Below are 57,671 nucleotides of genomic sequence, written 5' to 3'. Positions count from 1 at the left end.
CGACGCGCGCCCCGAGGTCAAGGCGCAGGCCCGGCTCGTGCTCTCCCGCGAGGGCGGGAACGGCGCGATCCGTGAGATCTGTGACCGTATACTCGCTGCGCGTCCGGGTGAAGTCACCGCCAGTTCGGCAGCCACCCAGACCCCCGTCGTCACCGGTTAGTCCCGACGACACGTAACAGCACTACCCTGTGCTCGACCCTTTCGGAAGGACCTTCTTATGAGCGCGACGAACGCGCAGCCCGCGCCGGTCACTATCGGCGACCTGCAGGTCGGCGCCGACCAGCCCGTGTACGTGATCGGTGAGATCGGCATCAACCACAACGGTGACGTCGAGATCGCCAAGAAGCTGATCGATGTCGCGGTCGAGGCCGGATGCCAGGCCGTGAAGTTCCAGAAGCGCACTCCGGAGATCAGCACGCCGAAGGACCAGCGTGACAAGATCCGTCAGACGCCCTGGGGCGAGATGACGTACCTCGAGTACAAGTACAAGGTTGAGTTCGAGGAGCCCGAGTACACGGAGATCGACGCGTACGCCAAGGAGAAGGGCGTCCAGTGGTTCGCCTCTCCGTGGGACGCCCCCTCGGTGGACTTCCTGGAGAAGATGGGCGTGCCGACCCACAAGGTCGCCTCCGCCTCGGTCACCGACCACGAGATGCTTCGTGCGCTCGCCGCCACCGGCAAGCCGATCATCCTGTCGACCGGCATGTCGACGCTGGAGCAGATCGACGCCGCCGTGGAGATCCTGGACACGAGCAAGCTCGTGATCCTGCACGCCACGTCGACCTACCCGCTTCCCCCCGAGGAGGCGAACCTGCGCACCATCACGACGCTGCAGGAGCGCTACGGCGTGCCCGTCGGCTACTCGGGCCACGAGACCGGCCTGCAGATCTCCCTCGCCGCCGTGGCGCTGGGCGCCGTGGCCGTCGAGCGGCACATCACGCTCGACCGCGCCATGTGGGGCTCGGACCACGCCTCCTCGCTCGAGCCCAAGGGCCTCGAGAACCTGGTGCGCGACATCCGCATCCTCGAGAAGGCGCTCGGCGACGGCCAGAAGCGCGTCATGCCCGGCGAGTTCTCGCCGATGTCGCGCCTCCGTCGCGTCGACGCGTGACGTCTGACGACCGACACCGCACCACTGCTTGAGTCGTCGGAGGCGGGCACCGCACGCGCGGCGCCCGCCTCCGATGTTTCCGAATACTTTGAGAACACGAGATCGTGGACCCACGGGTCCCGCCAGCGCGTCAACGAGAGGGGGCCTCGTGCCCGAGCGGGTAGAGGCGGCGAGCATGCCGTTGGTGACGGTGGTCGCCGTCGTACGTGACGAGGAGCCCTACCTCGAGGCGATGGTGCGCTCGATCCTGGGCCAGGACTACCCGCACCCGCTGCACATGGTGCTCGCGGTGGGACCGTCCAAGGACCGCACCCGCGAGATCGCGGACAAGCTCGCCGTCGAGACCGGTCGCGTCACCGTGGTGGACAACCCGACGGGCTCCAAGCCGCTCGGCCTGAACGCGGGCCTGGAGCGCATGCCCGAGGGACACTCGATCTTCGTCCGGGTGGACGGCCACACGGTGGCCGAGCCCACGTACGTGCGCCGCGCCGTGGAGGCCCTCCAGGCCGCCGGCGCGGACGGCGTCGGCGGGCGGATGCTCCCCGTCGGCGACACCCCGGTGCAGAAGGCCGTCGCGCGCGCGATGAGCCACCCGGCGGGACTGGGCGCCGCGTCCTTCCACACGGGCGGCGTCGCCGGCCCGGCCGAGACGGTCTACCTGGGCACGTTCCGGCGCGAGGCGCTGGAGCGCGTGGGCGGGTACTCGCCCGTGTACGTGCGGGCCCAGGACTGGGAGCTGTGCCTGCGCCTGCGCACCAGCGGCAGCCTGCTGTGGTTCGACCCGTCGCTCGTGGTCGAGTACAAGCCGCGCCGCACGCTGGGTGCCGTCGCCACGCAGTTCTGGCGCACCGGCATGTGGCGCCGCGAGGTGGTGCGCCGCAACCCCGGCACCGCCAACCTGCGCTACCTCGCCCCGCCGACCGCCCTGGTCGTGATGGGCGTGTCCGTGCTGGTGGCGATCGGCGGCGCCGTGGCCGGCTCGCTGCCCGTGACGCTGGTCGGCCTCGTGCCGCCGGCCGCCTACCTCCTGGGTGTGGTCGCGGCGTCGGCCCACGCGGCGACGCGCCGCCCGCGGCTCGACCTGCGCTCGGCGCTGGCCCTGCCGGCCACGCTCGTGACCATGCACATGGCGTGGGGCGCCGGGTTCCTCCGCGGGCTCACGGAGCGCGTGCGGGTCGACGACGGCGTCTAGTCCTCGTTGAGTGCTGGGTATTTGTGGGTTCTCCGGTTCCGGACCCACAAATACCCAGCACTCAACAGGTTGTCAGGCCTTCTTGTCCAGGAACAGCAGGCGTACCGGACGGGTCGTCAGCCGGATCGTGTCGTAGACGAACTTGGGCAGGTACATCTGCAGGGCCATCCGCAGGTAGCGGGCGCGCAGCCACGGCTTGACCTCGGCCAGCTCGGTGAGCGTCCCGGCCTCCCGGCGCGCGGCCAGCTCCCGGACCGTCGCGGGCAGCTCCGAGTCGGTCGCGTGCAGGTAGTTGTCCTCGAGCCACGCGGTGTCGGGCTGCGGCCCGCCGGCACGGAACGCGTCGCCGGCGTCGGCCACCGGCATCACGCAGCCGCTGCCGGCGAAGGGCGCGTTGAGCAGCTCGGGGGTCACGCCGAAGTCGTCGATGATGACGGTCGACAGGCCGAGGGCCAGCCCCTCCATCGCGGCCGTCGAGCTGACGGTCATGAGCGCGGAGCCGGCCTGCAGCCACTCCGCCATCGGGCCGTCGACGAACCGCAGCGCGTCGCTGCGGTGCCCGAGGCGCTCGTGCTCGGCGTCCCACAGCTCGTCGTAGGGGAACGCCTCGTTGTGCGTCTGCCGCTCGCCCTTGCGGGCACGCAGCTTCACGATGACCTCGAAGTCGTCCTCGGCGAGCTTCGCCAGGCGGTCCAGGAGGGTCACGCGGTCGGGCCGGTTGTCCGGCACCTTGGCCTGCGCGGCGAACACGACGCGCTTGACCGGCTCTGCGCCCAGGCTCGTGGCCATGTGCTCGAGGAAGGGCAGGTGGGCCAGCGGCACCTCGGGCGTGACCCCGTGCGCGGCGAAGGCCTCGTGGTAGGCGTCGACCTCGAGGCGGCTGTGCACCACGAACGCGTCGCACCAGCGGCGCCAGCCCGTGCCCTCGGGCGTGGCGGGCAGCGCCATGCCGGGCAGGCCGGTGATCAGGGCGGGGCGGCGCTTGCCGGCCGCGGCGACGACGGCACGCGCCACGACCTCCGCGACGGGCCCGGTGGCCGCGATGAGCACGACGTCGGGGGTGTTGTCCCGGATCTGCGCGGCGAGGTCCCGGACGGGCAGGACGGCGGGCCGGACCACCGAGGACCCGGCGACGGCGGCGGCGATCTGACTGGTCGTCGGTGCGATCGGCGTCTTGACGATCACGGCCGAGCGGTCGAGCCCGCTCTCGTCGGCCGGGCCGAGCCTGTCGAGCGTCGCGCATGCCCACTTCAGATACGAGTCGCTGTCTGCGACCGCGAGCACGCGGATGGTCATTCGTTCGCCTCCGGGGAGTCGGTTTCCGAAGCGTCGTCGGCTGCGGCCCGGGCTTGCCGGGCGAGCTCGACGACGCTGGTCAGGTGTGCTCGTTGTTCGGCCGTGGCGCGCGGGGTCCACCAGTCGGCGGGCACGTCGAGCGCGGTGACGGGGACACCGAGCGGTGAAATGATAGTGGTCAACAGGATGGTCGATGTCGACGGCAGGCTGAGCACCCGCTGGCCCGCCCGCAGGCCCCGCAGCCGGATCTCGACGGGGGCCCCGGGAGCGTCGACGGTCACGCCGTCGATCTCGGCCAGGGTGGCGAGCAGCTCCGGCGTCTGCCGGCGGTGCGGCACGTAGCGCAGCGCGCTCTCCTTGGCCAGCGACCGGATCCAGTCGACGTACCGGTCCGGGTCGATCAGCTTGTCCGCGGCCATCGCCGACCCGACGACGATCGTGGGTTCCGGCATGGCCTCGTCGGCGGGCTGCGCGGTGAGCCAGCCGAACTGGTTGTGTCGCACGTCGAAGCCCTGGGCCCGCAGGCCCGCGGACAGCTCGGGGGTGAGCGGCATGGCGGTGAAGATCGTGACGCGGCCGTCGGCGGCGAGCGACCGCAGGCGGCCGGCGGCGACGGCGCCGAGCCGACGTCGGGGTGCGCGTGCCGGCCGGCCGATCCGGACCAGCGGGTCGCGGCGCACCAGGAGGCGGCACAGCTCGAGGGTGGCCAGGCCGTCGTCGACCAGGACCATGCGCTCCGGGCGCCGCAGGGGCGCGGTGGCCTGGAACAGGCCGGAGAAGGCGTCGCCCACGAGCCAGACGGGCTCGCGCGCGGTCAGGGCGCTGCGGCGGCCCGCCAGGTCGAAGGTCAGTCCGTCGGGGAGGCTGAGCTCGCGCATCGCGGACAGGGCGTCGCCCAGGGCGGGGACGTCGTCGCGCACGTGCACGTTCGTCTCGGTACCGCCGTACCCGGCGGCGTGCGCTTCGACCGTGCAGAGCAGCTGCAGCGGCGACTCGACCAGGGCGCCGGCGACACGCGGGAACGCGGTGCCCGGGTCGGTCGTTCGAGGAGCGGGACGGGGGTGCTGCACGCGTGGCAGTCTCTCACGTGACACGTCCGCCGAGGTCCGGCGAGCGTGGTTCCGTGCGGTCCTCCGTCAATCCCGACCACACTGCTAGGGTTCGTGACCCGCTAGGATCGAACGGCCGGATCGTCACCGGCAGTGCCCCCGACCAGACAGGTATTTCCCAGACCGTGAGCACACCTACTACCGACGCGGCTGCGCCAGCAAAGCCTGCCGCCAGCGGTGATGCTAAGAAGCCACCGCCGCCGCTCGTCCCCGGCACGACGTCTGCCGAGCGGCTCGCTCTCGCGAAGAAGTACGGGCTGCGCCCCCTGAACGTCCGCCCGCCGCTGGGCGAGTACATCCGTGACCTGACCGGACGCTGGGCCTTCATCCGCGTCCTGGCCACGTCGACGGCGTACGCCAAGAACCAGAACAACTACCTGGGCCAGCTCTGGGCAGTGCTGAACCCCATCCTCAACGCGACCGTGTACGTGCTGATCTTCGGCATCCTGCTCGGGCTCAACCGCGGGGTGGACAACTCGATCGCCTTCATCGTGATCGGCGTCTTCATGTACCGCTTCATCGAGTCGTCGGTGACCGGTGGCGCCAAGTCGATCAGCGGCAAGACCCAGCTGCTGCGCTCCCTGCACTTCCCGCGTGCCGTGCTGCCGATGTCGACGGTGCTGTCGCTGCTGACCACGCTGCTGCCCGCGATCGTGGTCATGTGCATCGTGTCGCTGCTCAGCGGCCTGCTGCCCGGCTACGCGATGATCCACATCACCTGGTGGTGGCTCCTGCTGCCCGCCGCCGTCGCGCTGATGTGGATCTTCAACACCGGGCTGGCCTTCTTCATGGCCCGGTACGTGGCCACCACGCCGGACATCGAGAACGTGCTGCCGTTCATCATGCGCGTCGTCATGTACGCGTCCGGCGTGATCTTCCCGCTCGCCGCCTACGTCGAGAAGATGGACATCCCCGAGACGTCCAAGGCGGTCGTGGGCGGCATCCTGGAGTACCAGCCGGTCGCGGTGTACCTGTACCTGGTGCGCTCCGTGCTGATGCAGGAGGAGCAGTTCCCGCCGAGCGGCCTGATGTGGGCCCTCGGCGCCGCATGGGCCGTCGTGTTCTTCGTGATCGGTTTCATCGTCTTCTGGCGCGGCGAGGAGAGGTACGGACGTGACTGAGGCCGACGAGCACATGGACTTCGACCTCGAGGTCGAGCCCGAGGATGCCGGGCAGGAGGCGCTCGAGACCGATCTCGGCGACCCGTGCCTCGTGGTGGACGACCTGCACGTCGTCTACCGCGTCATCGGTGGCCGTGCGCGCAAGGAGGCCGAGAAGGGCGGGGCCGAGATCCGCGAGATCAAGGTCAAGGTGCCCTTCCACAAGCGGCTCCTCCAGGCCGGACGCCGGCACGTCGGCGCGGTGAGCGAGGTGCACGCCGTGCGCGGTGTCTCCTTCACGGTGCGGCACGGCGAGTCCGTCGGGATCGTCGGCGTCAACGGCTCGGGCAAGAGCACCATGCTCCGGGCGATCGCCGGCCTCATGCCGCCCAAGAAGGGCAGCGTGCACGTCTCCGGCGAGCCGTCGCTGCTCGGCGTGAACGCGGCGCTCATGCCGCAGCTCACCGGCGAGCGGAACATCATGATCGGCGGCCTCGCGCTCGGGCTCACGCCCAAGCAGGTCGACGAGAAGTTCGACGAGGTGGTGGAGTTCGCCGGCATCGGCGACTTCGTCTACCTGCCGATGCGGACGTACTCGTCCGGCATGGGCGCGCGCCTGCGGTTCGCGATCTCGTCGGCCGCGTCGCCGGACATCCTGATGATCGACGAGGCCCTCGCCACCGGCGACGCCGCCTTCAAGGAGCGCAGCAAGTCGCGCATCGAGGAGGTCCGCGCCAACGCGGGCACCGTCTTCCTGGTGAGCCACTCGATCTCCACGATCGAGGCCATGTGCACGCGCGTGCTGTGGATGCACCAGGGGCAGCTCGTCATGGACGGTCCCGTGCACGAGGTCGCCGAGGCGTACAAGAACTTCGTGCGCGCGCAGCGTCCCGGCATGGGCCCGGCCCGCCGTCGGGCCCTGCAGCGCAAGCGTGCGGCGGAAGAGGCCGCGCGCAAGAAGGCGGAAGAGGCCGAGCTGAAGAAGGCCGAGGCCAAGAAGGCCGCGGAGGCCACGGCCTGAGACCCAGCGCCTGGTTCGTGTTCGGTAGAAGGTCAGGTGGTCGGCAGCCCGGGCTGCCGACCACCTGACCTTTTTGCCGATCAGTCCAGCAGGGTCAGGAGGTGGCGGCGGACCTGCTCCACCGCCTCCGGGACGGGGACGTCGGTGGTGTCGATGACCAGGTCGGCGTCGTCGGGCTCCTCGTAGGGGGAGGAGATGCCCGTGAACTCGGCGATCTCGCCGGCGCGGGCCCGGGCGTAGAAGCCCTTGCGGTCGCGGGCCTCGCACACCTCCAGCGGCGTGCTGACGTGGACCAGGACGAAGTGCGCCCCGGCCTCCTCGGCCATGGCCCGCACCCGCGCCCGGCCGGCGGCGAAGGGCGCGATCGGCGCGGCGACGGCGATGCCGCCGTGCCGGGCGACGAGCGCCGCGACGTAGCCGATGCGCTCCACGTTGGTCTCGCGGGAAGCCCGGTCGAACCCGAGCCCCTTCGACAGGTGCTGGCGCACCTCGTCGCCGTCGAGCAGCGTGGTGCCCAGGCCGTCGTCCTCCAGCTCGGCGGCCAGGGCGCGGGCCACCGTCGACTTGCCCGAACCCGACAGACCAGTGAAGAACACGACGGCGCCGCGGCGGTGGCCCCCGCCCGCGGCGCGGGTCAGCTCGGCCGCCGAGGCGGGCGGGTACAGCGCGCGGACCGCCTCGTCCCGCACGCCGGGCAGGGCCGCCACGCGCTCGGCCGTGGCCGCCGAGCGGTGCGCGGCCAGCCGCTCGACGCGGGCCGCGCCGTAGGCGGCGGCGACGTCGTCCAGGGGAGCGCCGCCCCGCCCGGACCACGGCACGACGACGGTGGTCACCCGCGCGCCGGTGCGCTCGGCCAGCGTGCCGGCCAGGCCCTGGGCCGCCCGCACGAGCCCGGGGGCGCCGACGACGCCGGGCCCGGGGGCGCGCCGCGCGACCGGCACGAGCAGCAGCACGGCGCCGCCGCCGGAGGCCGCGCTGCCGCCGGAGGCGAGCGCCACCGCCGCGTCCGACTCCTCGCGGGTCGGCACCTCGGTGACGAGCAGGCCGAGGCCGGCGCCCGGGCCGTCGCCGAGGCCCGCCCGCACCTCGCGGGCCGGACGGCGCACGGCGGCGTCCCACTGCGGCCCGATGGCCGCGGCCAGGGGCTTGAGCGGCTCGACCGCCGGTGCCTCGCCGGGCCGGGCCGTGAGACGGGCCAGCGGCGTGTTCTCGGCGTCGGTCAGCAGGGTGTCGGCGGGCAGGGTGTCGGCCGGCCCGTCGCCGCCCGGCGCCTCGTCCGCCGGGCCGGGCCGCAGGGCCGCCACGAGGGCCGACGGCGGGAGCGCGCCGCCGAGGGCGAGCTCGAGGACGTCCAGCTCGTCGTCGGACAGGACGCGGGCGGGGGAGTCGGTCATCGGTGCGGGCTCGTCTCTGCCGGGTCACCGGCGGTCTCGGTCTCGGGTGCGGGTCGGGGGCCGGGAGCAGGGTCCTCGTCCGACGAGTCTGCTACGGATGCGGGCCGGGCGGCACCGAACCGGCGCCGGACCCAGAACCACAGCAGGTTGCCGAACACCAGGGCCGCCCCGGCCGCGCCCAGCACCACCGGCAGGCTCGCGCCGAGCAGCTTCAGCGCGGACGCGAGCAGCAGGATCGCCAGGGCCCGGCGGATGATGCCGCCCGGCGCGCGGGACGACACGTGGGCGCCGAACCAGGCCCCGGGGATCGCCCCGATGAGCAGCGAGGTGGTCAGCCCGAGCGAGAAGTCGCCGTACAGGATGTGGCCCAGCGACGCCGCCGCCACGAGCGGCACGGCCTGGACCAGGTCGGTGCCCACGAGCTGGGACGCCTTGAGCGCCGGGTAGAGCAGCAGGAGCACCACGATCACCACGGAGCCGGCGCCGACCGACGTCATGCCCACCAGGAGCCCGGCCACGGCGCCGAGGATCGCGGTGGGCACGGGGCGGACCACGAGCTCGCGCGGCGCGGACGCCGGCGTCGGACCCTCGCCGAGCGCCGAGCGGCTGCGCACCATCTGCAGCACGGCGCGCACCACGAGGCCGCCGGACGCGATGAGCAGGGCCACCCCGAGGATCGTCTGGAGCGCGGAGTCGAGCGAGTCGCCGAACGGCAGGGCCTTGATGAGCAGGGCGCCGCAGAACGCGGCGGGCACCGAGCCGACGCACAGCCACAGCACGAGGCGCAGGTGCACCGTCCCGCGCCGCAGGTGCACGATCGCGCCGGCGGGCTTCATGAAGAGGCTGGCGACCACGTCGCTGGACACCGCCACGAGCGGGTCGACGCGGAAGACGAAGATCAGCATCGGCGTCATGAGGGCGCCGCCGCCCATCCCGGTCAGGCCGACCACGAAGCCGACGGCGAGGCCGCCCAGGACCAGGGGGAGATCGATGCTCATCCGGCGCGGACCTCGGGCCGGGCGTCGATCGTCAGTTTCCCGATCAAACTCATCGGAATAGTAGTCATTAGCGCTCCCTGCTGCCGGTAGTGATGCTTACTGGTCCACTGGCGCTGGACCGCATGCCGGAATGGTAGCCTCGGCGCGTCCGCCGGACTGCACCTGTGGCACCTTGGCCCCCTGTCGAGCGTCGCGTCAGGACGGCCGGATCTGCCGGAAGCCGTCCACCCTGGAGACCGATGAACGCGCCGTCCCCCACGCTCCCTCCGGCGTCGCTCGACGACGACGCCCTCGCCCGCGCACTCGCCCAGGGAGCGGCAGAGGTGCTGCTCGCGCTCCGCGCCGAGGTCGACGCCGCCGGCGGCTCCTTCGTCGCCAAGGAGCTGAAGGACGCGGGCGACGCCGCGGCTCAGGCCTGGCTCGCGGCCGCGCTGACCAACGCCCGGCCCGCCGACGCCGTCCTCTCGGAGGAGGCCAAGGACGACGCCGTCCGCACCGGCGCCGACCGGGTGTGGATCATCGACCCGCTCGACGGCACCCGCGAGTTCGCCGAGCGGCACGCCGACGGGCCCCTGGCCGGGCAGTGGCGGGACGACTTCGCCGTCCACGTCGCGCTCTGGGAGCGGGGCCCGGGCCTCACCTCCGGCGCCGTCGCCCTGCCCGCCCGCGAGCAGGTCCTGACCACCGCGGACGGCGTCGTGCGCGCCGACGACTCCGACGCGGTGCTGGCCGGGAACCGGCCGCTGCGGATCGCCGCGAGCCGGAGCCGCCCGCCCGCCTTCGTGGCGGCGCTGGCCGAGCGTGCCGACGTCGAGCTGGTGCCCATGGGCTCCGCCGGGGTCAAGGTGCTGGCGGTCGCCGACGCTACAGTTGACGCTTATGTCCACGGCGGTGGGCAGTACGAGTGGGACTCCGCGGCGCCCGTAGCCGTGGCCGGGTCTCGCGGTCTCGTCTGCACCCGCCTCGACGGATCCGAGCTCCGGTACAACCGGGAGAACCCCTGGCTCCCCGACCTGTTCGTATGCCCCCCGGCCCTGGCTCCGCGCCTGCGTGAGCTGCTCGACTCCGTAGGTGTCGAGTCCGTGGTCGGGGCAGATAGCAAAGAAGGTGCTTGAGGAGTGAAGAGTCACGTCCTGAGCCAGCTGCGCAGCCTGGAGGCCGAGAGCATCCACATCATGCGCGAGGTGGTCGCCGAGATGCAGCGGCCCTGTCTGCTGTTCTCCGGCGGCAAGGACTCCATCGTCATGCTGCACCTCGCGGTCAAGGCGTTCGCCCCGGCGCGCGTCCCGTTCCCGATCATGCACGTCGACACGGGCCTGAACTTCCAGACCGTGCTCGACTGCCGGGACCGCTGGGTGGAGCGCACGGGCGTGCAGCTCGTCGTCGCCTCCGTCCAGGAGGGGATCGACCGCGGCCTCGTGCAGGAGGAGCCCAACGGCTCGCGCAACCGGATCCAGACGCCGGTGCTGCTGGAGGCGGCCGAGAAGCACGGCTTCGACGCCCTGTTCGGCGGCGGCCGCCGCGACGAGGAGAAGGCCCGCGCCAAGGAGCGCGTGTTCTCCTTCCGCGACGACTTCGGCCAGTGGGACCCGAAGAACCAGCGTCCCGAGATCTGGAACCTCTACAACGGCCGCGTGCACCAGGGCGAGTCGATCCGGGTGTTCCCGCTGTCCAACTGGACCGAGCTGGACATCTGGTCCTACATCGAGGCCGAGGACATCGACCTGCCCGACCTCTACCTCGCCAAGGAGCGCGAGGTCGTGGAGCGCAGCGGCATGCTCTACGAGGTCAACGACTTCACGCCGCTCAAGGACGGCGAGAGCGCCCAGGTCCTGTCCACGCGCTACCGCACCGTCGGCGACGCGAACCTCACCGCCTGCGTCGCGTCCGCCGCGACCACGCTGCGCGACGTCGTCGAGGAGGTGGCCGCCGTCCGGCTCACGGAGCGCGGCGCCACCCGCGGCGACGACAAGGTGAGCGAGGCCGCCATGGAAGATCGCAAGAAGGAAGGCTACTTCTGATGACGACGACTCTTCCCGACGCGGGCGAGTCCGCCGGCGCGCCCCACGAGGTCGCCAGCGGCGACCTCCTGCGGTTCGCCACGGCCGGCTCGGTCGACGACGGCAAGTCCACCCTGATCGGCCGCCTGCTGTTCGACAGCAAGTCGATCTTCGCCGACCAGCTCGAGTCGGTGGAGCAGGTCAGCCGGGACCGCGGCAACGACTACGCGGACCTGTCGCTCCTGACGGACGGGCTGCGCGCCGAGCGCGAGCAGGGCATCACCATCGACGTGGCGTACCGCTACTTCGCGACGCCCAAGCGCAAGTTCATCATCGCGGACACCCCCGGCCACATCCAGTACACGCGGAACATGGTCACGGGCGCCTCGACGGCGGACGTGGCGCTCATCCTCGTGGACGCGCGCAAGGGCGTGGTGGAGCAGTCGCGCCGCCACACGTTCCTGGCCACTCTGCTGGGCGTGCCGCACGTGGTGGTCTGCGTGAACAAGATGGACCTCGTGGACTACGACGAGCAGGTCTTCGAGCGGATCCGCGCGGAGTTCACCGAGTTCGCCTCGCGCCTGCGCGTGCCCGACCTGACGTTCATCCCGGTGTCCGCCCTGGCGGGCGACAACGTGGTGACGCGGTCCGAGAACATGCCGTGGTTCGACGGCTCGCCGCTGCTCAGCCACCTCGAGCGGCTGCACGTGGCCTCCGACCGCAACCTGGTCGACGTCCGGTTCCCGGTGCAGTACGTGATCCGGCCCCAGCAGAACGACACGCGCGACTACCGCGGGTACGCGGGCACGGTCGCGTCCGGCGTCATGAAGCCGGGCGACCGGGTGCTGGCCCTGCCCGCTGGGCTGGAGACCACCATCGCGTCCATCGACACGGCCGACGGCCCCGTCGAGGAGGCGTACCCGCCCATGTCGGTGACGGTGCGCCTCGCCGACGAGATCGACATCTCGCGCGGCGACATGATCTGCCGCCCGAACAACGCACCGACGGTGACGCAGGACGTCGACGCGCAGATCTGCTGGATGGACGAGTCGGCCGCCCTGGTGCAGGGCAAGAAGTACGCGATCAAGCACACCACCCGGTGGGCGCGCGCGATGGTCAAGAACATCAACTACCGCGTCGACGTGAACACCCTGCACCGCGACGAGGAGGCCACGGAGATCAAGCTGAACGAGATCGCGCGCATCCGCCTGCGCGTGACCCAGCCGCTGTTCGTGGACTCCTACCAGGCCAACCGCCAGACGGGTGCGTTCATCCTCGTCGACGAGGCGACCAACAAGACCGTCGCCGCGGGCATGATCGGCGGGGCCGCGCACCAGTACTGAGTCACCTCCGGGTCACCGCCCGGGCGGGGTCCGACCAGCGCTGGGTGCGTCCACCCGGTCCTGATACGCTCCGCAGCGCCAGAGGGCCGCCGACCTCGGTCGGCGGCCCTCCGACGCTGCCGAAGTGGTCCCTGGCCAGGGCGCTCGTCCCCCGCCGGACCACACGCTCCGTGCACCGACCCGGAGGATCAGTGACCGTTGTCTCCGACCCGCTGCCGCCCTCGGGCGTGACGGCGGGCCCGGCCGGTGCGCCCGACGACCGACCGCTGCCGTTCGCCGTCGTCCGCCCCCGCGCGAGCGCGCACATCCCCGAGCTGCACGGCCTGCGCGGCCTGGCCCTGGCGCTCGTGGTGGCGTTCCACCTGTTCGGCAACGGCCGGGTCTCCGGCGGCGTCGACGTGTTCCTGGTGCTCTCGGGGTTCCTGGCGACCGGCTCGCTGCTGCGCCGCGCCGACACCCGCAGCCTGCGCCTCGGCGAGCACTACGGGCGCACGTTCGCCCGGCTGGTGCCCCCGGCCCTGCTCGTCCTCGCCGCGACGGCGGCCCTCACCTGGTGGGTGCTGCCGCGCGGCACCTGGGTGCAGACCGGCCGCGAGCTCCTCGCCTCCGCGCTGTACTACGTGAACTGGGAGATGATCGCGGGCCAGCTCTCCTACGGCGCAGCCGGCCCGCAGACGAGCCCGCTGCAGCACTTCTGGTCGATGTCCGTCCAGGGGCAGTTCTTCCTGGCCTGGCCCGTCGTGGTGCTGCTCGTGGTGGCGGTCGCGCGCCGGTTCTGGATCAGCTCGCGCGACCTCCTGCTCGTGGTGGTCGGCGCGCTGACGGTGGCCTCCTTCGTCTTCGCGCTGACCCTGCACGGCGCCGACCAGCCGGTCGCGTACTTCCACTCCTGGGCGCGGTTCTGGGAGCTGGGCGTGGGCGGCTTCCTCGCCCTGCTGCTGCCCTGGCTGCGGGTTCCGCACGGCCTGCGGCCGCTGCTCGGCTGGGCGGGGCTCGGCCTGGTCGTCTCCAGCGGTTTCGTGCTCGACGGCGGCGCGCTGTTCCCGGGGCCCTGGGCCCTGTGGCCGGTCACGGGCGCGCTGCTCGTGCTGCTGGGCTCCGGCGGCGGCGCGGCCTGGGGGCCGCGCCGGCTGCTGCAGGTCGCGCCCCTGCGCTTCGTCGCCGACATCTCCTACGCGCTGTACCTGTGGCACTGGCCGCTGCTCATCGCCTACCTGCACCACGCGGACCTGGACCGGGTGGACCCGCTCGGCGCCGCGGCGATCATGGCGGTCTCGGTGGCCCTGTCCTGGCTCACCACCAAGCTGGTGGCCGACCCCGCGCAGCGGTTCCGGGAGGCGGTGGGCGGCGCGCGGGCGCTCGTGGCGACCGCGGTGGCCGTGTCGCTGGTGGCGGGCGGCGCCGCCGTCGGCATCCGGCTGCTGGAGCGGCAGGACGCCGCGCTGCTCGCCGCCGCCGAGGCGGCCGCGCAGGCGGACGCGCGGTCCTACCCCGGGGCGCTCGCCCTGAGCCAGGCGCACGGCACGGACGTGCCGGACGACGTCGACGTGCTGCCGGCGCCCGCCGTCGCCGCGCTGGACCTGCCCGCCGTCGACGACGACGGCTGCATCCAGGAGAACGTGGTGAACCCGGGTACCGACGTGCCGATGACGTGCACGGTCACCGGCTCGCCGGACGCGGACCACCTGGTGGTCATGGTGGGGGACTCCCACATGATCCAGTGGGCGCCGGCCATGGCGGAGGTGGGCAGCAGGGAGAACTGGGAGGTGCTGCTGCTGGCCCGGCGCGGCTGCCGCCTCGCGGCCCCCGTGGGCGCGGTGGACCCGGCGGACATGTGCTGGTCGTGGCGGATCAACGCGCTGGAGCGGCTCGAGGAGCTGCGGCCCGACGCCGTCGTCGTGATCGGCAGCCGTACGTCGACCTCCGAGCCGGGCGACAAGGTGATCCCGGCGGAGGCGCGGGCCTGGCGGCAGCTCGCGGACGCGGGCATCCGGGTGGTCACGCTGCGCGACAACCCGCGGTTCGGCTTCCAGGTGCCCGCCTGCGTGGAGCAGCACGCCGACGGCCTCGCCTGCGCGCGGGCCCGCGCGGACGTGTACTCGCCGGTCAACCCCGTCGAGGAGGCCGAGGGCGTGCCCGACTCTGCGGTGCACCTGGACCTGACCCGGTACATCTGCGGCGACCAGCTCTGCCAGGGCGTGGTCGGCAACGTGCTGATCTACCGCGACGACAACCACATGACCGCCACCTACGCGGGGACCCTCGCCCGCCCGCTGCACAACGCGCTGCGGGTCAAGGCCCCCTGGCTGTTCGTGGACCCGATGAAGCCCCCGGCGGTGCGCACCCGCTTCTGACCCAGGAACGTGGGGGGACCCCCGGGCCCGGGGGGGGAAGGGGGGGTTGGCAAATCAAGGAGGGGGGTTAGGGGTTGACGGGGTTTAAGGGGTCGGCGATGCCGTCACCGTAGAAGCTGTTCTCCGCCGGCGTGCCCACGCAGGCCGGGCCGGCCGTCGTGGTGGTGCACTCGTGGTCGTCGGCCTGGGCCCGGACGGCCGCCTCCAGCCGGGCGGGCGACCAGCGCGGGTGCGCCGACTTCAGGAGTGCCAGCACGCCCGCGACGTGCGGCGACGCCATCGACGTGCCGCTCTTGAGGCCCCACGTGCCGTCGAGCTCGGTGGACAGGATCGAGCTGCCCGGCGCGGAGACGTCGATCTTGCCGAGGCCGCGGTTCGAGAACGAGCTCAGGTTGCCCGCCTGCGTCAGCGACGAGACGGACACGACGCCGTCCAGCTCGGTCGGGATGTCCTCGCACCCGGAGTTGATGGTCCGCTGGACCGCCGCCGAGTCGTTCGGGCTCGAGCTGTCCGTGGTGTTGTTCGCCAGGTCGGTGGCCGCGTTGCCCGCTGCGGCGGCGTGCACCACGCCCTGCTTCGTCGAGAACTCCACCGCGCGGCGTACGGCCTCCTTGGCGGCGGCCTGGTCGGGCTGGTCCTCGCACCAGTACATGAACGGGTCCACGTAGTACGAGTTGTTCGTGACGTCCATGCGCTCCAGGCCCGCCCAGACGAAGCCGCAGACCGCGTACTCGGGGTAGATGTAGCCGTCGTCGTTCACGACCTTGACCGAGGCCAGCTTGACCCCCGGGGCCACGCCCACGATGCCGGTGCCGTTCTGCGCCGCGGCGATGGTGCCGGCCACGTGCGTGCCGTGGTCGGACGTGGTGGGCAGCCAGCCGGTCGCCGACAGGTCGGGCTTGCCGGCGTCGGTGCAGTTCACGGACTGGTCGGCGTCGACCTGGGAGGCCAGGTCCGGGTGCGCCGCGTCGATGCCGGAGTCGAGCACCCCCACCGTGACGCGCGCCGACCCGGGGTTGATCTCGATGGCCTGGTCGGCCTTGATCATCTCCATGTCCCACTGCGTCACCTCGCCCGGGTCGGGGTCGGCCGCGGCGGAGCGGGACGGTCCGTCGACCGTGCCGCCCACGGAGTCCTTCTGCCCCTTGCCCACCACGGACCGGCTCTCCTTCGCGCCGGCCGGGGCGTCCGCGCCCGGCGTGCCCTCCGTGGGGGAGACGGTGCGCGTCGCGCCGACCGACTCGATGACGCCGAGGCGGTCGAGCGCCACGACGTCCTCGCGGAACGAGCCGTTCGCGGAGTGCACCACGACGACGCCGATCTGCGGCCAGCTCTGCACGACGACGCCGTCGGCGCGCCTGATCGCCTTCGTGGCGAGCGCCGCCTGGGCGGCCCCGGGCCGCTCCGTGTTCACGACGTACGAGAACAGGGCCCCGTCCGGCGTGACGATCGGGACCGGGGTCGACTCTGGCTCGTCCGCCGCGCCGGCGACGCCGCCGAGCGCGGTGAGCGCGAGCGTCGTCGCCGTGGCGACGGCGAGCGCTCGACGGGAGTGGGACATGCGCATGCTTCACTCTCCAGTGGCTGAAAGTTCGAGTCCCCCTGCGGGACCCCGTAGGGCAACCTACGCGTCCTGACCAGGATCGCCATCGCATCCGCACATCTGAAACGGACGCGAAACACGAAATTCTTCACCCCACTGTTTTTGTGGGACAGTGGGCCCCGTCCTTGCCCCCGAAGCGAAGAGCCTGACACTCCATGACGGCAACGACGACGGCTCCGGCCGCCACCGAGGACGGCGCCTCGACGAACTCCGAGGCCCCCGTCCGCACCCGCAAGTTCCGTCCCGAGGTCCAGGCACTGCGAGCCCTCGCGGTGCTGCTCGTGGTGATCTACCACATCGATCCGACGGTCCTGCCGGGCGGTTACATCGGTGTCGACGTCTTCTTCGTGATCTCCGGGTTCCTCATCACGGGCCACCTGTGGCGCGAGGTCTCGACCACGGGCTCGGTGAGCCTCAAGAAGTTCTGGGCCGCCCGCGCCCGGCGCATCCTGCCCGCCTCGGTGGTCACCACCGTCGGCGTCATCGTGCTCTCGCTCGTGCTGCTGCCGCCCTCCCTCGTGGAGTCGTGGTGGCGGCAGGCGCTCGCCTCCGTGCTCTACGTCGAGAACTGGGCCCTCGCGGCCGAGGCCGTGGACTACCAGGCGGCCAGCAACGACCCCACGGCGTTCCAGCACTTCTGGTCCCTGGGCGTCGAGGAGCAGTTCTACCTGGTCTGGCCGCTGCTCGTGCTGCTGGCCGTCGGCATCTGGGGCGGCGCGCGCCGCGGCGTCGTGGTCAAGGACCCCGAGTCGCTGCGCCGCGTGCTGCTGGTGATCTTCGGCGTGGTGGGGGCCGCCTCCCTGGTCTGGGGCATCCGGCAGTCGCTCGCCGACGACCCGGTGGCCTACTACTCGACGCTGACCCGCGTCTGGGAGCTCGCCGCGGGCGGCATCCTGGCCCTGCTGATCCGGGACACGCAGCGCTTCGCGCCGCTGCGCAGCACCATGGCCGTGTTCGGCGCCGCGACCATCCTCGCGGCGGCCTGCCTGTTCGACGACGGCACGCCGTTCCCCGGCTTCGCCGCCCTCGCGCCCGTGCTGGGCGCGTGCGCCGTGATCCTGGCGGGCCGCACCACGGGCCCGGGCTCGCTGCGCACCGTCACCGAGTCGTGGGGCGTGCAGCGCATCGGCGACGTCTCGTACTCGCTGTACCTGTGGCACTTCCCGGTGATCGTGTTCTTCGGCGTCTACACCGGCCGCGACCCCCGGTTCACCGACATCATGGTGATCCTCCTGGCCTCGTTCTCCATGGCGATCGCCAGCTACGCCCTCGTGGAGCAGCCGGTGCGCGCCTCGCGCTGGTTCCGGGCCGACGGGCGCATGCTCGTGACCGCCCTCGTCGCGATGGTGCTCGTGGCCGGGCTCACCCTGACCCTGCCGTGGCGGGTGCAGGGCATCATCGAGCGCTGGGACCACAACGCCCAGGAGGCCGGGGACGAGGCGGACCAGACCATCCCCGAGGGGATCCAGCGCGATTTCGCGCCGTTCGTCGACGGCAGCACCGCGATCTCGCCCAACCCGATCAAGGCGGCGCAGGACAAGAGCCCCGAGGTCGACGCCTGCCAGGCGGGCCAGCGGGACGCCGTCACGACGCCGTGCGAGTTCGGCGCGACCGAGGACCCGGCGGCGACCGTGGCCGTGGTGGGCGACTCGCACGCCGCGATGTTCACCGAGCCGCTCGTCCAGGTCGCCACGGAGCGCAACTGGCGCGTGGTCACGTACCTGCACTCCGCCTGCCCGTACAGCGCCGACTCGCGCAACGGCGCGAGCCCGGAGATCGACGCCTGCAACGCGGCCAACGTGCAGACCCGCGCCGAGCTGCGCGAGCTCGCGCCCGACCTGGTGGTCACGGCCTTCCAGGAGTCGTACTCGCTCGCCGCGCGCGACGGGGAGGAGCACTTCGGCGCCGCGGGCCTCGCCGAGGTCTGGAACGAGCTGACCGACCGCGGCTCGCAGGTCGTGGTGCTGCGGGACACCCCGCACGCCCGGGAGGACGTGATCGAGTGCGTCACCGAGAACTACTCGGACCCGACGCAGTGCGACCAGCCGAGGAGCGACGCCCTGGGCGGACGCGACACGGTGCCGGGCGCGCTCGAGGAGGCGCCGGGGGTCAAGTCCGTGGACGTCCTCGACTACTTCTGCGACGACGAGACCTGCCCGGCCGTGATCGGGAACGTGCTGGTCTACCGCGACCCGAACCACGTGACGCGCACCTACATGACCGAGCTCACCGACCGGCTGCGCGAGGCGCTGCCCGCGCGGCTCTGACGGGCGTTCGTCCTGCGCGTTCCGTGGGACGGACGTAGCCTGCCGGACATGTGGCGATCTTTCGCTCAGCAGGCCGATGCCGGGACAGACCGGGCCGCCTGGGGCGCGCGGACGAGACCACGGCACGCGGGCCGGACCGGCCCGCGCCGGCCGTCCCGCTGGGTCGGCACGGCGCTGGCGGTCGCGCTGCTGGTGCCCACCACGGGCGTCGCGGCGAGCGCCGCACCGCGCGAGGCCCCGGGCACCACGGCGGGCGCCGTCGCGGCAGGCGCCGTCGACGCCGCCGCCCGGCCGAGCGCCCTGACCGGCGCCGTCACCGAGCGGCGGCTGCGCAAGGGCGAGACGTTCTGGATGTTCGGCCGGCTCACGGTGGGCGGCTCGCCGGCGGCGGGCCGCGCCGTCGTCGTGCAGAAGAAGCGGACGGACGAGTCCGGCTGGCGCACGGTGGGCACCGACACCACGAACCGGTCCGGGCGGTACAGCGTGCGGGTCCGGGCGGGCGCCGTCTACGAGTACCGGGCGATCTACCGGGGCTCCGCGAGCGCGCGGTCGTCGTGGACGGCGCGGATCGGCGTCGGGTTCACCACCGCGGACCGGACCATGACGTCCCGCGAGCGGCAGATGGGCGCGGCGATCGGCAGGCCGACGTCGGGCCACCGGCAGGTGACGCGCACCGTGGTGTCCCGCTCTTACGAGAAGGGGATCCTCGTGAAGGTGACCCGCTCGGGCCGCGACCGCACGTGGTGGGTGCACGGCGGCATCCTCGGCGAGTACCGGCACCTGGGCGGCGCCAAGGGACGGATGGGCGCCCCGGTGATGGACCCGCTGTGCGGCCTGGCGCGCGGGGGCTGCGTGCAGCGCTTCGAGGGCGGCGTGCTGTACTCCAACGGCGACGGCGCCACGGCGTCCACCGGGCTGACCGGCGTGCTGGGCGAGGCGGTGGCGACGGCCCGCTCCCAGGTGGGCTACTTCGTGCGGTACGACGGCGGGAACGGCTCGCGCTACGACTGGTACAGCAAGTACAACGCGTGGGCGCGCACCAACGCGCCGTGGTGCGGCCTGTTCCAGTCCTGGTTCTTCAAGGCGTCCGGCCACGCGACGCTCGTGCCGCAGTCCACCACGTGGGGCGCCTACCGGGACTCCGTGCGGCGCAACCTGCCGACGGGCTCGACGCCGCGCGTCGGCGCCCTGGCCTTCGTGTCCTACATCGCGTCCGGCGAGGCGTCGCACGTGATGTACGTGGTGCAGGTGGACGGCTCGCGGATCAAGGTGATCCACGGCAACACCGGGGGCGCCGGCACGGTGCCGTCCGGGGCGCGGGGCGTCGTCGAGCAGTGGGTGTCCGAGTCGCAGGTGCTCTACTACGCCTACCCGCGGTACTGAACCCTCACGAGCCGGCGGGCTGAGCGGGCCGGGCGAACCTGCGTCGCCGCGCCCCGACCCGTTCCAGCACGCCCGCCACGACGCAGCTCGCCACGAGGATCGCCACGGTGACGGCGCCCCCGAGCGCCATCGACCGCAGCCAGCCCACCTCAGGGGTGTGCAGCGCGTCCGTGACGAACGGGTGCAGCAGGTAGACGTACAGCGAGTGGTGGCCCACGGTGCGCAGCGACTCGCCGACGATCGGCAGGGGCGTGCGCAGGGCGTCCCGGAGCGCCGGCACGCACAGCGAAGCGCCCAGCGAGAGCACGGTGAACGCGGCGACGCTCCACCACGGCCCGGCGCCGTCCGAGGTGTAGACCCAGCTCCGCGCGACGAGGCCCACGGCCACCACCGGCAGCACCCACACCAGGCCGAGGCGCGGGAACCACCCGTTGCGCACCGCCACCCCGAGCAGGATCCAGACGAAGTACCCCGCGTACCGGGCGTCCACGTTGTCCAGGACGACCTGCGGGACCAGCTCCTTCAGCGGCGTCTGGAACAGCAGCGCGCCGGCGACGGCGGCCACGCCGAGCGCCGCCCGGGCCACGACGGAGCGGGCCAGCGGCCCGCCGAGCAGGCGCAGCAGCAGGACGCTCAGGAACAGCATGGGCACGTACCAGAGGTGGAACGACGGGCGCAGCACCAGCACCTCGACGAACGACCGCACCGAGCCGAAGGCGTCGGGCTCCTGCACCGCCAGCCACAGCACGCTGACCACGAGCCAGGCCGCGATCATGCGCTTCCAGTAGTGGCGCAGCAGCTCGCCCCACGGCCGGGTGCCGAACCGTGCCATCGAGATCATGTACCCGGACAGGAACAGGAACATCGGCATGTGGAAGCCGTAGATCATCCACTTGGTCCACGAGTCGCCGACGCCCTGCCAGAAGGTGTGCCCGAAGATCACGAGCACCATGAGGATGCCCTTGAGCTGGTCCGGTCCCGGGTCGTGCCGCGTGCTGCTCATCGCCGCAGAGGTTACCCCGGTCCGGCGCTCGGCCCGTCCTCGCCGGGGCCCTCAGCGACAGGCCCGTCCGCGAACAGCCAGGGTGCGCCCGCCCGGAGCTGCCGCCCCAGGACGGGGGTGAGGGTGCGCACGTACGTGTTGGTCAGGTGGTCGTCGTCGCGGTAGACGAGCACGTTGCCCACCACGGCGGCGCACACCTCGGGCCCGCAGATCGAGTCGGTGAGGTCCAGGTGCACCGCGGCCGCGGGCACGCCCGGCGCCGTCGGCACGGGGGAGACCGCGGCGAGCTGCTCGGTGCGGGGCCGCCCGCAGGCCTCCGGGAAGCCGGCGGCGTCGACGCACTCGGGCACGAACCACTCGAAGCGCGGGTTGTCGCGGACGGTCACGACGCGGATCCCGGCGTCGTCCAGCGCCCGCCACGCGCCCACCTGGCCGGGCAGCACCTGCTCGGGCGAACCGTCCTCGTACGTGCGCGAACCGATCACCACGACGGCGTCCGGGCGGGCCGCCACCAGGGCGGCCAGCGCCTGCTCGTTCCACGCGGCGCACGACGGGGACACCGGGCCGGCGGACTCCGGGCCCTCGGACGCACCCTCGGACTCCAGGCCTGTGGACCCCTCGCCCGTGGACTCCGTACCGGCCGCACTCTCGCCACCGCCCGGCGTCGCGAGGCGGCAGCCGTGCTTGAGCATCTCGCGCAGCTCCCAGCCGTGCGCCCGGGCCAGCGCGGCGAACGCCTCCTCGTACTGCTGCTCGTGCGACGCTCCCGCGAGGTAGACGACGGCCGCTGGGTCGTCCTGCGCCACGATCGTGCACTCCAGCAGCTCGGAGCGGTCGCCGCCCTGCGCGCAGTCGGGCCGGTCGGGATGGTCGTCGTAGGCCACCCACGTGGCGGGCCGGAAGGGGACGGCGTCCAGGTCGCGGCGGGGGCCCGGGTCCGGCGAGCCCGGGGCGAGGGCCGCGGCGCCCGGATGGTCCGGCGAGAGCGCGAGCAGCCCGTCGACGCTGTGGCGCACCGTCAGGTCGTGCGCGGTGGCCGCGGCCTGGGCGCCGCCCAGCATCAGCACGGCGGCGCCCGCCAGCACGGCGAGCGTCCGCCGGCCCGACGGCGTCCCGGCGGCCCGGGCGGTCACGTCGCCCACCAGGTCGGCGGGGCCGGGCTGGTGGGGTGAGCCGGCCCGGTCGGCAGGGGAGGCGGGGTTGGCGTGGCCGGCCCGGTCGGCGGAGGCTGCGGGGCCGTGCGGCACGACGGCGCTCGCGGGCGGGCGCGCGGCCAGGCGGGCTGAGACGTGGGCGAGCAGCGGCTCGGCCACGTACCGCGTGGTGAGCCAGGCGAGCGTGGCCGAGATGACGAGCACCCCGGCGGCGGTCAGGGGGTTCGCGCGGTGCGCCCCCGTCGTCAGGAGCCAGAACACCAGGACGGGCCAGTGCCACAGGTACAGCGCGTACGAGACGCGCGCGCCGAGGCGCAGCGGGGCGCTGTCCAGGAGCCGCTCGACGCCGTGGGACGGCGGACCGGTGGGGTGCGCCCCCGCCGTCGGCCCCGGGACGGTCGCGATCAGCACCAGCGCCGCGCCGCCGACGGGCACGAGGGCCCAGGCGCCGGGGAACACGTCGGCGCCGTCGACCACGAAGCCCGACCCCACGACCAGGGCGAGGCCCGCCCACCCGAGCCGGCCCCGCGCGAGCCAGCTCCGTACGAGCCAGCTCCGTACGAGCCGGCTCCGTGCGCGGCCGGCCGGTGCTGCGGTCCCGGCGACGGCGCGGCTGGCGGCTGCGCGGCTGGCGGCGGCGCGGCTGGCGGCGCGGCCGGCGTGCGGGAGGAGCAGCGCGAGCAGCGCGCCCACGCCGACCTCCCAGAACCGCGTGAAGGTGCTGAAGTAGGCGACCTGCTGGTCCGCGTGGACGAGCCACAGCGCGTGGGCGAACGACGCGGCGGTGGCCGCGGCCGTCACCACGCTGACCAGGCGCCGGGGCGTCAAAGGCCCGCGCCCGGCCAGCGCACGGCGTCGGGCGACGGCGACCAGGCCCAGCACCACCAGCGGCCAGACGGCGAAGAACTGGCCCTGCACCGAGAGCGACCAGAAGTGCTGGAGCGGACTGGCGTCGGGTCCGGCCGCGCCGTACGCGAGCGCGGAGTGCACCAGCTCCCAGTTCTCCCAGAACGTCGCGGACGCGCCGACCTCGCGCAGCCCCGCCGACCAGCGCAGCCGGGGCGCGAGCGCGAGCAGGGCGACCGTGACGGCGGCCAGCACCACGAGGGCCGCGGGCAGCAGGCGCGCGAGCGTCCGGGCGTAGTGCGCCGCGAGCCGCAGGGTCCCGCCCTCGGCGCGGCGCAGCAGCGTGCCGGTCGCGAAGTACCCGGACAGCGCCAGGAACACGTCGACGCCGCCCGAGACCCGGCCCTGGCCGAAGAGGTGGAACGCGACCACGAGGAGCAGTGCGAGCCCGCGCAGCCCGTCGACGGCACCGACCCGCGGGGTGGCACCGGCCTGCTGGACGACACTGGCCTGCTGGGCGGCACTGACCCGCGCGGTGGCGCCGGCGGGGTGAGGTAGAGGCACGGCGGCACGCTAGGGCCCGCGCCTTACGCCTGGATGGCCCGCAGGTCACGTCCTGATCTCGGCCGCCCGTACTGGCCCGGATTCAGCAGGCGGTCCGCGACCGTCTGCGGGGTGCACGCGGTCGCGGACCGCCTGCTGAATCTTCCTCAGCTCGTCGTGGCTCAGCCGCCCGGCCCGGCTCAGCCAACCCCGGCTCAGCCCATCCCCGGTCAGCCAACTGCCGTCCGGCGGGCCGCCTGTTCCGTCGGGTCCGGGACCGGGGCCGCCGCGAGGAGGCGCCTCGTGTAGTCCTGCTCCGGGCGGCCGAGCACCTGGGCGCGCGCGCCCGTCTCGACCAGCCGGCCGCGGTGCATGACGGCGACCCGGTCGGCGAGCTCGTCGACCACCGCGAGGTCGTGGCTGATGAACAGGCAGGCGAAGCCGAGGGACTGCTGCACCTGGCGGAACAGGTCGAGCACGGTGGCCTGCACGGACACGTCCAGGGCCGACGTCGGCTCGTCGGCGATGAGCAGGTCCGGGCCCAGCGAGATGGCGCGGGCGATCGAGACGCGCTGGAGCTGGCCGCCCGACAGCTCGTGCGGGTACCGGGACACCCACGCCGCGGGCAGCTCCACGCTCTCCAGCAGCTCGGCGGTGCGCCGTTCGAGCTCGGGCCCGCGCAGCCCGGCGTGGACGCGCAGCGGCTCGGCGACCGACTCGCCGATCGAGTAGCGCGGGTTCAGCGACGCTGCGGGGTTCTGGAACACCACCCCGATCCGGGCCCGGGCGGCGCGCACCGTCCGCGGGGTGTCCTGGCCGGGGCGGGTCCCCACCACCTCGACCGAGCCCGACGTGACAGGCGCGAGCCCGAGCGCGCAGCGGCCCATCGACGACTTCCCGGAGCCGGACTCGCCCACCAGCGCGACGATCTCGCCGGGCTGCACGCTGAGGGTCACGCCGTCCACGGCGCGCACGGCGCGGCCCCGCCGGTCGCGGTACTCCACCACCAGGTCGTCGAACGCGAGGGCGGGCCGGCCGCCGACGTCCGCCCCGCTCGGGCGGTCCGGCGTGCCCACGCGGGGCACGGCCGCGAGCAGCTCCCGCGTGTACGCGGCGCGCGGCGCCTCGAAGAGCTGCCGCACCGACGCGGTCTCGACCACCTCGCCCCCGCGCATCACGACCACGCGGTCGGCGAGGTCGGCGACCACGCCCATGTCGTGCGTGATCAGCACGATCGCCGTGGACACCCGCTCGCGCAGCCGGCGCAGTACGTCCAGCACCTCGCGCTGCACGGTGACGTCGAGGGCCGTCGTCGGCTCGTCCGCGAGCAGCACCTCGGGGTCGCAGGCCAGCGCCATCGCGATCATCACGCGCTGGGCCTGACCCCCGGAGAACTGGTGCGGGTAGAACTTGAGGCGCTCGGCCGGGTCGGGCAGCTCGACCAGGCGCAGCAGCTCCACGGACCGCTCCCGGCGCTGGGCGCGCGTAAGGCCGGGCGCGTGCCGCCGCAGCATCTCGTCGAGCTGGTAGCCCACGGTGAACACGGGGTCCAGCGCGCCCGAGGAGTCCTGGAAGACCATCGCGACGCGGCGCCCCCGCACGTCCTGCAGCGCCCGCCGCTCCAGCCCGATCAGCTCCACGGCGTCCCGGTCCGTCCCGCCGAGGCGGGCGCTGCCGCCCACGGTCGCGTGCTTGCCGAGCAGCCCGAGCAGGGCGAGCGACGTGACGCTCTTGCCGGACCCGGACTCGCCGACGACGGCGAGCACCTCGCCCGGCAGCACGTCGAACGACACGCTCCGCACGGCGTGCACGTCGGGCGCGTGCCCGTCGTCGACCCGGAACGTGACGGTCAGGTCGCGCACCTCCAGCACGGGGGCACGGTCGGCGCCAGGGCCGGGCGTGGTGCCGGGCTCGGTCTCGGGCGCGGGTGTCTCGGGCGAGGGGCCGGAAGCGGTGGCGACGTCGGTCACGGTTCTCCTGTTCCGTCCGCCGCCTGGGCGTCGCGGTACGCCTCCCAGTCGGCGAGCATCTTGCGGTGGTACCCGGCAAGCCATTCCATGTAGTTGCGCGCGTTGACGAGCCGCTTGTGCGGGCCGTCGGCGTCGCCCGCGAGCGCGAGCCCGTCGTCGATCACGTTCCGCAGGTGGCCCAGGTAGGCCCGTTCGCTCGCGAGGAAGCTGCCCCAGATGTCGTCCTCGACGCGGAAGTAGTGCTGGCGGTCGCCGAGCACCGCGTGCCGCTTGACGAACCCGGTCTCGACCAGGCGCCGGGTGCTCGTGGAGACGGCGCCGGCGCTGGCCTTGAGCAGCCGCGCGATCTGCTGCGAGGACAGGTACGGCCGGTCCACGATCATGAGCAGGCCGACGATCCGGCCCTCCATGCGCGGGCTGTGCGACGCCCCCCACGTCAGGGCGAACTGCTCGACGAAGTGCTCGGCCGCGGCGTCGAGCACGGGGTCGTCCGCGCCGTCGGCGGGCTGGTCGGCGGGCTGGTCAGCGGGGGTGTGGCTGCTCATGCGCCCACCCTAGGAGCCGGGCTCACGAGCGACCCCTCGGGTCGAGCACGTCGCGCAGCACGTCACCCAGGGTGATCATGGCGAGCACGGTGATCGTGAGCACCACGGCGGGCGCCACCAGCATGTGCGGTGACGTCTGGAAGAACGACTGCGCGCTGGAGAGCTGGAGCCCCCACGAGATCGACGGCGCGTTGAGGCCCAGCCCGAGGAACGTCAGGGTGGACTCCGCCACGATCACGCTGCCCACCATGATCGTCGCGACGGCCAGCACCGGGCCGAGCGCGTTGGGCAGCACGTAGCGGGCGATGATCCGCCGGTCGGGCAGACCCATGGCGCGGGCCGCCTCCACGTAGGGCGCGTCGCGCACCGTGCGCACCGACCCGCGCACGAGCCGCGCCATCGTGGGCCACGAGAACAGCGCCAGCACCAGGGCCACGGAGACGGCGGACCGCGAGCCCACCGACGTCAGCACCACCACCGCGCCGAGCAGGAACGGGAACCCGAGGAACACGTCGGTCAGCCGGGCGACGACCCGGTCGAGCCAGCCGCCGTAGTAGCCGGCGAGCGTGCCGACCACCAGGGCGACGGCCAGCGCGACGGCGGTGCACAGCAGCCCCACGGTCAGCGACGCGCGCGTGCCGAACACGACGTTGGCCCACACGTCGCAGCCCTGCACGTCGGTGCCCAGCACGTGCCCGCCGCCGGGCGGCAGGGCGCTGGAGGCCAGGTCGCAGGCCCGGGGGTCGGGGTGGCCGAACCAGCCGGCGAACGCCGACGGGACCAGCGCGACCAGGCCGAGCACGGTCAGCACGGCCGCGGACACCCAGAACAGCGGACGACGGCGCAGGGTGCGCCAGACCCCGCGCCGGGCGACGGCCGGCGCGGTGGCGGGCGCCGCACCGGCGGGTCCCGCGGCGGGTCCCACGGCGGCAGGGGCGGCGGGCAGGGGTTCACTCATGGCGGATCCTCGGGTCGAGGACGGAGGCGAGCAGGTCGACCAGCAGGTTGGTCAGCAGGAACACGAGGATGAGCGCGGTGGACACGCCCACGATCGTGGGTCCCTCGTGGGCGCGGATCGCCTGGAACAGGAGCTGCCCGACGCCGGGCAGGTTGAACACGCCCTCGACCACGACGGTCCCGCCGAGCAGGTACCCGAGGTCGATCGCGAGGTAGGTGAGCACCGGGATCGCGGAGCTGCGCATGACGTGCACCCCGACCACCTGGCGTTCCCGCAGGCCCTTGGCCCGCAGGGTCCGCACGAAGTCGGTGCGCAGCGTGTCCACCACGGAGCCGCGCATCAGCCGGGCCACCGAGGCGAGCCCGAACACGGCGATGACCGCGGCGGGCAGGAGGTACGCCGTCGGCCATCCCGCGCCCGTGCCGGCCACGGGGAACCAGGCGAGCTCCACGCCCAGCCAGAGCTGCGCGGAGACGGCGAGCACGAACACCGGGATCGACGTCGCCACGACGGTGCCGGCCAGGACCAGGCGGTCGCTGACGGCGCCGGCGCGCAGCCCGGCGACCAGGCCGAGCAGCACCCCGAGCAGCACCTCGATGCCCCAGGCGGTCAGCGCCAGGGTGATCGTCACGGGCCAGCGCAGGGCCATGCGGTCGGCCACGGACTGGCCCTGGAACGTGGTGCCGAGGTCGCCCTGGAGCAGCCCGCCGAGGTAGCGCAGGTACTGCTGGAGCACGGGCTCGTCCAGGTGGTAGCGCTCGCGCAGCCCGGCCACCACGTTCGGGGCCAGGGGCCGGTCGCCGCCGAGGGCCGCGATCGGGTCCCCGGGCAGCGCGAAGACCATGAGGTAGATGATCAGCGTGACGCCGAGGAAGACCACGAGCAGGTCGACCAGGCGCCGGGTGACGCGCCGGGTCATCTGCGCGCCGCCAGCACGTGCGACACGGCCAGGGTGGCGCCGTACTGCACACCCACGAGCCGCTCGACCGGCAGCACCTCCAGGCCGGTCACGGACCGGGCGTCGGCCAGCCAGCCGTCGTACAGGTCCCGGGCCCGCGCGTGCACGCGGTGCAGCCGGGCCGTGGCCAGCCCGGCCGTGGCCTCGGCCTCCAGCGCGCGCACCAGCATGCCGCCGAACCGCAGCCGGAACATCCGCACGACCTCCTCGTTGCTGAACACCTCGGCGCCCGTCGCGGGCCGGGACGGCAGCCGCCCGGCCCGCACGAGCTCGCTCGTGCCCGCGTCCGTCATCATCGGCACGAAGGACTCGCTGGCCCGCAGGAACGGGCTGCGCAGCGTCAGGTCGCCCCGGGCCTCGTCCAGCAGGCCGGTCAGGGTGCTCCCGAGCTCGATCAGCGCCTCGGCCTTGGTCCGGACGACGTCCGCATAGTCGGCGTCGCTCTCGGCCGTGTCGTCCGCGGCCGGGTGCGACCAGTACGGCAGCTCGGCGATCAGGCTGACCGTCCCGTGCCGCCGGGCGTAGGCCGCCGACCCCTCGCCGCCCACCAGGGAGGGCGCGTCGAGCCCGAGGGACTCCAGGTAGTCGTACTCGTCGCGGGTCGAGCCGGCCCGGTAGATCGCGGGGGCCAGCCGCTGCAGGGCGGGCGACTCGGGCTCGCCCGTGTCGAGCGGCAGGCCGAGCGCCGCGGGCACCGCGTGCAGCGGCGCGACGGCGTCCGGCAGGTCCTCGCTCAGGTAGTAGTACACGCCGCCGAGCTCGGCGTTGTGCAGGCTGACCATCAGCTCGGGCCGCAGCTCGTCGATCAGGCGCATGAGCGCCTGGGTCTCCGGGATCACGTCGTCGAAGTACGCGCCCTTGTAGGCGAACGGGAACGTCCACTCCACCTGCTCCGACGGCGCCGGGCGGTAGAAGCCCCGGGCGTAGGCGGCGCGGTCGGCGGGGTCGCCGAACCAGGACTCGTTGAGCCGGGTGCCGTCCGGGTCGATGCACGGCACCAGGTGCCAGGTGGCGCCGGTCGAGGCGCGCAGCCCGGGGTCGGCCACCAGCTCGGCGGCCAGGTGCTGCAGCGTGCGGAACCCGATGGGCTCGTTGGGGTGCACTCCCGCGAAGAGCAGGTGCGGCCGCGGCCCGTCGCCCACCGAGAACATCTCGATGGGCTCCCCGAGCCGCGACGTCCCCACGCGCCGGCGCCGCACGAGCCCCGGGTGGTCGTCGGCCAGGGCCGAGAACCAGTCGAGGAGCGCGTCGACGGTGGGGAAGTCGCTGATCGGGGGGACGGCGCGGGCCCGGTCGAGCACGTCGTCGAGCAGGCCCGCGTCGAGCCCCCCGGTGGTCAGGCCGCTCATGCGCCCTCGGCGAGCACGACGGCGGAGAAGGTCGGGTTGCCGACCGCGGACGTCGGCAGCTCCGCGACGCGCTCCGACGTGACGTACGAGTACGTCTCGAAGAACAGCGGCGGCGCCGGGAAGTCCTCCAGGAGGCGCTCCTGCACCGCGGCGTAGGCCGCGCCGGCCGCGTCGGGGTCGGCCTCGGCGTCGGCCGCCGCGATCAGGTCGGCGACGTCGTCCTCGTAGTAGGGGATGCAGTTGGGGCAGCCGCCGTTCTCCACGAAGAACGAGCGCAGCGTGTTCTGCTGGCTGGGGTACAGGGCGCCCCAGCGGGAGAAGAACGGCCCGTCGATGTCGCCGTTGGCGCGGTTCTCGGAGAACTCGGCCCAGTCGGCGCTCGGCGTGGCGACCGCCTCGACGCCCAGGTTCTGCCGGAGCTGGTTGGCGATCGCCTTGTACAGCTCGTCGAGCCCGATGCCGCCCGGGAAGTAGATGTCGATGGTGCCGTCGAACCCGCCGGCCTCGTCCAGCAGGGCCTTGGCCGCGGTCGGGTCGTACGTGCAGAAGTCGCCGCAGATGCCCTCGGGCGTGCCCGCCTCGACGGCCGGGGTGAACGCGGTGGCCGGCGTGTACAGGCCGCCGTAGACGACGTCGGAGATGGTCTCGCGGTCGATCGCCATCGAGATGGCCTGGCGCACCCGCACGTCCTCGTACCGCTCGTCCCACAGCGGGAGCCCGAGGAACGAGATGCCGGGCGCCTCGAACGTGTAGAGGCGCTCCCCGAAGTCGGCCGAGGCCTGCGGCAGCCGGGCCGCCGGCACGCTCGCGACGTCGATGTTGCCGGCCTGCACGTCGGTGTAGGCAGTGGTGGCGTCGGCGTACGGCACGAACGAGATGGCGTCGACCGTGGGGGCGGTGCCCTGGTAGTCGGCGTACGCCTCGGTCTCGATCGGCTCGTTCTCCACGTAGTCGCCGACCACCTGGAACGGGCCGTTGCCCACGGGGTGGGCGTTGTACGCGTCCATGTCCTCCAGGGCGGAGGCGGGCATCGGGTACATCGCGGTCTGCGCCTGGCTGACCTGCATCGGGAACTGCCCGTCGGGGCCGTCCAGGGTCACGGTGAACGTCAGGTCGTCCGTGACCGCCAGGCCCGACATCTCGGTGGTCTTCGGCTCGCCCTCGGCAGGGTTCAGGTCGTCGTACCCGGCGATGCCGGCGAGCTGGCCGGAGTTCTCGAACGCGTCGGGCCCGTAGGCGACGGCGTTCCAGGAGTCGACGTACGACTGGGCGGTCACGGGCGTGCCGTCGTGGAACGTCCAGCCGTCCCGCAGCGTCACCGTCCAGGTGGTGGCGTCGTCCGACTCGATCGACTCGGCGGCCACGTAGGTGAGCTCGCCCTCGGCGTCGACCCAGGTCAGCGGCGACCACACGGCCATGTTCAGGTCGTAGGCGACGGTCTGGCGGCCGGGGACTGTCTGGATCGGGTCGGTGACGGCCACGCTGATGGAGCCGCCGCCGGCGGCACCGGCGTCGTCGTCGGCGCCGGCCGAACCGCAGGCGGACAGGGCGAGGGTCAGCGCGAGGGCGGTCGCCGCCGTACCGGCACGGTAGGGGAGCGGCCGGAGTCTCGGGTTCATGGTTCCTCCACGGGTAGCGCGCTCTCGCGCACCGGGGTCCTGCTCGGGTGGCGAACAGTTGAGCGCACCCCGCCGATCGAGGTCAATGAAGTTTCAGAAGGAAATGAAAGTTTTACGCGGCGGTCACACGGGACGGGTCCCGCACGGGCCCCTGCTGATGGTTCGATGACCCAGTGATCCACACGAGCGACTACGAGATCCAGGACGAGGCACGCGTGCGCGACCTGGTCCGCACCCACGGCTGGGCCACCCTGGTCTCGGTGGCCGACGACGGCGCGCCCGTCGCCTCCCACCTGCCGGTCCTGCTGGAGGACACGCCCCCGGGCGAACCGATGAGCCTGCTCAGCCACGTCGGCCGGCCCGACGAGGTGCTGCACGCGCTGGACAGCGGCCGCGAGTCGCTGCTGATCGTGCAGGGCCCCCACGGCTACGTCTCGCCCGGCTGGTACGAGATGACGCCGGCCGTCCCGACGTGGGACTACCTCGCCGTCCACCTCTGGTGCACGGTCGAGCTGCTCGGGCCGGAGGAGTCGTACGCGGTCCTGTCCGACACCGTCGACCGGTACGAGTCGGTCATGCCCGAGCCCGTCCGGCTGCCGAGTGTCGAGGAGTACGCCCACCGCATCGCCCGCGGAGCTGCCGGCTTCCGGCTGCGCGTCAACCGCTGGCAGGGCAAGGCCAAGCTCAGCCAGGACAAGCCGCGCGCCGTCGTGGAGCGCGTCGTGACGGCGCTCGGGTCCGACCCGCACTACGCGCAGCCGGCGCTCGCGGCCGAGGTGCGTGCCGAGCTCGACCGCCGCCCGGCGGACGCGCCATGACCCCGGCTGAGCCTCTGCTGCTGACGAACGCCCGCCTGGTCGGACGGTCTGTGCCGAACGTAGGGAACGTCGGCGCAACGGGGGGTGTTGCGCCGAGCAGCCCTACGTTCGACGGAACCGTCGGCGGGTCCGTCGGCGGGTCAGGTGGGCTCGTGGACGTGCTCGTGCGGGACGGGGTCGTGGTCGCCGTCGGGGCGGCCGGGCGGGTCGGCGACGGCGGCGTCGAGCGGGTCGATCTCGGCGGCCGCACCCTCATGCCCGGGCTCTGGGACGCGCACGTGCACCTCACGCAGTGGGCGCTCGTGCGGCGCCGGCTCGACCTGTCGGGCGCACGCTCGGCCGCCGAGGCCGTCGCGCTCGTGCGCGACCGGCTCGCCGAGGGGCCGCCCGAGCCCGGCACGGCACTGGTCGGCTACGGGTTCCGGGACGGGCTGTGGCCCGACGTCCCCACGGCCGACCTGCTCGACGCCGTCGCGGGCGAGGTGCCCGTGGTGCTCGTGTCCGGCGACCTGCACTGCGCGTGGCTCAGCACGGCAGGCCTGCGGTTCGTCGGCGTCGGCGCACACCCCACGGGCGTGCTGCGGGAGGCCGAGTGGCTGCCGCTGGCCGCCGCCGTCGACCGCGCGCCGGACCACCTGGCCGACGCCTGGGTGGCCGACGCCGCCGCGGCCGCCGCGGCGCGCGGTGTGGTCGGCGTCGTCGACCTGGAGATCACGGACAACCTCACCGCCTGGCGCCGCCGGTTCGCCGGCGGGTTCGGCGCCCTGCGCGTCCGGTCCGGCGTCTGGACCCCGTGGCTGGACGATGTCCTGGCCGAGGGGCTGCGCAGCGGCGACGTGCTGCCCGGCACGGGCGGCCTGCTGGAGCAGGGGCCGTTCAAGGTGGTCACCGACGGTTCGCTCAACACGCGCACCGCCTACTGCCACGATGCGTACCCGGGCCTGACCGGGCCCGAGGCGCACGGGATCCTGTCGGTGCCGCCCGCCGAGCTGGTCCCGCTCATGGCGCGCGCGCACGCCGGCGGGCTGCGGTGCGCGATCCACGCGATCGGCGACCACGCCAACACGCTCGCGCTGGACGCGTTCGCCGCGACGGCTGCGCGCGGCTCGGTCGAGCACGCGCAGCTCCTCGACCCCGCCGACCTCGCGCGCTTCGCCGAGCTCGGCGTCGTCGCGTCCGTCCAGCCCGAGCACGCCATGGACGACCGCGACATCGCCGACCGGCACTGGTCGGGGCGCACCGGCCGGGCCTTCGCGTTCGGCGCGCTGGACGACGCCGGGGCGGTGCTCGCCCTGGGCTCGGACGCGCCGGTCGCGCCGCTCGACCCCTGGTTCGCGATCGCGGCGGCGGTCAGCCGGTCGCGCGACGGCCGCGCGCCCTGGCACCCGGAGCAGCGGATCGGCCTGCGCACGGCGCTGGAGGCCTCGACGGACGGCCGCGGCCTGGTCCCGACGGCGGGGTCGCCGGCCGACCTGGTGGTCCTGGACGCGGACCCGCTGGCGCTCGGGGCCGGCTCTGGCGCGGACGCCGCGGACGCCGCCGACCTGGACGCGGCGGCGACGTCGCTCCGCGACATGCCGGTGGCAGCCACCCTCCTGTCGGGCGCCTGGACCCACCGCACGTTCTAACCCGCGCGCGATCAGGTGAGCGCGGATGTAGTTGCGGAAAGCCCCCCTCGTTCCGCCACTACGTCTGCGCTCACTCGATCGGCGGGTACGCCCCGGGCGGCGGTGCGCGCCTGGGCGCACGTCGCGTGAGGCTGCACCCAGCGGTCGAACGTAGGAGTAGTCGCCGCAAGGGCGCTCATGCGGCGACTACTCCTACGTTCACCTGATCTTCAGGCCTCAGGCCTGAGCGCCACCGTGCGGAAGCCCGCGTTGCCCATCGACGAGTCCGGCGTGTTCGACGACCGCGCCGAGTTGCGGTAGCGGTTGCAGTACGAGAGGTGGCACAGGTAGCTCCCGCCGCGCAGGATCCGCTGGGCGCCCCGCTCGGGGCCCGCCGGGTTCGCCACGGGGGAGCGCGCGTAGTACCCCGGGTCGAACCAGTCCTGGCACCACTCCCAGACGTTGCCCACCGGCTGCCACAGGCCGTACCCGTTGGGCTCGAACGTCCGCACCGGCGCGGTGGTGAGCCAGCCGTCGTCCAGGGTGTTCGTCCGCGGGAACGCGCCCTGCCAGATGTTGGCGCGCCACCCGCCGTCGTCCACCTCGGCGTCGCCCCAGGGGTACTTCGCGCCCTCGACGCCGCCGCGCGCGGCGTACTCCCACTCGGCCTCCGTGGGCAGGCGCCGGCCCGCCCAGGCGCAGTAGGCGACGGCGTCGTTCCAGCTCACGTGGGTTGCGGGGTGATCGTCGAGGCCGTCGATGTCGGAGCGCGGCCCGCCCGGGTGCGCCCAGTCGGCGCCCTGGACGCCGAACCACCACGGGGTGCCGTCGGCCTGCCCCATGATGTCGCCGGGGTCGGCCGCGACGGCGAGGTGGAACACCGCCGAGAAGCCGAACGTCTCCGCCTCGGTGCGGTAACCGGTGTCGTCGACGAACCGCGCGAAGTCGGCGTTCGTCACGGTGGTCGCGTCGATCTCGAACGCGTCGAGTGTCAGCTCGTGGCGCGGCGTCTCGCCGTCGCCGAGGTTCTGGTCGCCCGACGAGTCGCCCATGGTGAACCGGCCGGTGGGCACGCGGGCCTGCTCGACGTCGTGCCGGCCCCGGGCGGGTGTCGCGGCGGCGTCCGCCGGGCGGGAACCGAGCTGGACGAACGCGTCCCGCCCTGGGGTTCCGCACCCGCACCCGCAACCCTCGTGCCCGGACCCCGTCTGCTCGTCGCTCGTCACGCCCCCACGGTATCCGCGCCGGGCGCGGTGTCGCCCGGTACGGCGGCCGAGCGCGCGGCGACGGCCGCGGCGACCTCGGGGTCCGAGCTGGGCCGCGTGACGCCGTAGCGCGACAGGTAGCCGATCCGCGACTCCCGGACGTGGGCCGCCATCAGGGCGGCGGCCCGCTCGCCGTCGCCGGCGTCGATCGCCCCGACGATCACCCGGTGGTCGGGCCAGAGCCGCTTGCCGCGCGACTGCATGTCGGCGGCGTAGAGCCACTCGATCTTCCAGGAGAGCTGCCGCAGCAGCCGGGCCAGGGTCGCGCTGCCGCTGAGCTCGGCGATCGCGATATGGATCTGGTCGTTGATGCCGACCAGGGGGTCCAGGTCGCCGGCGGCGACGTGCGCGTCCCCGGCGTCGAGCAGGGCGGCGATCTGCCGCCGCAGGCGCCACCAGTCCTCCGGGCTCTCGTCGCCCGAGTAGAGCGACGCCGCCCGCCGGGCGGCGCTGCGCGCCGTGGACACCTCCAGCGCCTCCCGCACCGCGAACAGGTCGTCGGCGTCGTGCACCGGGATCGCCGCGATCCGCGAGCCCACGTGCGGGCGCGAGTCGATGAAGCCCTCGCTCTCCAGTCCGCGCAGCGCCTCCCGGACCGGCACCCGCGAGACGTCGTACCGCTGGGCCAGCGAGGCCTCCGTCACGCGGGCGCCGGGCGTCAGGACGCCGGCGATGATGTCGCGCCGGATCGCGTCCTGCACGGTGGGTCGCACCAGAGCAGGGAGCACGGGCTCATCGGGCAAAGGCGGCACCGGGGATGGCTCCTAGCAGGTCTCGGGTGTAGTCGGCCCGCGGGGAGTGGAACACGTCGTCGACGGACCCCTGCTCCTCGACGCGGCCTTGCCGCAGCACCACCACATTATCCGCTATGCCGCGGACCACCGCGAGGTCGTGGCTGATGAAGAGGTATGACACACCGAGCCGTTCCTGCAGGTCAGCGAGCAGGTCCAGGATCTGCTCCTGGACCAGCACGTCGAGCGCCGAGACCGCCTCGTCGAGCACCAGCAGCTCCGGCTCGGGGGCCAGCGCCCGCGCGATGGCGACCCGCTGCCGCTGCCCGCCCGACAGCGCGCCCGGGTGCCGCTGCGCGACGTCCCGGGGGAGCGCCACCTGGTCCAGCAGCTCCGCGACCCGCGCCCGGCGCGACTCCCGGTCGCCGATGCCGAAGATCCGCAGCGGCTCGTCGATCACCCGCTCCACGGTGTGGGTCGGGTCGAGCGATGCGTACGGGTCCTGGAACACCGGCTGCACCCGACGGCGCAGGGCGCGCCGCTCGGCCCGGCCCGCCCCGGCGATGGCCTGCCCGTCCACCAGAGCCTCGCCCGAGGTCGGCGTCTCCAGGCCGAGCAGGATGCGCGAGACCGTCGTCTTGCCCGAGCCCGACTCGCCCACCAGGGCGGTGGTGCCGCCGCGCGGCACGGAGAAGGACACGTCGTCGACGGCGCGCAGCAGCCCGCCGCGCCCGCGCACCTTGTACTCCTTGACGAGGTTCCGGACGGTGACGACGTCGCCGGCCCCGGCCGGGTCGCCGCCGGCCGCGCCGCCCCCGGCGGGAGTGACTCGCGCCTCCGCCTCACCCTGCGCGACGACGGCGGCGGGCGCCGCCGCGACCAGCCGCCGCGTGTACTCGTGCTGCGGGGACCGCAGCACCTGCTCGGGCGAGCCCTGCTCCACGATCTGCCCGTCGAGCATCACGATCACCCGGTCGGCGCGGTCGGCCGCGAGCCCCAGGTCGTGCGTGACCAGGATCATCGCGGTCCCGTGCGCCTCCGCGAGCGCGACGAGGTGGTCCAGGATGCGCCGCTGCACGGTCACGTCCAGGGCCGACGTCGGCTCGTCGGCGAGCAGCAGCTCCGGCTCGCGGGCGAGCGCCATCGCGATGAGCACCCGCTGGCGCATGCCGCCGGAGAACTCGTGCGGGAACTGCTTCGCGCGGCGCTCCGGCTCGGGCACGCCGGCCTCGTCCAGCAGCTCCAGCACCCGCTGCCGCACCGCCGGGCCGCGCAGGCCGCCGGCGCGCAGCGCGTCGGCCACCTGGTCGCCCAGCCGCATGGCGGGGTTGAGGTTGGTGCCCGGGTCCTGCGGCACGAGCCCGATCCGGCCGCCCCGGACGGCCCGCATGCGGGCCTCGCCCGCGGCGGCCAGGTCCTCGCCGTCGAGCTCGACGGTGCCGCCGGTGATCCGGCCCGCGCCCGGCAGCAGCCGCAGGAGCGCGGCGATCACCGTCGACTTGCCGGAGCCGGACTGGCCCACGATCGCCACCCGCTCCCCGCGCGCGACGTCGAGGTCGACGCCGCGCACGACGGGCGTGTCGCCGTAGGCGACGTCCAGGCTGCGCACGCGCAGCAGCGGCGCGGCGGAGTGGTCAGCGTCCTGCGGCATATCCCTGCGCTCCTCTCGGGTTGGCGGCCGCGCCCAGCAGGCCCGTGGCCGGGTCGCGGGTCACGGCGGACAGGCGCCCCAGCGCCCAGTCGCCGGCCCGGGTCACGACGTGGCCGCGGCCCTCCAGCGCGGCGATGACGTCGTCGCCCAGCCGGTCCTCCACGACCGCCCCGCCCGGCGTCCAGGTGCGGGGCCAGAACGAGCCGGGGAACGACGTCGTGTGCAGCGCGGGCGCGTCGATCGCCTGCTGCGGCGTGTACCCGCCCACCAGCACCCGCAGCAGGAACAGGAGCTGCCACTGGTCCTGCTGGTCGCCGCCCGGCGAGCCGAGGGCGATCACGGGTTCGCCGTCCCGCAGCACCAGGGTGGGCGTCAGCGTGGTCCGGGGACGCCGCCCGGGCGTCAGGGCCGACGGCGACGCCTCGTCCAGCCACGTCATCTGCAGGCGCGTGCCCAGGCAGAAGCCCAGGCCGGGCACCGTGGGGGAGGACTGCAGCCAGCCGCCCGACGGCGTGGCCGAGACCATGTTGCCCCAGCGGTCCACGACGTCGATGTGGCACGTGTCGCCGCGGGTGGCGCCGGTGTGCTCCGGCGAGTCGGGCTCGGTGGTGGGTGCCGGCACGGTCGGCTCGCCCACGCCGGGCGCGGGCACCGTCGGCTCGCCCACGCCCGCCGCCGCGCCGCCCCCGGGTGCGCCCGGCAGTGACCCCGCCGGCGCGCTCGTGGCGTACTCGGTGCGCAGCACCGGCGCCGGGGGCGTCGTCCGCCCCGGCACGTCGCCCGGGCGCAGCTCGTGGCTCGCGGCGTCCGTGATCAGCGCCCGGCGCGCGGCCGCGTACTCCTCGCTCAGCAGGTACGTCAGCGGTACGTCGTCCGCGGCCGGGTCGCCGTACCAGACGTCGCGGTCGGCCAGCGCCAGCTTCTGCGCCTCGATGACCGTGTGCGCGCCGAGCTCCGTGGACGGGTCCAGCGCGGCGTCGTCGAGCCCCTCCAGGATCTTCAGGGTGGCCAGCAGCGCCGGGCCCTGGCCCCACGCGCCGGTCTTGGCGATCGTGTACCCGCGGAACGTGACGGTCGTGGCGTCCTCGTACGACGCCGAGAAGGCCGCGACGTCCGCCGCCGTGATGACGCCGGCGTGGTCGCCGCCGTCGGAGTGCCGGTGCGGCGTGGCCACGAACTCCTCGACGGCCGCGCCCACCCGCTCGCGCCACGCGGCGCGAGCCAGGTCGATCGCCGCCGCGCGGTCCGGGGCCTGGGCACCCGCCGCGACCACGGCGTCCAGCAGGTCGGCGTACTCCGGGTTGGTGACGACCGTGCCCGGCGCTGGCACCTCGCCGTCCGGCAGCCAGTGGGCCGCCGACGTGGGCCAGTGGTCCCGGAACAGGTCCGCGACGGTGCGCAGGGTGCCCGTGACCCGCTCCAGCAGGGGGTGCCCGTCGCGGGCGTACCCGATCGCGTAGGCCAGCACGTCGCCGAGGTCCCAGGTGCCGTGGTCGCGCAGCAGCAGCAGCCAGGCGTCGACGCTGCCCGGCACCGCCGCCGCGAGCGCGCCCGAGCCGGGCACCAGGTCGAGGCCCTCGGACCGGTAGTGCTCGATCGTGGCGCCCGCGGGCGCCGGACCCTGGCCCACCAGGACGCGCGGGTGCGCCGGCTCGTCCGCCGTCACGAAGACGCCGGTCATGTCACCGCCCGGCCCGTTGAGGTGCGGCTCCACGACGTGCAGCACGAACGCGCCGGCGACCGCAGCGTCGAACGCGTTGCCGCCGCGCTCGAGCACGGCCTGGGCGCTCGCGGTGGCGATCCAGTGGGTGGAGCCCACCATCCCGAACGTGCCCCGCAGGTCGGGCCGCGTGGCCGGGGTGGTGGGGCGGACGAACGGCGAGGTGGGCCGGGCGGACGGAGCGGAGGTCATGACACTCACTTACGGTCGGTGGTCGGGTCGAGGGCGTCGCGCAGGGCGTCCCCGAGGAGGTTGAAGCCGAGGCAGATGGCCACGATGGCCAGCCCGGGGAACAGCGCGGCGGTGGGCGCGCGGCCCAGGTACTGCTGCGCGTCCGAGAGCATGATGCCCAGAGACGGGGTGGGCGGCTGGATGCCGAGCCCGAGGAACGAGAGCACGGCCTCGCCCAGGACCGCCGCCGGCATGATCACCGTGGCCTGCACGATGATCGCGGACAGGCAGTTGGGCAGGATGTGCTGCGCGAGGATCCGGGGCCCGGACGCGTCCATCGCGGTCGCGGCCAGCACGAAGGGACTCTCCTTGAGGCGCATGGTCTCGGCGCGCACCACGCGCACCATGGTCGGCACCTGCGCGATGCCGAGCGAGATCGCGGCCCCGGCCAGGCTGGGCCCGTTGATGGCGGCCAGGCCGACGGCGAGGATGAGGAACGGGAACGCGAGCGTCACGTCGGTCAGGCGCGAGACGGGCGCGTCGAGCAGGCGCCAGTAGCCGGCGGCCAGCCCGAGCGGCGTCCCGACGACGACGGCGAGGCCGACCGCGACGACGCCCACCATGAGCGACGCCCGGATGCCGTACATCATCCGGGACAGCACGTCGCGGCCCAGGTCGTCCGTGCCGAGCGCGAAGCCGACGGTGCCGGGCAGCTGGAACGGGGCGTCGAAGTGCACCTCGGCCGGGCCGTGCGGGGCCAGCAGGGGCGCGAGGAGCCCGGCCAGCACCACCACGGCGAGCATGGCGGCGCCGGTGATCGCCTGCGGCGTGCGCAGCCGGGACAGCAGCCGGCGCGGGCCCACGGCGACGGGCGCCTGCTCGGGCGACAGATCGCTGTGCTCGATGACGGTCATGAGCGACCTCCCACTCGGATACGCGGGTCGATGACGGAGTACAGGACGTCCACGGCGAGGTTGACCAGCACGTAGCCCACCGTGGTGAGCACCACGACGGCCTGGATCACCGGGTAGTCGCGCTGGAAGACGGCGTCGAGCGTGAGCTTGCCGAACCCCGGCAGGGCGAAGATCTGCTCGGTCACGACGGCGCCCGAGATGAGGCCGCCGAGCTGGAGCCCGGCGATCGTGACCACGACGATCAGGGAGTTGCGCAGCCCGTACCGCAGCAGCACGCGGGTGCGGCCGAGGCCCTTGGCGCGGGCCGTGCGCACGTAGTCGGTGCGCATGGCCTCGATCATGGAGGCGCGGGTCTGCCGCATGATGACGGCGGCCAGGCCCGTGCCGAGGATCAGCGCCGGCAGGGTCAGGTGCACCAGCCAGCCCACCGGGTCGTCGGTGAGCGGCACGTAGCCCGACGCCGGGAACAGGCCCAGGCCGATGCACAGGTAGAGGATCGCGAGCATGCCGAGCCAGAAGTTCGGCACGGACAGGCTGGTCAGCGCGGCCGCGTTGGCGACCCACTCGGGCCAGCGGCCGCGGTAGCGCTCGGCGAGCAGGCCGAGCGCCACGCCGGTCACGACGGCAACGACGATCGCGTAGAGCGACAGCCAGAGCGTCACGGGCAGCGTGGCGCCGATCATGCTCGCGACGGACGCCCCGGTGCGGGTGGACTCGCCGAGGTCGCCCGAGGCGACCTCGGCGAGGAACCGCCCGTACTGCACCCAGACCGGCTGGTCCAGGCCGAGGTCGGCGCGGATCATGGCGAGCCGCTCCGGCGTGGCCTCCTCGCCCGCCATCGCGAGCGCGGGGTCGCCGGGCAGCATGCGCACGCCCAGGAAGATCACCATCGACGCCAGCAGCAGCGTGATCGCCGACTGTCCGAGGCGGACGAGGAGGTAACGACGCATCGGAGGTGCTCTCAGCCTTCGTTCGGGTCGACGAACGCGGCGTGGCTCAGCCGGACCACGCCGTCGGCGTACGTGGAGATGCCCGCCACCTCGTCGGCGTAGCCGGTCATGCTGCGCGTCCGGTAGAGGTAGATGATCGGGTTGTCCTCCTGGACCTGCGTGACGACCTGGCCGTACAGGTCGGCCCGCTCGGCCGGGTCGATCACGGTGGCGGCCTCGGTGAGCAGGTCGTCGACCTCGGGGTTGCTGTACCCGGAGTAGTTGTTGCCGGCGCCCGTGGACAGGAAGTTGAACATGTTGCCGTGCGGGTCCACGCGGCCCGACCAGCCGAGCTGCAGCAGGTCGAAGTCGCCCTGCTCCTGGACCTCCAGCAGCGAGGAGTACTCGACGGGCACGATCGTCAGCTCGAACCCGCCCTCGGCCACCGAGGCCTGCACGGCCTGCGCCAGGCGCAGGGTGTCGGGCGTGTTGGTCACCTTGATCTCGATCTTGTACGGCACGTCCGCGCCGGCCTCCTCCAGGAGCGCCTTGGCGCCCTCGGGGTCGTACTCCGGGCACGCCTCGCTCGCCGCGGTGCTGAACGTGGACGCGGGGGAGATGGGCGAGCAGGCCGGGTCGAACCGGTCGTTGAAGACGGACTTCACGAGCTGCTCGCGGTCCACGGCCATCGAGAGGGCCTCGCGCACCCGCGGGTCCGTGGCGATCGGGGTGTCGATCTTCCCGGGCGGGGCGCCGACGCCGTCGGTGTTGCCCACGTTGACCGTCATGGCCTGGTAGCCCAGGGAGCCGACCTCCAGGAGGCCCACGCCCTCGGCGTCCTCCAGCTCGGCGAGGTCCTGGGTCGAGAGGGTGTCGGCCACCTGGACGTCGCCGGAGCGCAGGTTGGCGGAGCGGATGCTGGCGTCCGTGATGATGCGGTAGGTGATCGAGTCCAGGTGCACGTTCTCGGCGTCGTAGTACAGCGGGTCGCGCTCGACCGTGATCGACGTCTGCGGCACGCGCTCGGCGAACTTGAAGGCGCCGACGCAGACGGGGTGCTCGCCGAAGTCGTCGCCGGCCTTCTCGAGCTCGGTCGGCGACATGATCATGCCCGCGCGGTCGGCCAGCACGGCGGTGAGCGGCGCGAACGGCGTCTCGTAGGTGATCTCGACCGTGGTGTCGTCGACGGCGGTCACCTGCTCGATCGGGCCCAGCTCGCTGCGGCGCGACGAGTCCTCCTTGGTGAGGTGGCGCTCGATCGAGGTCTTCACGGCCTCGGCGTCGAACGGCGTGCCGTCGGCGAACTGCACGCCCTCCTTGAGCGGGAAGGTGACGGTGAGGCCGTCGTCGGACACCTCGGGCAGCTCGGTGGCGAGCATCGGGACGATCTCACCCGCCTCGTCGATGTCGTAGAGCTTCTCGCACATCGTCTGCATGACGTAGCGCGTGTAGAGCGACGACGACGTGGTCGGGTCGAGCACGTCGGGCTCGGCCGAGAGGGCCATGACGAGGTCTCCGCCCTCGGAGATCGTCCGGCCGTCCAGGGTGACGCCGGTGACGTCAGCCGTCTCCTGCACGGGGGCGGCGGTCTGCACCTCCTGACAGCCGGACAGGACGAGCGCCGCGGCGAGAAGGCCGGCGGCGGGGGCGAGTGGGCCGCGCAGCCGCGGCGGCAGGGGAGTGCGCACTGGAGAATCCAATCCGGGTCTGAGAAGGACGATTGCATACAATCACTCCCACAGGGTCAGTCGTGTATGCAATACATAACGGTCCTGTTAAACCTCTGTGACACGGGCCGGTGTGGGGCGCGTCCCTTTTGGGTGGGTGAAATGCCTGGGTACAGTCACGCCATGGAAAAGGACAATGAGGTCACTTCGCAGGGGGTTCCAGGGGACCGGCCCACGGCCGGCCCGCCGACGACGGCCACGGCCGGTTCGGGGGACGCCGGTCCCGGGGGCGGTGAGTCCCTGGAGAAACCGCGCTGGCGGATCATCGGCCCTGGTCTGGTCGTCGCGGCCACCGGCATCGGCGCCGGCGACCTCGTCGCCACGATGGTCGCGGGCAGCAACTACGGCTACGCGCTGCTGTGGGCGGTGATCCTCGGTGTCGTCGTGAAGATCGCGCTGGTCGAGGGGGCCGGCCGCTGGACGCTCGCGACCGGCCGCACGATCTTCGACGGCTGGAAGTCGCTCGGCCTGTGGGCGGTCGTCTACTTCGGCGTCTACGTCGTCGTCTGGGGCTTCAGCTACGGCGCGGCGGCGATGTCCGGCGTCGGCCTCGCGCTGAACGGCCTGTTCCCGGTGCTGGACATCCGGTACTGGGCCATGATCTCCGGCGTCGCCGGCCTGCTGCTGGTCTGGTTCGGCAAGTACAAGCCGTTCGAGAACGTCATGGCCGTGCTGATCGGCGTCATGTTCGTGACCGTGGTGGGGTCGGCGGCGCTGACGACGCCGAACCTCGGCGAGATCCTGGCCGGCCTGGTGCCGATCATCCCGGAGGGTGCGGTGCTCAACACGCTCGGCCTGGCGGGCGGCGTCGGCGGCACCATCACCCTGGCCGCCTACGGGTACTGGCTCACTGAGAAGGGCTGGGACACGCCCCGCTGGATGCGGGTCATGCGGATCGACAACGCGTGGGCGTACTTCATGTCCGGCGTCTTCGTGATCGCCATGCTGATCGTGGGCTCCGAGCTGCTGTACTCCGCGGGCCTGGCCGTGGCGGACGGCGAGCAGGGGCTGGTCGACGTCGCCGACGTGCTCGCCCAGCGGTACGGGACGTTCATGGCGCCGCTGTTCCTGGTCGGCTTCTTCGCCGCGACGTTCTCGTCGGTGATCGGCGTCTGGCACGGCGTGTCGCTCATGTTCGCCGACTTCGTGGCCACGATGCGCAACCTGCCCGCCGACGACCGCCGCCGCGGCGCCGGCGGAACCTACTACCGGTGGTACATCCTCTGGCTGACGTTCCCGCCGATGGCGCTGCTGTTCCTCGACAAGCCGATCCTGCTCGTCGTGGTCTACGGCGCGCTGGGCTCGCTGTTCATGCCCTTCCTCGCGCTGACCCTGCTGTTCCTCATGAACTCGAGGGCGGTGCCGCAGCAGTGGCGCAACCGCTGGTGGGTCAACGTGATCCTGGTGCTGGTGGCCGCGATGTTCCTGGTGCTCGGCGGCAACGAGCTGGTCAAGGCGGTGGCGCCGGTCTTCGGCGGCTGACCCCTTCCCGCGGGAGACGTGTCAGACCCTCAGGTCCCTCGGGTGACCTGAGGGTCTGACACGTGGGAAAGGCGGGGGCGGCGTCAGGCGGCCGCGGGGGTCGCGCGCATGGCGTGGACCTTCTCGTAGATCTCCGCGAACGCGTCGAGGGTGCCGTCCACGGCGTGCGCGGCGACGAGCTCGCGGCTCGCGGCGCCCATCCGGTGGCGCAGCCCGGCGTCCGCCAGGAGGTCGCCCAGCCGGTTGGCCAGCTCGCGCACGTCGCCCGGCGTGTAGAGCCAGCCGTTGACGCCGGGGCGCACCAGGTGGGGCAGCGCCATCGCATCGGCGGCGACCACCGGCAGGCCCGAGGCCATGGCCTCCAGCGTGACCAGGCTCTGCAGCTCGGCCACCCCGGGCATGCAGAACAGGTCGGCCTCGGAGTAGGCGGTGAGCAGCTCGTCGTCGGGCACGTACCCGCGGAACCGGACGCGCCCCGCGACGCCGGACTCGGCGGCGAGCGCGGCCCAGTCGTCGGCCTTCGCGCCGGTGCCCACGATCTCCAGGCGGCCCGGGAGGCCGTCGGGGAGCAGGGCGAAGGCGCGGATGATCTCGTCGACCCGCTTCTCCTGGTCCAGGCGGCCCACGAACAGCACCGTCGGCTCGGTGCGGCCGTCGCGGACGGTGGTGGTGTACCGGTCGGTGTCGATGCCGTTGGACACGGGGATCGCGTGGCTGAGCCCGGCGTGCTGCGCGAGCAGGTCCACGGCGCGCGGCGTGGGGGCGGTGACGACGTCGGCCTTCGCGTAGACGCGGCCGATGTCCTGCCACAGCCAGCGCCCGACCCTGCGGTGCATCGAGCCGGGCACCAGCAGGTAGCCGACGAGGTTCTCCGGCATCAGGTGGTTGGTCGCCACGATGGGCAGGTCCCGGCGGTGCGCGGCGTCGACCAGGGCGCGGCCGACGATGAAGCTGCCGTTGGTGTGCACGACGTCGGGCCGGACCTCGTCGAGGACGTCCGTGATCGCCCGGCGGGTCTCCCAGGGCAGGGAGATCTGCAGGTTGTGGTGCGTGGGGTACCGGCTGGAACGCAGCCCGTGCAGGACGACGCCGTCGCGCACCTCGCGCACGGGGCGGCCCGTGGGCGACGGGGCGACGACGTGCACCTCGTACCCGCGGCCGGCCAGGCCGGTGGCCAGGCTGCCGGCGAACCGGGCGGCGCCGTTCACGGCGGGCGGGTAGGTATCGGCGCCGATCAAGATCGTGCGGGGAGTACCAGGCAGGTTCACTGTGCTGTACCTCTCGATGGTCCGGGAAGTCTCGAAGGGGCGGTACGCGCCGCGCGGGCCGCGACGGCGTCGGGGTGGAGCCGGGCAAGGACGAGGACCCCGGCGGACGCGGCGAGCGCCGCGCCACCGAGGAGGAACCAGGTGGCGACGGGCGTGTCGGCGCCCTCGCCGAGGAGCACCGCGCCGAGCAGCACGGCCACGATCGGGTCCACGACCGTGAGGCACGCGACCACGACCTCGGGCGGGCCGGACGGGTAGGCCTGCTGCACGAGCCAGCCGCCCAGCACCAGCGCGGCGATCGCGGCCGCGCCGGTGCCGAGCACCTGCGGTTCGTACCAGGGGGTGCCGACGGCGAGCTCCTGGAAGATCACGCGCATGAGCGCGGAGAGCAGGCCGAACGCGGTGGCGCCCGCCGTGGCGCAGGCGACGCAGCGCAGCCAGCCGCCGGCCGCGAGGCCGGCGATGCCCAGGCCCACCACGACACCGCCGACGATCAGGACGGTCGGCAGCGTGGACCCGGGCGGCGGCACGTTGCCCGAGGTGGCGCTCACGGACGCGGCCACGAAGACCGCCACCCCGGCCATGGTCAGGGCGACGCCGAGCAGCACGTTCCGGCCGGGCGCCCGCCGCAGCAGCAGCGAGGAGAGCAGCACCGCCACGGGCACCGCCAGCACGCCGATCGGCTGGACCAGGCGGAGCGGCGCGAGCGCCAGCGCCACCGCGTGCACGATCGTGCCGCCCGCCGCGAGCCCGAACCCGGCCAGCCAGCCAGGCCGTCGGACGATCCGGCTGAGCCGGCGCAGGGACAGGACGCGTTCGCGAGGGAAGGGCTGCCCGTAGAGGTCGGCCACCTCGCGGTGCTGCAGGACCGCGGCGCCGGCGAACAGGGCGGCGCCGAGCACGGCGAGGGCGACCGCTATGGCTTGCATGGGACAACGGTGACGTAAGGAAGCCCTTCTCCGCCACCAGGTTTCCCCCCGTAATGAGATGGGGGTTTTCCCCCATCTTTCTCCGACCACTCCCGTGACCGTCCCTCGAGTGCTTAGGGTCAGCGCGATGAACACCGACACGCACCCGCGCGATCTCCAGGCACCGTACGCGGGACTGGTCGCGGCCACACCCGCGCGCGACGAGGATCTTCGCCTCCGCGGCGTCCGCACGTACGTCCGGGTGTACGGGGACGCCGCGGCGCCGCGCCGGCTCGTGTTCCTGCACGGGCTGCGCGGCGACCACCACGGGCTGGAGCCGATCGTGGCGAACCTCGTGGAACAGCGCCCTGACCTGCAGGTATGGGTTCCCGACCTGCCCGGTTTCGGGGCGTCGGCGCCGCTGCCGGACGGGGTGCACGACGTCGCCGGCTACGCCGGGTGGACCGCCGAGCTGCTGGCCGCCGTCGCCCCGGGAGGTGACGCGGTGCTGGCCGGGCACTCCTTCGGCTCGATCGTCGCGGCGGCGACGGTGGCCGGGCCGGCCGCCGGACCGGCGCCGGACGGTGTGTCCGTGCGCGCGCTCGTCCTGGTCAACCCGATCGCGACGGCGGCGCTCGACGGCCCTCGCCGGGCCATGAGCGCAGTCACCGTGGGGGTGCACCGGCTGGCCGCGGCGCTGCCGGAGCGGGCCGGGACCGGCCTGCTGCGTCACCCGTTGTTCACCCGGGTCGCGAGCCTCGCGATGGTCACCTCGCACGACCCCGACCTGCGGCGCTGGATCCACGCGGAGCACGACCGGTACTTCTCCGGCTTCGCGGACCGGCGCACCCTGCTGGAGGCCTTCCACGCGTCGGTCGGCACCGACGTCTCCGCCTACGCGGGGCGCATCACCGTGCCGACGCTGCTGGTCGCCTCCGAGAACGACGACGTCGCCCCGCTGCCGTCCCAGCGGGTCCTCGCGGCGGCGCTCGCCGACGCCCGGCTGGCCGTCGTCCCGCGGATCGGCCACCTGGCCCACTACGAGGCGCCGGACGTCGTGGCCCGGGAGACGGCCGGATTCCTGGCCGGTCTCCAGGCCACCGGCGAGAGGGATGAACAGTGAGGGAAGATCAGATGAAGATCGTCGTCGACTGCCGCTACCTGCGGGTCGGCCGGCACGACGGGATCAGCCGGTACACCGCGGGCATCGTCACGGCGCTGGCCCGGCTGCACCCGATCGAGGTGCTGGTGGACGACGAGCGCCAGCTCGCCCACCTGCCGGACGGGCTGCCGTGGCACCGCGTGAGCGCCCCGACGAGCTGGCGCGAGCCCTTCGTGGCGCGGCGGGTGCGCCGCACGGGCGCCGACGTCGTGTTCAGCCCGATGCAGACCATGGGCACCTGGGGGCGGGACTACCGGGTGGTCCTGACCCTGCACGACCTCATCTACTACCGGCACCCCACGCCCCCGCGGAACCTGCCCGCGGCCGTCCGGCTGCTGTGGCGGGTGTTCCACCTGGCCTGGTGGCCGCAGCGGCTGCTGCTGAACCGGGCCGACGCCGTGGTCACGGTCTCGGAGACCACGCGCGACCTGATCGCCCGGCACCGGCTGACCCGGCGTCCGGTGACCGTGGTGCCGAACGCGCCCGACCCCGTGCCGGACCTGCCCCGCACGCCCCGTACCCGGTCGCTCGTCTACATGGGCTCGTTCATGCCGTACAAGAACGTGGAGCTGCCGGCCCGCGCCATGGCCCGCCTGCCCGGGTGGGAGCTGCACCTGATGAGCCCGGTCACGGCCGAGCAGCGCTCGCGGCTGACGGAGCTGGCCGGCGAGGGCACGCTCGTGTTCCACGACGGCGCGTCCGACGAGGTCTACCGCGACGTGCTGCGCGGCGCGACGGCGCTCGTCTCCGGCTCCCGCGACGAGGGCTTCGGGCTCCCGCTGGTGGAGGCCATGACGCTCGGCACGCCCCTGGTGGTCAGCGACATCCCCGTGTTCCGGGAGGTCGGCGGGCCGGCGGGGGCGTACGTCGACCCGGACGACGTGGACGGGTACGTGGCCGCCGTCCGCGAGCTCGACGATCCGGCGACCTGGGCCGAGCGGTCGGCCGCCGCGCGGCTCCGCGCCGCCGGGTACGACTGGGACACCTCGGCCAAAACGCTCCTGGCGCTTCTGCTAGGGTGATTTTTGACCGTTATCGTTCCGTGATCTAAGGTCGGCGGCGATGACCCGTCCTGACGAGAGCCTGACCGCGTCCGTACCCGAGGCGAGCCCCGCGACCACGGGCAGTGAGCGCCGGAAGACCACCGGCCGGCTCGTGGCCATGGACGGCCTGCGCTTCGGCGCCGCGGCCGCCGTGCTGCTCTACCACTTCACGGCCACGTCGACGGTGACCAGCTACTGGGGCGCCGACCCCGACCGGGCGTTCCCGCTGCTCAACGAGGTGACCCGGTACGGCTGGCTGGGCGTCGAGCTGTTCTTCATGATCTCCGGGTTCGTGATCCTGCTCAGCGCCGACGGCCGCGGGATCGCCGGCTTCGTCGCCTCCCGGGTGGGCCGTCTCTTCCCGGCGTACTGGGCGTGCATCGTGCTGACGGTCGGCCTGCAGCAGTTCTGGTCGGGCGGCCGGCAGACCAGCCTCACCGAGACCCTGGTCAACCTCACGATGGTGCAGGACCTGTTCGACGTGACCGGCGTCCAGGTCGTGTTCTGGACCCTGCTCGTGGAGCTCAAGTTCTACCTGCTGGTGCTCGTCGTGCTGGCGTTCGGCCCGCTCACCCGCAACCGCGTGCTGACGTTCGCCACCCTCTGGCCGCTCGCCGGCTGGGCCGCGCAGGAGTTCGGCGCCCACTGGCTCGCCGACTGGCTCGTGCCGGTCTACGCCCCGTACTTCGCCGTCGGCATGCTGCTGTTCCTCGCCTACCGCGACGGGTTCGACCTGGTCACCAGCACACTGCTCGTGGGCGGCCTGGTCCTGTGCGTGCTGCGGGTGCAGGAGGCCGCCGGCCGCGCGTCCGACCTCCAGGGCGTCACCGTGAACCCGGTGATCGCCGTGATGATCATGCTGGCCAGCGTGGTGGCCGTCTGGGCGACGACGCTGCGCGGCAGCTCGGCGCCACCCCGCAGGGTCGCGACCGTGCTCGGCACGGTCGGCGCCCTGACCTATCCCGTGTACCTGGTGCACACCCAGTTCGGGTACGCCGTCATCGACATCCTGGCCCACGAGACCACGCGCACGGTCGCCCTCTTCGCGGCGGGCGCGCTGAGCCTCGGCCTGGCGGTCGCGATCCACTACGGCGTCGAGCGGCCGACGTCGGCCCGGCTGCGCCGGGCGGTGCAGGCCGGTCTGCTGCGCTGCTCGGCGGCGCTGCGCTCGCGCGGGTTGATGCGCGCCTGGGACGACGTCCGCACCTGACGGCGCGGGCCGGGCGCCGACGGGGGCTGCGGGGCTCAGCGCGGCGGGTCTCAGAGGGGCGCGCCTCAGCGCGGCGGGTCGGCCACCGCGAACGGGAGCCGGTGCAGCAGCTCCGCCTGCTCCTGCGCCCGCCGGCGCTCCCGCTGACCCGCGGCGAGCTCGCGCTCACGGCGCTCGGCGAGCACCGCGTGCAGGAACGCCTCGGGGTGCGTGCCCGGGGGCGGGCCGGGGGCGACGTACGGCTCGATGCGGCCGGCGAGGTCGTCGGCCAGCCGCGCCCGGGACTCGGGCGCGAGACGGGCGGCGCGGCCCAGCATCTGCCGGGCGGCCAGCGCCAGCCCGTCGGGCAGACGGCGCATGTCCGCGGTGTGCGCCCACGCGGCCAGGGACTGCGGCATCACGACCGGGGCCGACGGGGGCTTGCCGCCCCGCACCCGCACCGCGTACGTGCCGGCCGCGAGGTCGCCGAGGCGCTTGCCCTTCGCGTTGGACAGCGACGCGATCGCCGCGATGCCGCCGAACGTCAGCCACAGCTCGATCACGCCGATGAGCGCCCGCACCAGCGCGTGCCGGAACCGGACCGGGCCGCCGTCGTCGCGCACCACGCGGATGCCGCAGGCGAGCTTGCCGACCGACCGGCCGCGCGACAGCGTCTCGACCGTGACCGGGATGGCCACCATGACCACGACGTTCGCCAGCACGTAGACGATCGCCGCGATGTCCTCGCCCAGCGTGGCGTTCTCCACGAACCAGACCGCGCCGACGATGAGGACCACCGCGATGACCGCGCCGATCACGAGGAAGTCGAGCATCGCGCCCATGGCGCGCGTGATGAACGACGCCGGGCGCGCGTCCAGCACCACGCCCTCGCCGATGACGATGCCGTCCTGCACGTTTCCTCCGGTCGGGGTGCTGTCGGATGGTGCGGGCCTCGGGACGTGCCGCGGTCCCTGTGCGGCAGACTACCGTCGTGGACATCGACGCCTTCACCGCCGTGCACGCCGCAGAGTGGGACCGCCTCAAGGAGCTCGCCTCCCGGCGCCGGCTGGACGGCGCCGAGTCGGACGAGCTGGTGCGCCTGTACCAGTCGGTGGCCACGCACCTGTCGACCGTCCGGTCCGCGGCGCCGGACCCCGCGCTGGTGACGCGCCTGTCCGACGTGCTGAACCGGGCGCGCACCCGCATCGCCGGGTCGCACGAGCCCGCGTGGCGCGAGGTGGTGCGGTTCGCCGTGGTGTCGCTGCCCGCGGCGTTCTACCGGATCCGGTGGTGGTCGCACGGGGTGACGGCGGCCTGCGTGCTCGTCGCGGTGGTCGCGGGCGTCTACATCGCGTCCGACGCCGACGCGATGAACTCCCTGATGCCGCCGTCCGCCCAGGAGGAGTACGTCAACAACGCCTTCGCCTCCTACTACGACCCGGGCATCGGGTTCGCCGCCGTGGTCTGGACCAACAACGCCTGGATCGCGGCGCAGGCCGTCGCCGGCGGGATCACCGGCTTCTTCACCCTGAACGTGCTGTGGCAGAACGCGGTCCAGATCGGCGCGACCGGCGGCATGATGGCCGCGCACGACGAGCTCGACCTGTTCCTCACGCTCATCGCGCCCCACGGCCTGCTTGAGCTGACCTGCATCTTCGTCGCGGGCGCGGCGGGCCTGCGGCTGTTCTGGACCCTCATCGACCCGGGGCACCGCAAGCGGTCGGTCGCGATGGCCGCCGAGGGCCGCGCCCTGATCACCACGGTCATCGGGCTCGCCGTGGCCCTGGCGGTCTCGGGCCTCGTGGAGGGCTTCGTGACCGGCTCCGAGCTCTGGTGGTGGCTCAAGATCGTCATCGGCGCGATCGTGCTCGCCGCCTTCTGGACCTACGTCTACGTGCTCGGCGGACGCGCCGCCCGGGCCGGCGCGACCGGCGACCTCGCGGAGCACGAGGCCGGCGCTACGGTGGTCACAGCGGGGTGACGGTCGCGTGGCGACCCGCCCGCACGCTCGAATTACGCCGCCCCCTGTCAGTACCCCGTACTAGGGTTGCGGCGCACAGGCACCACCGCAGACGACACCCGGAGCACGCCCCATGACGACGCCCGAGAGCGCACCCGACCAGCCGGCGCAGCCGACGCCCCCGCAGCCCGGAGGCGCCCAGCCCGCCGGCTGGGGCGAGCCGCCGCGGTACGGGCAGTACGCGCCCGGGTACGACCCGTCCGCCCCGCAGGCCCCGGAGCAGCCGCAGTACGGCACGCCGCCCGCCGGCCCCGCCGGGCAGTACGGCCAGAACCAGTACGGGCAGGCGCAGTACGGCCAGACCCAGTACGGCCAGCACGCGCCCGGCGGCGCCGTCCCGGGCTACCGGCCCGCGGCCGACAAGCCCGGCATCGTCCCGCTGCGCCCGCTCACCCTGGGCGAGCTGTACGACGGCGCGTTCGGCGCCGTGCGGCACAACCCCGGCGTCACGCTCGGGCTCACCGCGATCATCGTGGTCGTCGCCGTCGCGATCGGCACCCTGGTGAGCATCCCGCTGACCACCTGGTTCACCGACCTGTGGGGCAGCTTCTTCGCGGAGCTCGAGAACGACCCGGCCATGCAGGACATGGGGTTCACGCAGGACGTGCTGGGGGTGACCTACGGGTCGCTGCTCGGCACGAGCCTGCTGCTCATGCTCGCCTCGCCCCTCGCCATGGGCGTCATGGCCATCTCCGTCAGCGACTCGGTCATCGGCCGCAAGATCTCGGTGTCCGACGCGTGGCGGCGCGTCGCCAAGCGGGCCTGGTTCCTGATCGGCTTCTCGCTGCTGAGCACCCTCGTCGTGCTCGTGGCCTACGCGCTCGCCGTCGGCATCGTCGTCGGGCTGTTCTCAGTGGACCCGACGCTCGGGGTGGTCGGCCTGCTCGTCGTGCTCGCCGGGCTCGTGGTGGCCGGCGTCTGGGCGTTCACCCGCGTGATCCTGGTCCCGCCCGCCCTCGCGGTCGAGGGCGGCGGCTTCTGGGCGACGTTCGTCCGCGCCTGGAAGCTCTCGCGCGGCTCGTTCTGGCGGGTGCTCGGCATCTACCTGCTGACCTCGATCATCCTGAGCGTGATCGGCCAGATCGTCTCCCTGCCCATCGGCGCGCTCCTGGGCCTGGCGATGATGTCGGCCAGCGACGTGGCCATCGCCGTCAGCTACGGGGTCACCTACGTCATCACGGGCGGCATGAGCGTCCTGTTCCTCGGGGGCGTCACCGCCCTGCTCTACATCGACACCCGGATGCGTCGCGAGGGACTGGACGTGCAGCTGCAGGCCGCGGCCGCAGCCGCGGCGGACAAGTGACATGAGGGCCGATCTGCCCGTCGTCCCGGACCGGGACACCGCACGCGAGTGGCTCACGAGCGAGCTGCAGCGCCCCGAGTACGCGGAGCGCGAGTCCCTGCTGTCGCGCGTGATCCGCTGGGTCATGGACTGGCTGAGCGGCATCGACTGGCCCGACACCGCGATGTCGGGGCCCCAGCTCGGGATCGGCCTCGCGATCGTCGCCGTGGTCGTCCTGGCGATCGCGTGGCTGATCGCCGGGCCGGTGCGGCTCGGCCGTGACCGGGCCGGCAAGGCCGAGGTGCTCGACGCCGACGACGCGCGGACGGCCGCGCAGATGCGCGCCGCGGCCGACGCCGCCGCGGCGTCGGGCGACTGGCGGACGGCGGCCGCGGAACGCTTCCGCGCCGTCGTCCGGTCCCTGGAGGAACGGGTGGTCATCGAGCCGCGACCGGGCCGCACGGCGCAGGAGGCCGCGGGCGACGCGGGCGAGCGCCTGCCCGGGCAGGCCGCCGGCCTGCGCTCCGGCGCCGACCTGTTCGACGGCGTCGAGTACGGCGACCGGGTCGCCACCGCCGCGGACGACGCCGCGCTGCGTGAGCTCGACGCCCAGGTCACCGCGGCCCGGCCCACCGCCGTCCCCGCGACCGGGCCCGGCACGGGCTCCGGCCCTGACGCACACGACGGCGCGCACGACGGCGCGCACGAAGACGCGACCGAGAGCGCGGACGAGAAGCCGGGGGTGTCCGCATGACCACGCAGGTGCCCTCCCCGTACGCCTCCGCGCCGCCCGCCCCGACGCCGCCCTCGGCGGCGCCGGTCGCGACCGCGGGCCCGGTCGACGAGCCGCCGGTGGTCATCGGCGACGCCACGACGGGCCGGTCGCGGGCCGCGAGCCGATGGCGGCGGATGCGCTGGCCGCTGACCGTGCTCGCCGCGGTCGCCCTGTTCGTCCTGTTCCTCGCGGTGGTCCGGACCCCCACGTCCGCCGAGTCCTACGCGCCGGACAACCCGGAGGCGGACGGGGCCATGGCCGTGGCCGAGGTGCTCAAGGACCAGGGCGTGCACATCACGCACGTCACCTCCGTGGCGGACGCCGTCGCCGCGGCCGGGCCGGACAGCACGCTCCTGGTCACGCCCAACCCGTCGTTCTTCGCGGACGACCAGATCTCCGCGCTCAACCGCACGGGTGCCGACCTCGTCGTCCTCGCCCCGGACTACAGCATGGTGGCGGGCGTGAGCCGCGACAAGCTCGACATCACATACGGCGAGCGGCCCGACCCGGTCGAGCCGCAGTGCGACGACCCGGCGGCGCAGGCCGCGGGCGCGGTCACGCTGGCGCCCGGCCTGTACGACGCGTCCGGCGCCGGCGACAAGGTGCGGCCGGTCCTGTGCTGGCCGGACGGCGCCGGCGCGTTCGCCTACGCCCGCCTGGACTTCCCGGACCGCTCGGTGACCGTGGCCAGCGACCCCTCGGTGCTCCGCAACGGCACCGTCCTGACGGAGGGCAACTCGGCGCTCGCGCTGTGGATGCTCGGCCAGAACGAGGACCTCGTCTGGCTGGTCCCCGACCCGATGGACGTCAGCACCGGCAGCGACGAGCCCACCCCCGCCGAGCGCGGTCAGGTGAACGCGGTCATGCCGCCCGGCTCCGCGCCCGTCGCCCTGGTGGTGCTGCTCGCCGCCGTGCTGCTCGCGTTCTGGCGCGTGCGCCGCATGGGGCCGCTGATCGTCGAGGACCTGCCGGTGCTCGTCCGCTCGGCCGAGGCCACGCGCGGTCGCGCCCGCCTGTACCGGGCCGCCCGCGCCCGCGGGCACGCCGCCGCCGGCCTGCGGGCGGCGTCCGCCGACCGGATCGCCTCGCGCCTCGGCCTCGCGCGCTCGTCCGACGCCAACACCGTGGTCGACGCCGTCGTGGCCGCCACGAACCGCCCGTCGCAGCAGGTGGCAGACCTGCTCTACGGCCCACCGCCCGCTGACGACGCCGCGCTCGCCGAGCTCGCGCGCCGACTCGACACCCTGGAGAGCGAGGTCCACCGACCGTGACCGAACCAGCCTTCCCCCCGCAGAGCGCGGGCCGGCCCGCGGAGCCGACGTCCGACCCGCAGTCCGGGCAGCCCGGGGCGCCCGCCGCCCCGGGAGCCCAGACCGTGCAGACGGTGCCGGCGAACGGAGCGGCCCGTCCGGCCGACGCCGCGCCCGCCCCGGCCCAGCCGCCCGCCCCGGCCCAGCCCCCCGCACCGTCACAGGAGCTCCGCTCCGCCCTGGCGGCGGTCCGTACGGAGGTGGGCAAGGCCGTCGTCGGGCAGGACGCGGCCGTGACCAGCCTGCTCATCGCCCTGCTGTGCCAGGGGCACGTGCTCCTGGAGGGTGTGCCGGGCGTCGCCAAGACGCTGCTGGTCCGCACCCTCGCGGCCGCGCTGAAGCTGGACACCAAGCGCATCCAGTTCACGCCCGACCTCATGCCGGGTGACGTGACGGGCTCGCTCGTCTACGACGCGCGCACGGCCGAGTTCTCGTTCCGCGAGGGCCCCGTGTTCACCAACCTGGTGCTGGCGGACGAGATCAACCGCACGCCCCCGAAGACCCAGGCGTCCCTGCTGGAGGCGATGGAGGAGCGGCAGGTGTCGGTGGACGGCACGCCGCGTCCGCTGCCGGACCCGTTCCTGGTCATCGCCACGCAGAACCCCGTCGAGTACGAGGGCACCTACTCGCTGCCCGAGGCCCAGCTCGACCGGTTCCTGCTCAAGCTGGTGCTGCCGCTGCCCGAGCGGGACCAGGAGGTGGAGGTCCTGGCCCGGCACGCCGCCGGGTTCGACCCCCGCAACCTGGCCGCCGCCGGCGTGACGCCCGTGGCCGACGCCGGGGTGCTGGAGCGCGCCCGCGCCGAGGTCGCCCGCGTCCAGGTGTCGCGCGAGGTGCTGGGCTACGCCGTCGACGTCTGCCGGGCCACACGGTTCTCGCCGTCGCTCTCGCTCGGCGTCTCGCCGCGTGGCGCCACCGCGCTGCTGCGCACGGCGCGGGCCTGGGCGTGGCTGTCGGGCCGCTCGTTCGTGACGCCGGACGACATCAAGGCGCTGGCCCACCCGACGCTCCGGCACCGCGTGCAGCTGCGCGCCGAGGCCGAGCTCGAGGGCGTCACCGCCGAGGGCGTGCTGGACACGGTGCTGGCCTCCGTGCCCGTGCCGCGCTGAGGCCCGCATGGTCGTGACGTGGCGGGCCGCCGCCCTGATGGGCCTCGGCGTGGTGCCCGTGCTGCTCCTGCCGGCCGACGGGACGGTGCTGGTCTGGGCCGCGTTCGTGGTCCTGGTGTGCGTGGCCGACGTCGTCCTGGCCGCCTCGCCGCGCCGGGTGGCGGTGCAGCGGCGCGTGCCGGCGTCGGTCCGGCTGCGCTCCGAGGCGACGAGCGAGCTCGTGGTCCGCAACGCCTCCGGTCGGCGCCTGCGGGCGGTGGTCCGGGACGCGTGGGGCCCCTCGGCCGGTGCGGGTCCGGGGCGGGGCCGGTCCGAGCGCGTGCGTCCGGCGTCGGGCGGGCCGGGGCGCCACCACGTGGACCTGCCCGACGGCGAGGCCGCGCGCCTGCCGACCGTCCTCGTGCCGACGCGCCGCGGTGACCGGGCGGCGGGCGGCGTGACGATCCGCAGCCTCGGGCCGCTGGGCCTGGCCGGTCGCCAGGTGACGCTGCCCGTCCCGGGTCGGCTGCGGGTGCTGCCGGAGTTCGCCAGCCGCAAGCACCTGCCGTCGCGCCTGGCGCGGCTGCGGGAGATGGACGGCCGTGCCGCCGTGCAGATCCGCGGCGAGGGCACGGAGTTCGACTCGCTGCGGGAGTACGTGGTGGGCGACGACGTCCGCTCGATCGACTGGCGCGCCACCGCCCGCCGGCGCGAGGTGGTGGTGCGCACCTGGCGCCCTGAGCGCGACCGGCGCGTGCTGATCGTCCTGGACACCGGCCGCACGGCCGCGGCGCGCGTGGGCGCGGCCGACTCGACGGGCGCGCCGCGCCTGGACGCGAGCATCGAGGCGGCGCTGCTGCTCTCGGCGCTGGCCGGGCACGCGGGCGACCGCGTGGAGCTCGTGGCGTTCGACCGCACCGTGCGGGCGCGGGTGGCGGGCGCCGCCGGGCCGCGGCTCATGCCCGCCCTCGCGGAGTCGCTGGCCACCGTGGAACCGGTGCTGCTGGAGACGGACTGGCCGGGCGTGGTGGCGCAGGTGCGCACGCGGATGACGCAGCGCGCGCTCGTGGTGCTGCTGACCACGCTCGACCCGGCGGCGGTGGAGAACGGCCTGCTGCCCGTGGTGGACCAGCTCGCCCGCGACCACACCGTGGTCGTCGCCTCCGTCGCGGACGAGGAGGTGGCGGCGCTGCGCGCCGGCCGCGAGACGGTGGCCGACGTGTACGACGCCGCGGCCGCCGCCCGCGGCGACCTGGAGCGCACCGCGGTCACCACGATGCTGCGCCGCTACGGGGCCGACGTCGTCGAGGCGCTGCCGGACGACCTCGCGCCCCGGCTCGCCGACGAGTACCTGGCCCTCAAGGCCGCCGGCCGGCTGTGAGCTGACGAGACCTGCGCAGACGAGACCTGAGCCGACAACAGCAGCGGGGGGGCCCCCAAGGGGAATGGGTTGTTTCTTTTTCCCCCCCCCCCCTCTCCCCTGCTCTTTCCCCTC

At 73.7% G+C, this 57,671-nt stretch carries 46 protein-coding genes (1 of these 46 running past the window's edge); 23 read left to right on the top strand and 23 right to left on the bottom strand.

Going from position 1 to position 57,671, the window contains the following annotated elements:
• The 3 genes from ACFV9Q_RS12300 to ACFV9Q_RS12290 form a co-directional block, all read left to right on the top strand.
• Positions 1-160 carry the end of a cytidylyltransferase domain-containing protein gene (locus tag ACFV9Q_RS12300; protein WP_377231826.1) on the top strand. 1,085 nt of this gene lie to the left of the window's left edge, so only the last 160 of its 1,245 coding nucleotides appear in the window; its start codon lies off the left edge, out of view; the stop codon is at positions 158-160.
• A gap of 57 nt (positions 161-217) precedes the next feature.
• On the top strand, positions 218-1,111 hold the full coding sequence (locus ACFV9Q_RS12295) for an N-acetylneuraminate synthase family protein (protein ID WP_036959513.1): 894 nt from the start codon (positions 218-220) through the stop codon (positions 1,109-1,111).
• Between the two features lie 175 nt (positions 1,112-1,286).
• The gene (locus ACFV9Q_RS12290) at positions 1,287-2,303 is read left to right on the top strand and encodes a glycosyltransferase family 2 protein (protein WP_377231827.1); all 1,017 of its coding nucleotides are present in this window, start codon (positions 1,287-1,289) and stop codon (positions 2,301-2,303) included.
• A 72-nt stretch (positions 2,304-2,375) separates the two neighbouring features.
• Here the strand turns inward: ACFV9Q_RS12290 and ACFV9Q_RS12285 are convergent, their stop codons facing one another.
• Complete coding sequence (locus ACFV9Q_RS12285) at positions 2,376-3,599, bottom strand: DUF6716 putative glycosyltransferase (RefSeq protein ID WP_377232343.1); 1,224 nt, start codon at positions 3,597-3,599, stop codon at positions 2,376-2,378.
• A complete protein-coding gene (locus tag ACFV9Q_RS12280) occupies positions 3,596-4,669 on the bottom strand; it encodes a hypothetical protein (RefSeq protein WP_377234650.1) in 1,074 nt (357 codons plus the stop codon). Before ACFV9Q_RS12280 ends, ACFV9Q_RS12285 begins: the two co-directional genes overlap by 4 nt.
• Before the next feature lie 164 nt (positions 4,670-4,833).
• Here ACFV9Q_RS12280 and ACFV9Q_RS12275 point away from each other — a divergent pair, with 164 nt between their 5' ends.
• Both ACFV9Q_RS12275 and ACFV9Q_RS12270 read left to right on the top strand, forming a co-directional pair.
• Positions 4,834-5,829 carry an ABC transporter permease gene (locus ACFV9Q_RS12275; protein WP_377234649.1) on the top strand — a complete coding sequence of 332 codons (996 nt, stop codon included), beginning with the start codon at positions 4,834-4,836 and terminating at the stop codon, positions 5,827-5,829.
• On the top strand, positions 5,822-6,829 hold the full coding sequence (locus ACFV9Q_RS12270) for an ABC transporter ATP-binding protein (RefSeq protein ID WP_377232340.1): 1,008 nt from the start codon (positions 5,822-5,824) through the stop codon (positions 6,827-6,829). The genes ACFV9Q_RS12275 and ACFV9Q_RS12270 overlap by 8 nt, the downstream gene beginning before the upstream one ends.
• Positions 6,830-6,909: 80 nt before the next feature.
• Here ACFV9Q_RS12270 and cysC read toward each other — a convergent pair whose 3' ends face one another.
• Both cysC and ACFV9Q_RS12260 read right to left on the bottom strand, forming a co-directional pair.
• A complete protein-coding gene (gene cysC / locus ACFV9Q_RS12265) occupies positions 6,910-8,223 on the bottom strand; it encodes an adenylyl-sulfate kinase (RefSeq protein WP_377234648.1) in 1,314 nt (437 codons plus the stop codon).
• Positions 8,220-9,221, bottom strand: coding sequence for a sulfite exporter TauE/SafE family protein (locus tag ACFV9Q_RS12260; RefSeq protein WP_377234647.1), 1,002 nt, complete (start codon positions 9,219-9,221; stop codon positions 8,220-8,222). Before ACFV9Q_RS12260 ends, cysC begins: the two co-directional genes overlap by 4 nt.
• A gap of 239 nt (positions 9,222-9,460) precedes the next feature.
• On the opposite strand from ACFV9Q_RS12260, the gene ACFV9Q_RS12255 reads away from it, so the two are divergent.
• The 4 genes from ACFV9Q_RS12255 (at position 9,461) to ACFV9Q_RS12240 (ending at position 14,918) form a co-directional block, all read left to right on the top strand.
• Entirely contained in the window at positions 9,461-10,336 is an 876-nt protein-coding gene (locus ACFV9Q_RS12255) for a 3'(2'),5'-bisphosphate nucleotidase CysQ (RefSeq protein ID WP_377234646.1), read from the top strand.
• Between the two features lie 3 nt (positions 10,337-10,339).
• Complete coding sequence (gene cysD / locus ACFV9Q_RS12250) at positions 10,340-11,242, top strand: sulfate adenylyltransferase subunit CysD (protein WP_377232191.1); 903 nt, start codon at positions 10,340-10,342, stop codon at positions 11,240-11,242.
• Positions 11,242-12,564 carry a sulfate adenylyltransferase subunit CysN gene (gene cysN, locus ACFV9Q_RS12245; RefSeq protein WP_377232190.1) on the top strand — a complete coding sequence of 441 codons (1,323 nt, stop codon included), beginning with the start codon at positions 11,242-11,244 and terminating at the stop codon, positions 12,562-12,564. The genes cysD and cysN overlap by 1 nt, the downstream gene beginning before the upstream one ends.
• Positions 12,565-12,755: 191 nt before the next feature.
• Complete coding sequence (locus tag ACFV9Q_RS12240) at positions 12,756-14,918, top strand: acyltransferase family protein (protein ID WP_377234645.1); 2,163 nt, start codon at positions 12,756-12,758, stop codon at positions 14,916-14,918.
• Positions 14,919-14,985: 67 nt separating this feature from the next.
• Here ACFV9Q_RS12240 and ACFV9Q_RS12235 read toward each other — a convergent pair whose 3' ends face one another.
• Positions 14,986-16,479, bottom strand: a complete 1,494-nt coding sequence (locus ACFV9Q_RS12235) for a S8 family serine peptidase (protein ID WP_377234644.1) — start codon at positions 16,477-16,479, stop codon at positions 14,986-14,988.
• A gap of 197 nt (positions 16,480-16,676) precedes the next feature.
• Here ACFV9Q_RS12235 and ACFV9Q_RS12230 point away from each other — a divergent pair, with 197 nt between their 5' ends.
• A complete protein-coding gene (locus ACFV9Q_RS12230) occupies positions 16,677-18,788 on the top strand; it encodes an acyltransferase family protein (protein ID WP_377234643.1) in 2,112 nt (703 codons plus the stop codon).
• A gap of 48 nt (positions 18,789-18,836) precedes the next feature.
• Positions 18,837-20,171: a CHAP domain-containing protein gene (locus ACFV9Q_RS12225; RefSeq protein WP_377234642.1), complete on the top strand. Its 1,335-nt coding sequence runs from the start codon at positions 18,837-18,839 to the stop codon at positions 20,169-20,171.
• A gap of 4 nt (positions 20,172-20,175) precedes the next feature.
• Here ACFV9Q_RS12225 and ACFV9Q_RS12220 read toward each other — a convergent pair whose 3' ends face one another.
• The 8 genes from ACFV9Q_RS12220 to ACFV9Q_RS12185 all read right to left on the bottom strand — a co-directional run bounded on the left by ACFV9Q_RS12220 (position 20,176) and on the right by ACFV9Q_RS12185 (position 31,116).
• Complete coding sequence (locus ACFV9Q_RS12220) at positions 20,176-21,174, bottom strand: acyltransferase family protein (RefSeq protein ID WP_377234641.1); 999 nt, start codon at positions 21,172-21,174, stop codon at positions 20,176-20,178.
• 11 nt (positions 21,175-21,185) lie between these two features.
• A complete protein-coding gene (locus tag ACFV9Q_RS12215; RefSeq protein WP_377234640.1) occupies positions 21,186-23,738 on the bottom strand; it encodes an acyltransferase family protein in 2,553 nt (850 codons plus the stop codon).
• Positions 23,739-23,947: 209 nt separating this feature from the next.
• On the bottom strand, positions 23,948-25,687 hold the full coding sequence (locus ACFV9Q_RS12210) for a dipeptide ABC transporter ATP-binding protein (RefSeq protein WP_377234639.1): 1,740 nt from the start codon (positions 25,685-25,687) through the stop codon (positions 23,948-23,950).
• Positions 25,684-26,232, bottom strand: a complete 549-nt coding sequence (locus tag ACFV9Q_RS12205; RefSeq protein ID WP_377228952.1) for a GbsR/MarR family transcriptional regulator — start codon at positions 26,230-26,232, stop codon at positions 25,684-25,686. Before ACFV9Q_RS12205 ends, ACFV9Q_RS12210 begins: the two co-directional genes overlap by 4 nt.
• Positions 26,233-26,254: 22 nt before the next feature.
• The gene (locus tag ACFV9Q_RS12200) at positions 26,255-27,190 is read right to left on the bottom strand and encodes an ABC transporter permease (protein WP_377234638.1); all 936 of its coding nucleotides are present in this window, start codon (positions 27,188-27,190) and stop codon (positions 26,255-26,257) included.
• Entirely contained in the window at positions 27,183-28,109 is a 927-nt protein-coding gene (locus tag ACFV9Q_RS12195) for an ABC transporter permease (protein WP_377234637.1), read from the bottom strand. The genes ACFV9Q_RS12200 and ACFV9Q_RS12195 overlap by 8 nt, the downstream gene beginning before the upstream one ends.
• The gene (locus tag ACFV9Q_RS12190; protein WP_377234636.1) at positions 28,106-29,497 is read right to left on the bottom strand and encodes a M14 family zinc carboxypeptidase; all 1,392 of its coding nucleotides are present in this window, start codon (positions 29,495-29,497) and stop codon (positions 28,106-28,108) included. Before ACFV9Q_RS12190 ends, ACFV9Q_RS12195 begins: the two co-directional genes overlap by 4 nt.
• A complete protein-coding gene (locus tag ACFV9Q_RS12185) occupies positions 29,494-31,116 on the bottom strand; it encodes an ABC transporter substrate-binding protein (RefSeq protein ID WP_377234635.1) in 1,623 nt (540 codons plus the stop codon). The genes ACFV9Q_RS12190 and ACFV9Q_RS12185 overlap by 4 nt, the downstream gene beginning before the upstream one ends.
• 173 nt (positions 31,117-31,289) lie before the next feature.
• Between ACFV9Q_RS12185 and ACFV9Q_RS12180 the strand changes: the two genes are divergently transcribed.
• Together ACFV9Q_RS12180 and ACFV9Q_RS12175 are read left to right on the top strand one after the other, a co-directional pair.
• Complete coding sequence (locus ACFV9Q_RS12180) at positions 31,290-31,934, top strand: FMN-binding negative transcriptional regulator (protein WP_377234634.1); 645 nt, start codon at positions 31,290-31,292, stop codon at positions 31,932-31,934.
• Positions 31,931-33,562 carry an amidohydrolase gene (locus ACFV9Q_RS12175; protein ID WP_377234633.1) on the top strand — a complete coding sequence of 544 codons (1,632 nt, stop codon included), beginning with the start codon at positions 31,931-31,933 and terminating at the stop codon, positions 33,560-33,562. Before ACFV9Q_RS12180 ends, ACFV9Q_RS12175 begins: the two co-directional genes overlap by 4 nt.
• A 209-nt stretch (positions 33,563-33,771) precedes the next feature.
• On the opposite strand, the gene ACFV9Q_RS12170 is transcribed toward ACFV9Q_RS12175, so the two are convergent.
• From ACFV9Q_RS12170 to ACFV9Q_RS12140, 7 genes are read right to left on the bottom strand one after another with little or no spacing between them, the layout of a single operon-like run.
• Positions 33,772-34,767 (bottom strand): formylglycine-generating enzyme family protein, encoded by a 996-nt coding sequence (locus ACFV9Q_RS12170; protein ID WP_377234632.1) that lies wholly within the window; start codon positions 34,765-34,767, stop codon positions 33,772-33,774.
• Entirely contained in the window at positions 34,764-35,519 is a 756-nt protein-coding gene (locus tag ACFV9Q_RS12165; RefSeq protein ID WP_377228960.1) for a GntR family transcriptional regulator, read from the bottom strand. Before ACFV9Q_RS12165 ends, ACFV9Q_RS12170 begins: the two co-directional genes overlap by 4 nt.
• A 19-nt stretch (positions 35,520-35,538) precedes the next feature.
• The gene (locus ACFV9Q_RS12160; protein ID WP_377234631.1) at positions 35,539-37,188 is read right to left on the bottom strand and encodes a dipeptide ABC transporter ATP-binding protein; all 1,650 of its coding nucleotides are present in this window, start codon (positions 37,186-37,188) and stop codon (positions 35,539-35,541) included.
• Positions 37,172-39,100, bottom strand: coding sequence for a gamma-glutamyltransferase family protein (locus tag ACFV9Q_RS12155; RefSeq protein WP_377234630.1), 1,929 nt, complete (start codon positions 39,098-39,100; stop codon positions 37,172-37,174). Before ACFV9Q_RS12155 ends, ACFV9Q_RS12160 begins: the two co-directional genes overlap by 17 nt.
• A 5-nt stretch (positions 39,101-39,105) precedes the next feature.
• On the bottom strand, positions 39,106-39,993 hold the full coding sequence (locus tag ACFV9Q_RS12150) for an ABC transporter permease (RefSeq protein WP_377234629.1): 888 nt from the start codon (positions 39,991-39,993) through the stop codon (positions 39,106-39,108).
• Complete coding sequence (locus tag ACFV9Q_RS12145) at positions 39,990-40,943, bottom strand: ABC transporter permease (protein ID WP_285108271.1); 954 nt, start codon at positions 40,941-40,943, stop codon at positions 39,990-39,992. Before ACFV9Q_RS12145 ends, ACFV9Q_RS12150 begins: the two co-directional genes overlap by 4 nt.
• Before the next feature lie 11 nt (positions 40,944-40,954).
• On the bottom strand, positions 40,955-42,610 hold the full coding sequence (locus ACFV9Q_RS12140) for an ABC transporter substrate-binding protein (protein ID WP_377234628.1): 1,656 nt from the start codon (positions 42,608-42,610) through the stop codon (positions 40,955-40,957).
• 162 nt (positions 42,611-42,772) lie between these two features.
• On the opposite strand from ACFV9Q_RS12140, the gene ACFV9Q_RS12135 reads away from it, so the two are divergent.
• The gene (locus ACFV9Q_RS12135; RefSeq protein ID WP_377234627.1) at positions 42,773-44,131 is read left to right on the top strand and encodes an Nramp family divalent metal transporter; all 1,359 of its coding nucleotides are present in this window, start codon (positions 42,773-42,775) and stop codon (positions 44,129-44,131) included.
• An 83-nt stretch (positions 44,132-44,214) separates the two neighbouring features.
• Here ACFV9Q_RS12135 and ACFV9Q_RS12130 read toward each other — a convergent pair whose 3' ends face one another.
• Together ACFV9Q_RS12130 and ACFV9Q_RS12125 are read right to left on the bottom strand one after the other, a co-directional pair.
• A complete protein-coding gene (locus ACFV9Q_RS12130) occupies positions 44,215-45,399 on the bottom strand; it encodes a glycosyltransferase (protein WP_377234626.1) in 1,185 nt (394 codons plus the stop codon).
• Complete coding sequence (locus ACFV9Q_RS12125; RefSeq protein ID WP_377234625.1) at positions 45,396-46,328, bottom strand: DMT family transporter; 933 nt, start codon at positions 46,326-46,328, stop codon at positions 45,396-45,398. The genes ACFV9Q_RS12130 and ACFV9Q_RS12125 overlap by 4 nt, the downstream gene beginning before the upstream one ends.
• Positions 46,329-46,455: 127 nt before the next feature.
• Here ACFV9Q_RS12125 and ACFV9Q_RS12120 point away from each other — a divergent pair, with 127 nt between their 5' ends.
• The 3 genes from ACFV9Q_RS12120 to ACFV9Q_RS12110 are packed head-to-tail and all read left to right on the top strand — an operon-like array spanning position 46,456 to position 49,722.
• A complete protein-coding gene (locus tag ACFV9Q_RS12120) occupies positions 46,456-47,430 on the top strand; it encodes an alpha/beta fold hydrolase (RefSeq protein ID WP_377234624.1) in 975 nt (324 codons plus the stop codon).
• 11 nt (positions 47,431-47,441) lie between these two features.
• On the top strand, positions 47,442-48,491 hold the full coding sequence (locus tag ACFV9Q_RS12115; RefSeq protein WP_377234623.1) for a glycosyltransferase family 4 protein: 1,050 nt from the start codon (positions 47,442-47,444) through the stop codon (positions 48,489-48,491).
• Positions 48,492-48,531: 40 nt separating this feature from the next.
• The gene (locus ACFV9Q_RS12110) at positions 48,532-49,722 is read left to right on the top strand and encodes an acyltransferase family protein (protein WP_377234622.1); all 1,191 of its coding nucleotides are present in this window, start codon (positions 48,532-48,534) and stop codon (positions 49,720-49,722) included.
• A 65-nt stretch (positions 49,723-49,787) separates the two neighbouring features.
• On the opposite strand, the gene ACFV9Q_RS12105 is transcribed toward ACFV9Q_RS12110, so the two are convergent.
• The gene (locus ACFV9Q_RS12105) at positions 49,788-50,615 is read right to left on the bottom strand and encodes an RDD family protein (protein ID WP_377234621.1); all 828 of its coding nucleotides are present in this window, start codon (positions 50,613-50,615) and stop codon (positions 49,788-49,790) included.
• Positions 50,616-50,692: 77 nt separating this feature from the next.
• On the opposite strand from ACFV9Q_RS12105, the gene ACFV9Q_RS12100 reads away from it, so the two are divergent.
• From ACFV9Q_RS12100 to ACFV9Q_RS12075, 6 genes are all read left to right on the top strand, one after another.
• Positions 50,693-51,682 carry a stage II sporulation protein M gene (locus ACFV9Q_RS12100; protein ID WP_377234620.1) on the top strand — a complete coding sequence of 330 codons (990 nt, stop codon included), beginning with the start codon at positions 50,693-50,695 and terminating at the stop codon, positions 51,680-51,682.
• Positions 51,683-51,794: 112 nt separating this feature from the next.
• The gene (locus ACFV9Q_RS12095; RefSeq protein WP_377234619.1) at positions 51,795-53,024 is read left to right on the top strand and encodes a hypothetical protein; all 1,230 of its coding nucleotides are present in this window, start codon (positions 51,795-51,797) and stop codon (positions 53,022-53,024) included.
• 1 nt (position 53,025) lies between these two features.
• Positions 53,026-53,757, top strand: a complete 732-nt coding sequence (locus ACFV9Q_RS12090; RefSeq protein ID WP_377234618.1) for a DUF4129 domain-containing protein — start codon at positions 53,026-53,028, stop codon at positions 53,755-53,757.
• Positions 53,754-55,049: a DUF4350 domain-containing protein gene (locus ACFV9Q_RS12085; protein WP_377234617.1), complete on the top strand. Its 1,296-nt coding sequence runs from the start codon at positions 53,754-53,756 to the stop codon at positions 55,047-55,049. Before ACFV9Q_RS12090 ends, ACFV9Q_RS12085 begins: the two co-directional genes overlap by 4 nt.
• A 218-nt stretch (positions 55,050-55,267) precedes the next feature.
• Positions 55,268-56,197, top strand: coding sequence for an AAA family ATPase (locus ACFV9Q_RS12080; protein ID WP_377230498.1), 930 nt, complete (start codon positions 55,268-55,270; stop codon positions 56,195-56,197).
• Positions 56,198-56,204: 7 nt separating this feature from the next.
• Positions 56,205-57,557, top strand: coding sequence for a DUF58 domain-containing protein (locus ACFV9Q_RS12075; protein ID WP_377234616.1), 1,353 nt, complete (start codon positions 56,205-56,207; stop codon positions 57,555-57,557).
• Positions 57,558-57,671: the final 114 nt, after the last annotated feature.

This window comes from Promicromonospora sp. NPDC059942 (assembly GCF_042731755.1).
Classification (GTDB): domain Bacteria; phylum Actinomycetota; class Actinomycetes; order Actinomycetales; family Cellulomonadaceae; genus Promicromonospora.
This window is presented reverse-complemented; position numbering and strand designations above follow the sequence as displayed.

Bases quoted from the DNA above. Each gene is read 5' to 3' on its own strand.
- ACFV9Q_RS12295 (WP_036959513.1), top strand. From the start codon at position 218: ATGAGCGCGACGAACGCGCAGCCCGCGCCGGTCACTATCGGCGACCTG.
- ACFV9Q_RS12290 (WP_377231827.1), top strand. From the start codon at position 1,287: ATGCCGTTGGTGACGGTGGTCGCCGTCGTACGTGACGAGGAGCCCTAC.
- ACFV9Q_RS12285 (WP_377232343.1), bottom strand. From the start codon at position 3,599: ATGACCATCCGCGTGCTCGCGGTCGCAGACAGCGACTCGTATCTGAAG.
- cysC (WP_377234648.1), bottom strand. From the start codon at position 8,223: ATGACCGACTCCCCCGCCCGCGTCCTGTCCGACGACGAGCTGGACGTC.
- ACFV9Q_RS12260 (WP_377234647.1), bottom strand. From the start codon at position 9,221: ATGAGCATCGATCTCCCCCTGGTCCTGGGCGGCCTCGCCGTCGGCTTC.
- ACFV9Q_RS12255 (WP_377234646.1), top strand. From the start codon at position 9,461: ATGAACGCGCCGTCCCCCACGCTCCCTCCGGCGTCGCTCGACGACGAC.
- cysN (WP_377232190.1), top strand. From the start codon at position 11,242: ATGACGACGACTCTTCCCGACGCGGGCGAGTCCGCCGGCGCGCCCCAC.
- ACFV9Q_RS12235 (WP_377234644.1), bottom strand. From the start codon at position 16,479: ATGTCCCACTCCCGTCGAGCGCTCGCCGTCGCCACGGCGACGACGCTC.
- ACFV9Q_RS12230 (WP_377234643.1), top strand. From the start codon at position 16,677: ATGACGGCAACGACGACGGCTCCGGCCGCCACCGAGGACGGCGCCTCG.
- ACFV9Q_RS12225 (WP_377234642.1), top strand. From the start codon at position 18,837: ATGTGGCGATCTTTCGCTCAGCAGGCCGATGCCGGGACAGACCGGGCC.
- ACFV9Q_RS12220 (WP_377234641.1), bottom strand. From the start codon at position 21,174: ATGAGCAGCACGCGGCACGACCCGGGACCGGACCAGCTCAAGGGCATC.
- ACFV9Q_RS12205 (WP_377228952.1), bottom strand. From the start codon at position 26,232: ATGAGCAGCCACACCCCCGCTGACCAGCCCGCCGACCAGCCCGCCGAC.
- ACFV9Q_RS12200 (WP_377234638.1), bottom strand. From the start codon at position 27,190: ATGAGTGAACCCCTGCCCGCCGCCCCTGCCGCCGTGGGACCCGCCGCG.
- ACFV9Q_RS12195 (WP_377234637.1), bottom strand. From the start codon at position 28,109: ATGACCCGGCGCGTCACCCGGCGCCTGGTCGACCTGCTCGTGGTCTTC.
- ACFV9Q_RS12190 (WP_377234636.1), bottom strand. From the start codon at position 29,497: ATGAGCGGCCTGACCACCGGGGGGCTCGACGCGGGCCTGCTCGACGAC.
- ACFV9Q_RS12185 (WP_377234635.1), bottom strand. From the start codon at position 31,116: ATGAACCCGAGACTCCGGCCGCTCCCCTACCGTGCCGGTACGGCGGCG.
- ACFV9Q_RS12175 (WP_377234633.1), top strand. From the start codon at position 31,931: ATGACCCCGGCTGAGCCTCTGCTGCTGACGAACGCCCGCCTGGTCGGA.
- ACFV9Q_RS12160 (WP_377234631.1), bottom strand. From the start codon at position 37,188: ATGCCGCAGGACGCTGACCACTCCGCCGCGCCGCTGCTGCGCGTGCGC.
- ACFV9Q_RS12155 (WP_377234630.1), bottom strand. From the start codon at position 39,100: ATGACCTCCGCTCCGTCCGCCCGGCCCACCTCGCCGTTCGTCCGCCCC.
- ACFV9Q_RS12150 (WP_377234629.1), bottom strand. From the start codon at position 39,993: ATGACCGTCATCGAGCACAGCGATCTGTCGCCCGAGCAGGCGCCCGTC.
- ACFV9Q_RS12145 (WP_285108271.1), bottom strand. From the start codon at position 40,943: ATGCGTCGTTACCTCCTCGTCCGCCTCGGACAGTCGGCGATCACGCTG.
- ACFV9Q_RS12135 (WP_377234627.1), top strand. From the start codon at position 42,773: ATGGAAAAGGACAATGAGGTCACTTCGCAGGGGGTTCCAGGGGACCGG.
- ACFV9Q_RS12125 (WP_377234625.1), bottom strand. From the start codon at position 46,328: ATGCAAGCCATAGCGGTCGCCCTCGCCGTGCTCGGCGCCGCCCTGTTC.
- ACFV9Q_RS12120 (WP_377234624.1), top strand. From the start codon at position 46,456: ATGAACACCGACACGCACCCGCGCGATCTCCAGGCACCGTACGCGGGA.
- ACFV9Q_RS12115 (WP_377234623.1), top strand. From the start codon at position 47,442: ATGAAGATCGTCGTCGACTGCCGCTACCTGCGGGTCGGCCGGCACGAC.
- ACFV9Q_RS12110 (WP_377234622.1), top strand. From the start codon at position 48,532: ATGACCCGTCCTGACGAGAGCCTGACCGCGTCCGTACCCGAGGCGAGC.
- ACFV9Q_RS12095 (WP_377234619.1), top strand. From the start codon at position 51,795: ATGACGACGCCCGAGAGCGCACCCGACCAGCCGGCGCAGCCGACGCCC.
- ACFV9Q_RS12090 (WP_377234618.1), top strand. From the start codon at position 53,026: ATGAGGGCCGATCTGCCCGTCGTCCCGGACCGGGACACCGCACGCGAG.
- ACFV9Q_RS12085 (WP_377234617.1), top strand. From the start codon at position 53,754: ATGACCACGCAGGTGCCCTCCCCGTACGCCTCCGCGCCGCCCGCCCCG.
- ACFV9Q_RS12075 (WP_377234616.1), top strand. From the start codon at position 56,205: ATGGTCGTGACGTGGCGGGCCGCCGCCCTGATGGGCCTCGGCGTGGTG.